We start from the raw sequence: 51814 nt of genomic DNA, 5'->3' as shown, positions 1-51814 counted from the left end.
AAGGCCGCACCCGGATCGCGGTTGATGGTAAGGAGGCTGTAGGGGCGGAAGACCGGATTGGTGGGCCAGAGACGGACCCCGGTCTCCACGAGGGGAAAGGGAAGTCCCTCCCGAAGAAAGTACCACCCCCGCCAAGGCTCCCGGTGCGGGCGGAGCAGTTCCAATTCCATCGCCGGATTTCGCGGGGCCTCTCCCCCGTTCGCCACCCCCCCGTCGGCCTGCCTGAGCGCCTGGGGGAGAAAATTCAGAACCCGGAGGGTCGCGCCGCCGGGAAGGTCGAGGCGGGTGCCTTTCCTGAGGACGGTCTCTCCGGCGCCGGCCATGAAAAAGCGAAACCCCTCCACCATGTTCCCGTAGGAAGCGGGGAGCACGGCCAGCCCTTTATAGGTCAGGGGAGAGTTGGTCTTTACGATGCGGCGCATCACGACCTCGTTCCCCGCGAGCAGGGCGAGGGTGTTGAGCATGTCCATGGGGCGGCCCGATGGGGCGATCACCGGCTCGAAGGCCTCCAGGCGCAGGGAATAACCGGGCATGGCTTCCAGAGGTGTCGTCTCTCCGACGAAGATGCGGTTCCCTTCGCTGCGGATGCCGTCCAGACTCCCCCAGATGAAGGCCGTCAGGACAAGAACGAAGCCGAGGTGGATGAGGTACTCGCCGGTCTTGCGCCAGCGCATCCGCAGGCAGGGCAACCAGTCGAGAAAACAGCACAGAGTGTTCAGCCCTAGCAGCAGGATCAGGGCGGAGACGGCATAAAGCCACCAGGACAGTCCGGGGGCTCCGGCTGCGGTCGAGGAGAACCATTGTCCCAGGGGCATGCTGTCCATGGCGCCGAATACCCGAGGGTTGAAGGGCATGACCAGCGAACCCCCGACCGACAGCAGGGTGGCGGCCGAGGCGAGGACGATGGCCAGCTTCAGGGAGCAGAGCAGGGCCCATGATTTGCGGAGCAGCGATCGGTCGTTCATGCCGGGTTACTCCAGGGGATGGTTGCTCGCAAGGAGCAGGCCGATGCCGAGGTAGGTGAAGAGGACGACCGCGAAGCCGGCGATCGAGAGGAGGGCGTAGCCCGTCCCCTGCCAGCGCCGGACGAACTTGGCGTGGCACATTCCGGCGTAGAAGAGCCAGACGATGAAGGACCAGACCCCTTTGATATTCCAGGAAAAGTAGTATCCCCAGGCGACGTAGGCCCAGATGCTTCCCGAGATCATGCACAGGGTGAAGAGACAGAAGCCGAGGAAGACCGCCTCCTCGTTGAGCTTGCGAAGAAGGGCGGTTTCGGGAAGGAGGGGGCTGCCGACCCGCTTCTGTACCAGGAAAAGAACTCCGAGGGAGAAGGCCATGGCGAAAAAGGCGTAGCCCGAAAAGGAGAAGATGATATGCAGGGTGAACAGGGGGGTGTCCAAAGCCGGGATCAGCGGGGGGAGGGCCGGGTCCCGGGGCAGGGCGCTGCCGAGCAGAAGCAGGTTGAGGAACATGACGAACAGGCCCGCGGCATGAATGCGGTAGCGCAGTTCGAAATAGAGGTAAGTGGCGGCTAGGGACCAGCTGAAGAAGAACTGCGTGGAGAAGAGGTTGGTCACAGGAAGGTATCCAGCGCTGAGCCAGCGCTGGCCGAGGACGACGCTCTGAAGCAGGAACCCGGACACGACCAGGGCGAAGGCGCCGCGCCAGACCCATCGGTTCCGCACTTTCAGGTGGGCCAGGTAAAGGGCGACGGACCCAAGGTAGGCGGCAAAGGCGGCGAAGAGGAGGGGCTGGGCGGTCTGCAGCATGGGGTGTCTTGACTTCTTTCACCGGCACGGGCCGGGTCGGTGGGGGGGCGGCGGAAAAAAGGTTTTGAATAAATTAACACAAAAGGGCCCGGGGGAAAAGGGCGGGGAGTTGTCAACCTTCCGAGGGGGCGAGGTTGACAACTCTTTGGGGGCGTGATAGTTTTTTGCGCCATGACTCAGGATCTGTACAGCATTCGCATGCACGCCACCCGCGGAGGAGCCCATCTTTCCGGGGCAGAAGGGCTTGCCCCTTCTGGGGATCTGGAGTGTTTGGCCGCGGCCCTGGTGCGCCGCGCCCTGGAACATCCCCGGGGGCGGGCCGATGCCGTTCGCCTTTCTGTCGACGCCGTTGAGGCGGCCGAGGTGCGCACCGGACGGCTTCCCGACCTGACCACAATAGTGGTAGAGGACTGGCGGCAGGGGCGCGAGGCCGCCCTATACTTTCTGGCCGAGGCGGGGGTGTCCACCGGTGCCGCCGAGCAGGCTGTCGCCACCCTGGCCGCCGGCGCTGCGCCGGGGGGGGAGAGCATGCGCGGCGCGATGCTGGTGGACGCCCATTCCGGGGACCGCCTCGAGCCGGACCCGGCCAGGGGGGTGCGGGCCAGCCGCATGGGCCTTTCCCGGGACGCCGAGCGGCAGTTGCGCCGGGTCCTTGGGCCTCTCGGCCTGGACAACGAGCACGTGCGGGAGGCGATGGTGCTGGCGGCCAAGGTTCTCTCCGCCCCGGGGATTGTCGCCGAACTCTGCTGGTCCGACGACCCGGACTACACCGCTGGCTACGTGGCGTCTCCGGCCCTGGGGTACGTCCGCTTTCCCCATCTCAAGCCGAAGGGGGAGGAGCGCGGCGGGCGGGCCATTTTCCTGCGACGAGAGGGCTCGGGCTTGGATGCGGTCATCGCCTCTCTCGAGTCCTCGGCCCTGCTTGTCGACGGGATGGGCGAATTTCACCCGCAGAGGGTCTGGAAGGGATGAGTATGGAAGACTGGAGGCGCCAACTGGAAGAGCTGCGCGGTCGGGGGATGCTGCGCACCCTGCGCACCGTCGAAAGCCCGCAGGGCCCCCGGGTCGTTCTGGAGGGGCGCGAGGTCCTGCTGCTCTGCTCCAACGATTACCTTGGCCTGGCCAGTCACCCCGCCCTGGTGGAGGCCGCCCTGAGTGCCACATCCCGATTTGGCGCCGGCAGCGGGGCCAGCCGCCTGGTCTCCGGCACCATGTCCTCCCACGCCCTTCTGGAGGAGCGCCTCGCCGCTTTCAAAGGGACCGAGGCGGCCCTGCTCTTCAATTCCGGCTATGCAGCCAACACGGGAATCCTGCAGGGGCTCTTCGGCCCCGACGACCTGATCTTTTCCGACGCGCTCAACCACGCCTCCATCATCGACGGATGTCGGCTGAGCCGGGCCCGGGTTCTCGCCTATCCCCACCGCGACGTGAAGGCTCTGGAGGGGCTCATGGAGGCCGAGGCTTCGAGGCGCAAGGGACGCTGGCTGATCGTGACCGACGGGGTCTTCAGCATGGACGGAGATCTCGCCCCCCTTCCCGAACTGGTGCGCCTGAAGGAGCGCCATGACGCCCTGCTCATGGTGGACGATGCCCATGCCACCGGCGTGCTGGGGGAGGGCGGCCGGGGCACGGCCGAGCACTTGGGATGCCTCGGCGCGGTCGACCTGCACATGGGAACCCTCGGCAAGGCCCTCGGCTGTTTCGGGGCCTACCTCGCGGCCGGGCGAACGGTCATAGACACCCTGGTCAACCGCAGCCGTCCCTTTATCTTTTCGACGAGCCTGCCGCCTGCGGCCCCGGCGGCCGCTTATGCCGCTCTGGATATCGTCGAAGGGGCCGAAGGGGCCCGGCTGCGCCGGAGCCTGGAGGGCAACCGCGCCCTCTTTGCCGGACGGCTCGAAGGGCATGGGCTCGATCTTCTCGGCAGTCGAAGCCAGATCGTCACTGTTCTCACCGGGGAGCCGGAGCCGACCATGACGGCCACCGAGCGACTGCTGGAGGCCGGAGTGTTCGTTCAGGGCATTCGGCCCCCCACCGTTGCCGAGGGCAAGTGCCGCCTTCGGGCCACGGTTATGGCGACCCACAGGCCCGAGGATCTGCTTCGGGCGGCCGACGGCATCCTGGCGGCACTCGGCGAAGGGACGGCGTGATGCGGTACCGATTGCCCGACGGCCGCCTGCTCGCCTACCGGGAGGCCGGCGCCGGTCCGCCGCTGGTCCTGCTCCATGGCTGGGCCATGTCCTCGGCGGTCTTCGGCGAAGCCCTGGAGGAGTTCGCTGACCGATTCCGGGTACTGGTACCCGACCTGCCGGGACACGGCGCGTCGGACCCAGGAACCGACTGCTCCCCAGAGGGGTTCGCCCGGTACCTCGCCGCCTGGATAGAAGGGCTCGGCCTTCAGGGGGCGGCACTGGTCGGATGGTCGCTGGGGGGGCAGGTGTTGCTGAAACTCTATCCCGCCGTGGCCTGTCGGGTGGAAAGGGTGATCCTGGCCAGCAGTACCCCTCGCTTTACCGCCGGCCGCGGCTGGGAGGCGGGGTTGCCGCCGGGGCAGGTGAAGTCCATGGCCCGCAACCTGAAGCGCCGCTTTCGGGAAACGATCGAGGAGTTTTTCGCCCTGCAGTTCCAGGGGGAGGATTTCCCCCCCGGGCGATACGGCGAGATCGTCGATTTTGCCCTGCGGTCCGCCCGACCGCCCCGGCCAGAGGCTGCCATGGCCGCCCTCGAGGGGCTGGCCGGCGGCGATCTGAGGGGGGCGGTGGCGGAGGTCGGATGTCCGGCCCTGGTGGTGCACGGGGCGTTGGACCGCATCATCCCTGCGGATGCGGGACGCTGTCTGGCCGAGCATCTTCCCGGGGGGCGCCTCGTCCTGCTCCCAGATGCGGGGCACGCACCCTTTTTGAGCCACCCGCGCCAAAGCTTCGGCCTGTGGCGGAAGTTCCTGTCGTGAGAGGCGACCGGGTGGATATCGGCACCGTGCGTCGGCACTTCTCTTCCCATGCCCGGGAGTACGACCTCCATGCGGTCGTACAGAAGCGGGTGGCGTCGCGCCTTGTCGAACTGATCGGCGAAAGCGGGGTCGGTCCCGGACCGGCCCTCGACGTGGGGACCGGCACGGGGGATTTGGACCGCCGCCTGCTCCGGAGTTGTCCCGGCCTTGATCTTGTGATTTCCGACCTTTCCCACGGCATGACCTGCCACGCTGCGGCGGCTCTGGCCGGATCCGCCGCGGTCGATGCCGACGCCCAGGCCCTTCCCTTCAGGACCGGATCCTTTTCCCTTCTGCTGTCAGCTTCCGTTTACCAGTGGGTGAATGATCTGCCCGGGGCGTTCGCAGAAGGAAGTCGGGTGCTCGCCCCCGTGGGACGGTTCGCCTTCGCCCTGTTCGGGGACGGGACCCTGAAAGAACTCAAGGAGGCCCATCGCCTGGCGCTGGCCGAAACCGGAGGGCGCCGTGTCTCCCACGTCCAGGAGTTCCCGGGGCTGGCGGAGGTTCGCCGGGCCATGGGGACGGCGGGGTTTTCATCCATTCATGCTTTCGCCGAAGACGAGGTCGAGTCCCACCGCGACGTTCCCTCCCTGCTTCGCTGCCTGAAGGGCATCGGGGCCGCCAACGCTTCCGCCCATCGCCCCCCAGGCCTGGCTCCGCGCCGGGTCATCTCCCGCATGATGGCACTTTACGCCGAGCGTTACGCCCGGGACGGCCGCATTCCCGCCACCTACCGGGTCATCTACGGCCTGGCCAGCAAGCCCGGCGGAGCACTCCTTCGCGGTTCTTGAAACTCCTCCCTCTCCCGCTATACTGGGGGAAAATATCATTAAAGAGGAGGGCTTCATGCCGCTAGTTATTGTCAAGACCGTGGAAGGGGCGAGCAACGAAACGAAAAGCCGGCTTGTCGCGAGGATGACGGAGGTGGTCACCGAGGTTCTGGGCAAGAACCCGGAGACGACTCACGTGATTATCGAGGAGGTTCCCGCAGAGAACTGGGGGTTGAGGGGCAAGACGGTGGCCAATATCCGCGACGGGAAATAGCAGGCGAGCGCCTCGCGGCAGGGTCTGGTCAGGAGATTTGGGTCAGAGGAGTTGCAGGACCGCGCACTTGAGGTATTCGGTCTCCGGGCAGCTCAGAAGCACGGGATGGTCATAGGCCTGGCCCCGGATTTCCAGCAGGCGCACTCCGCGTCCGGCTTGGCCGGCGGCCTGGCGCAGCATGTCGATGAACGCTTCGCGCTGTAGGTGATGGGAGCAGGTGCAGGTGAAGAGGAAACCGCCCGGTTCCACCAGGTTCATGGCCCGACGGTTGACTGTGAGGTAGCCGCGCAGGGCCTCGGGAAGTTTTTTCCTGCTTTTCACAAAGGCGGGAGGGTCGAGGACGACGGTGCCGAAGCGCTCCCCGCTTCGCTCCTTTTCCCTCAGCAATTCGAACACATCGGCCTTGGCAAAGGAGCATCGCTCCTCCACTCCGTTGAGGCGCGCATTCTCCTCGGCAAGGGCAAGGGCCGTTCTCGAAATGTCCACTCCGGTGACATCACTGGCCCCGAAACGGGCGGCATGGAGCGACCAGCTTCCCGAGTAGCAGAACAGGTCGAGGACCCGTTTCCCTTCGACCCTGCCCCGCAGGGCCAGGTGATTCTCCTTCTGGTCCAGGAAGTGCCCGGTCTTCTGCCCCTCTCCGACATCGACCCGAAAGTCCAGACAGTTCTCCGTGACGACCAGTCGGTCGGGGAGCTGGCCCGTCAGCAGTTCCACCTGCCGGGGGAGTCCTTCCAGTTCCCGAACTCCCACATCGTTGCGGGCGATGACCGCCGCGGGGGAAAAGAGTTCGTCCAGAGCCTCGAGGATCAGGTTCCGGCGCCGGTCCATGCCTGCGGTGAGCAACTGCACAGATAGGACCTCGCCGTAGCGGTCGATCACCAGGCCCGGCAACCCATCCGCCTCACCGTGGACCAGGCGCACGGCGTTCAGTTTACCGTATACGCTGGTGCGGTAGTCCCGGGCCCGGGAGATGCGCTGGCGGAAAAAGGCGGCTGTGTCGATCGATTCGCTCTCCCGCGACAGGATGCGGGCGGCGATGAGAGAGTGGGGATTGTAATAGGCGGTTCCGAGGAATTCTCCGCGGTGGGCGTAGACCTCAACGGCCTCGCCGGGGGGGGGCGTTCCGTCGATGAGAGATATCTCGTTGCTGAAGACCCAGGGATGCCCACCCCGGACCCGGCGGTCGCGTCCCGGGCGGAGGGTGAGTCGGGTCATTTGCAGGGGCCGGCCTCGAACAGGGCGCCTACGATGCGTCGGGCTTCATCGGAGGTGACCTGGTAAAAGACCTCCACGCCTTCTCGGCGGCCTTCGATGATTCCCTTGTTCTTTAACAGGGCCAAGTGCTGGGATACTGTGGCCTGAGGGAGCTCCAGGCACTCCCAGATTTTCTTCACGTTGCAGCTCTGGGACATAAGGCCGCCGACGATTTTCAGCCGAACGGGGTGCCCGAGCACCTTGAGGATTTCAGCCTCGCGCTCATAGCTGCACATCTTATCGAATTCCATCTTTTCCATTGCCAACTTCTCCCACACCCCTTCGATTATTAATAAAATATATGGATATTAATTGCGCGGGCTCGGGTTTGTCAAGGTCAAAGGCCAACATGTCAAAGACCGTTGCTGATTGGCCGGATCGGATTTTTCGGCTCGACTTCCCAGAATGCAGGTATTAAACTGCGTTTCGGAAATCTTTTTACTCACTCTCCATGGGCTTCCTGCCCGGGGGCTACAGGACAGAATATATCATGGTTCTTGCCGTACTGCTCTTTTTTGCCGGCCTCTTTCTCCTTTACTACGGCGCCGAGTATCTCATCACCGGCAGCTCACGCCTCGCTCTGTCCTACGGAGTCCGGCCCCTGGTCATCGGCATGACCATCGTCGCCTTTGCCACCAGCATGCCGGAGATGATGGTTTCGTTGTTCGCCGCCGTTCGCGGGTCTTCGGATATCGCCGCGGGGAACATTATCGGCTCCAACGTGGCCAACATCGGCCTGATTCTCGGGGTCGCCGCTCTTATCGCCCCCCTGAGCGTTCCCGCCGGCACCCTGAAGCGGGAGGTTCCGTACATGATCGGGGCCTCCGTACTGCTTTATCTCCTTTCCATCGACGGCCGGCTCAGTTTCGGCAACGGCTTGGTTTTGTTTCTGTTCCTTCTCGTTTTTCTCGTTTATTGCCTGCGCAATGCCCGGGAGATGGGCCTGGAGAAGGAGGCCCCTCCCGAGGTGGTGGCCCGGGAGAGCCAGGCCCGGGCGAAGGATGTGGTGTTCATCATCGTGGGGATCGTCGGGCTGGGGGTGGGGGCCGAACTCATGGTCCGGTCCGCGCTGACCATCGGGCGTGCGCTGGGCATCTCCGAGCTGGTGCTCGGCATGTCGGTGGTCGCCCTCGGTACCAGCCTGCCGGAGCTGGCCGCCTCGCTTATGAGCGCCTGGAAAGGGGAGATGGACATCAGCATCGGTAACGTCATCGGCAGCAACATCTTTAACATCCTGTTCGTGCTGGGGGTCTGCCCCATGGTCCGCCCCTTGACCGTCGACCCCTCCGTGTTAGGCTTCCAGTACCCGGTCATGCTGCTGTTAAGCGTGGCTTTGATTCCCCTGGCGTACAAGCGCCTGGTTCTGGACCGGCCGCGGGGCGCGGTATTGCTGGGAGGCTACCTGCTCTTCATCCTGTTGCTGTTTCGATGACATTCTCGATCCTGACACGATGCCTTGTTCTGCTCTTTGCGGCCCTTTTGCTGGCTGCACCTGCGGCCGCGGAGACGCAACCGGCAGAGATTCCCCAGGGCCCCGCATCCCTGGAATCCCTGGTGGGGGAGTCCCTGAGCTACGACATTGCCTTTCTCTGGTTTGACCGGCTCGCCAAAGGGCGCCTTTCCTTCTCCGCCGCGGAGGAGCCCAACACCTATCGGGCGGTTCTCGAAGCCCGGACCCTGGGAGTGGCCGCCTGGCTGACCCGGGACCAGGTCCAGCGCTACGTCTCCCTCATGGAGTTGACCCCGGAGGGGCGCCTGCGCCCCCTCGTTTATGAATCCCACGTCATCAAGAAGAAGAAAAAAAAGCGCATCGACCGCGTAAAGAAGTACACCTTCGACTACGAGGGCCAAGAGATCGGCTATCAGCAGTTCCGCAAGGGCAAGCTCGCCAAAGAGAAGACCTTCCCCTTGCCGGACGACAAAGATGTACAGTACATTCTGACCGCGTTCTTCAACTTCCGCATCGGGGTGTACGGACCCGTCGAGGCCGGCGGGCGCTATGTGATTCCCACCATGCGTCGCCAGGAGGTCTCGGAAATCGTCATTGAGATGCTCCGTCCCGAGCTGTGGCGGGACCACCGTTTCTTCCCCCGGGGAGGGCTGCTCGGTCAGGTGACGGTCGATCCCGAGGTGTTCGACACGGGTGGCGGTTCGGTATTCGTCTGGTTCGACGCCAAAGGGCGGCCGGCCCGCGGGATCGTCGAGAATATCATCGGCCTGGGGGATGTCAGAGGAAAACTGCGGCGATGAAGGGAGTGCCGGCTCAGGCGGAAATTTCGTCCAGAAGACTTTCCAGTCCCCGTGCGTCGGTGACCGGCTTCTGACAGCTCTGCTCTCGGCACAAGAAGGCGGCGGCGCGACCATCTGACGGCTCCTTGCCCCGAACCAGGGGGGAGAGGGCCTCCAGGCACCGGTCTCCGGGGCGGTATAGCAGCACTTCCGTGTGGGGCAGAAATCTCCCCCGCAGAACCTGCAGCAGATGATCCGGCGGTTCGCCTCCGGGTGCGGCGACCACCACGACCTCGCTCTTCGGGCCCAGGGCATAATCGAGGGCGATCAGGGTTTGGGAGTAGGCTGCCGGGTGGCGGACCACTTGGGGGAGGAGGGAGCCGAGGAGCCTCTCCCCCTTTTTCTCAAGGCCGGAATCGCCGCAGAGGCGCCCCAACCTCAGCAGGCTCAGGCAGGCCAGCGAGGCCCCCGAGGGAAGGGCGCCGTCCTGGCTGGAGCGGCCTCGTACCAGGGCCGTCTCCGCATCGCGGCCTGTATCGAAGTATCCCCCTCTGTCATCGCTGAAGAGTTCATCCATCTCCCCCGCCAGGGAAAGGGCCTGCTCCAGGCGCCGGGGGACGAACCCGGCCTGGTACAGCTCCAGCAGGCCGTGGAGGAGAAAGGCGTAATCCTCCAGGAAGGCGGGGATGGCCGCTTCCCCGAGGCGATAGCGGCGCAGGAGACGGCCGCTTTCGCTGCGCATCCGCGCCAGGAGAAAATCGGCGGTTCGGGCCGCGGCCTCGACCGCCTCCGGGTCGCCGAGGACAGCCCCGCCCCGGGCCAGGGCGGCTATGGCGAGGCCGTTCCAGCCGGTCAGGATCTTGTCGTCGCGGTGGGGACGGACGCGATTCTGCCGGGCTTCGAAGAGGGCCCGGCGTCCCTCGGCCAGAGCCGCTTCCAACGCCCCGGGCTCGATCCCCTCCTTCTCTGCAAGGTCCTTTATTTCCCCGGCCCGGTGGGGGATGCTTTTTCCCTCCAGGTGGCCCGCTTCGCAGATGCCGTAGCCGCGGCAGAACAGTCCCCCCGCCTCCTTCCCCAGCACCTCCTCCACCTCGGCGGGGGTCCACAGGTAGAAGGTCCCTTCCGCCCCTTCCGAATCCGCATCTTCTCCGCAGTAGAACCCTCCTTCCGGGTGGGCCAGCTCACGCAGCAGGTAGTCGAGAACCTCCCGGGCCGCCCGGGCCAGGGCCACATCGCCGCTGGCCTGGAACGCCTCCAGGAAAGCCGGGACGGCGAGGGCCTGGTCGTAGAGCATCTTTTCGAAATGGGGGATCAGCCAGTGCCTATCGACGGCATAGCGGTGAAGGCCACCGCCGAGCTGGTCGAAGATCCCTCCGCGGCGAATGGCGTGCAGGGTCTGCAGGGCCATCTCCAGCGCCCGCTTTTCGCCGCTGCGGCGCCACAGGCGAAGCAGCAGTGAGACGTTGTGCAGGGTCGGGAACTTGGGGGGAGGGCCGAAACCGGCGAAGCGCTCGTCGAAGCCCTCCGAGTACTGTCTAAGGGCCTTGCCGAGAGGGGCTTCGTCCGGTGCCTTCTCCCCGCCGGCTTGGTTGTCGAGCCTGATCAGGGCCCGGCTCGCCTCCTCCCCGGTCTGGAGCAGTCGTACCCGGTCGCTTCTCCAGAGCTGGGTGACCCTTTCCAGCAGTTCGACCAGTCCGATGGCCCCCTGCCGGCTTCTCGGCGGCAGGTAGGTGGCGGCGAAAAACGGTTTTTTGTCGGGCGCCAGCAGAAGGGTGAGGGGCCATCCCCCGCTGCCGGTCATCATCTGGCAGACCGTCATATAGGTGTTGTCCAGATCCGGACGTTCCTCGCGGTCCACCTTGATGGGGATGAAGTCCCGGTTGATGACCGCCGCCACGTCCTTTTCTTCGAAGGACTCCCGCTCCATGACGTGACACCAGTGGCAGGTCGAATAGCCGATGGAGAGAAAGACCGGCTTGTCTTCGGACAAGGCCCGGGCAAAGGCCTCCTCTGTCCAGGGGTGCCAGTCGACCGGATTCTCCGCATGCTGCAGAAGGTAGGGACTTTTGCAGAAGATGAGACGGTTGTAGCGCGGGCCTCCATCCGGGGGCAGGATTTTCGTGTCAACCCGGGAGAGGCGCAGGACGTGATCCTCCCCTTGCTTTCCATCGCCCATGGAACGCCTCCTTTTCGGTCTTTATGTCCTCCGGCTTCGATTCCGTCACGCGGGCGGAGACCGGGGAGGACAAAGCTCCCTCCAGCGCCGAGATGTAGGTGAGGTGGTCTGCCTGGAAAGCGGTCCCTTCCCTGCCCGTGGCACCCCGGCGGCCGGGCCGGCACAATCCATGGTCTTATTCGCTTAACCCTAGCAGGGCAGGAGGGCTTGGCAACCGGGCGGAAAGGACGGGGATGTTCGCGGAGGGGGCGGAAAGATAAAAAAACGCCCCGCGAAAGGAGGGGTCATCACGGGGCAAAATCCTTGGTCAGTTTGCGGGACCAAGGGTACATGGCGCGGATGATAGCCAAAATCAGAAATCGATGCAACCCCGATTTGGTTGGTCAAATTTCATTGATCTGGAGCGAGGAACGCCTCTTTTGACCGACCGTCGAGACGGTGGGCGATGGCCTCGATCTGGTGAGGGAGGGAGCGACAGGCCAGAAGGCATGGGATCTTTTTCGAACCGGGCTGAAGGGAGGGGGGGCGGCGTGGTTTGACATTTATCGATCATCCGGTTCAATTAAAATTACTACCTGAATTGCGGGGGCCAGGGATGGACTTTTCCGGTTACGATACCGAGGGGTTTTTTGACGAGATGTTCGACGGCCAGGGCCGTCCCCGGCCCGGGAGTGAGCCGGTGGTGAAAATCATCGAATCGCTGCCGGGGGACGATCTGGTGCGCCGGCAGAGGGCGGCCGAGCGCGCCCTTATGAATCTCGGCATTACCTTCAACGTCTACGGGGATGACGCCGGAACGGAGCGGATTTTCCCCTTCGACATCGTTCCCCGCATCATTCAGGACAAGGAGTGGGAAACCCTGGAGCGGGGCCTGCGTCAGCGGGTTCGGGCCCTCAACCTCTTTGTCGACGACGTATACCATCAGCAGAAGATCGTTCGGTACAAGGTGGTGCCCGAAGAACTGATCCGCAGCGCCCGCGGGTTTCGCCCCGCCTGCGCGGGCCTGGATCCGCCGCAGGGGATCTGGTGCCATATCAGCGGGATCGACCTGGTCCGCGACCGGGACGGTCAGTTTTACGTGCTGGAGGACAATCTGCGCTGCCCCTCCGGCGTCTCCTACGTCCTCGAGAACCGGATGGTCATGAAGCAGACCTTCCCAAGGGTTTTCGAGGCCTGCCGGGTCAATCCGGTGGTCGATTTCCCCAGCCGCCTGCTCGACATGCTCCAGTTTCTCGCCCCCCGGGGAAGGCGGGAGCCGGTGGCCGCTCTCTGGACGCCGGGGTCCCACAATTCGGCCTACTTCGAACATTCTTTTCTGGCCCAGCAGATGGGGGTGCAACTGGTGGAGGGGAGGGACCTGCTGGTGGCCGAGGGGCGGGTCATGATGCGAACGACTCGGGGGGTCGAGCAGGTCGATGTCCTGTACCGTCGGCTCGACGACGATTTCATCGACCCCCGCGCTTTCCGGTCGGACTCTCTGCTCGGGGTCCCCGGCCTGATGGATGCTTACCGGGCGGGGCAGGTGGCCCTGGCCAACGCTCCAGGGACGGGGGTCGCCGACGACAAGGCGGTCTATCCTTATGTGCCGCGCATCATCCGATACTACCTGGGGGAGGATCCGATTCTGCCCAACGTGCCGACTTTCAGCTGCTGGGTCAAGGAAGAGTTGGACCACGTTCTGGGCCACCTCGATCAGCTGGTCGTCAAGGCCGTCAACGAATCGGGGGGCTACGGCATGCTCATCGGCCCCCATTCCAGTGCGCAAGAGCGGGCCGAGTTCGCCGATCGCATCCGCAGCGCTCCCCGCGACTATATCGCCCAACCCACCCTGTCCCTGTCCCGGATGCCGGTCCTGGTTGACGAGCACTTCGAAGGGCGCCATGTCGATTTGCGGCCCTATATCCTGTACGGGGAGGAGATCTACGTTCTGCCCGGGGGATTGTCGAGGGTCGCCCTGAAGAAGGGCTCCCTGGTGGTCAATTCCTCGCAGGGAGGGGGCAGCAAAGACACCTGGGTGGTCCATGCCGATCACGACACCCCCACGGGGGAAGCGCTGGAGCCGGGAGGAAAGGCGGGGTCGGGATGCTGAGCCGGGTGGCCAATTCCATCTACTGGCTCAATCGCTACGTCGAGCGGGCCGAAAACGTGGCCCGATTCATCGATGCCAATTTTCAGATGATTCTCGACCTGCCCCTGGGGGAGGAGGAGCAGTGGAAGCCCCTTGTCACCACCACCGGGGACGAGGAGCTATTCTCCAGGTGCTACGGCGAGCCGACCCGGGAGAATGTCATCCGGTTCCTCACCTTCGACGAGGGCAACCCCAACTCCATCCTCTCCTGCCTGCGGGCGGCCAGGGAGAATGCCCGCTCCATCAGGGAGTACCTCAGTTCCGAGATGTGGCAGCAGGTCAACACCTTCTACCTCGCCGTCAAGGAGGCCGATCCGGCCGGTCAGGCCCTCGATCTGTCCCACGCATTTCTGGACCAGGTCATGACCGACAGCCATCTCTTCGTGGGGGTCACCGAATCGACCATGTCCCACGGAGAGGGCTGGCACTTCGGCCGCTTGGGCCGCATGCTGGAACGTGCCGACAAGACCTCCCGCATCCTCGACGTCAAGTATTACGTCCTGCTGCCCTCGGTCGATTACGTCGGGACCTCCCTCGACAACATTCTTTGGGCGGCACTGCTGCGATCGGCCAGCGCCTTCGAAATGTACCGCCAGCGCTTCGGGCGCATCAGCCCGGAGCGCATCGTCGAGTTTCTGGTCCTCGACAACACCTTCCCCCGGGCTATCCATTTCTGCCTGGCCATGGCCGAGACGTCGCTGCACAAAATTACCGGTTCGCCCCGCGGTTCTTTCGGCAACCGGGCGGAACAGGCCCTGGGGCGCTTGCTGGCCGAATTCGACTACACCCGAACGGAGGAGGTCCTGTCCGGGGGGCTGCACGAGTTTCTCGAAGCGACCCAGGAGCGACTCAACCATGTCGGTGCGGCCGTCGAGGATACATTTTTCGGCCTTCCGCCTGCTGCGGAAGGCTTCAACTCCAACATCGAGGAGTAGCTGCCATGACATTCTGTCTGGGCATGCGTCAGAGGGACGGGCTGGTGGGGATCGCCGATACCCGGATCATTTCGGGGCACGAAACCATCACGGCCAAGAAGATTTCGATTTTTCAACAGGGGAACAACGCCATGTTCCTCATGACCTCCGGCCTGCGCTCGGCCCGCGATAAGGCGCTGGTCTATTTCGAAGAGGTGCTGGCCGAGCGGGAAGAGCCTTTTGACCGGCTTTACAAGGCCGTCAACTCCCTGGCCGAACAGATCCGCAAAGTCGCCCGGGAGGACAAGAAACACCTGGCCGAGGCCGGCCTCTCATTCAATATTCACAGTCTCGTCGGGGGGCAGATGTCGGCAGACCAGGAGCCCAAGCTCTTTTTGCTCTATCCCCCTGGGAACTGGGTGGAGATCGGCCGGGGAACCCCCTACCAGATCGTCGGCGCTTCGGGGTACGGCAAGCCGGTCCTCGACCGCACCCTGCACCACGAGGACCCTCTCAACTTCGCCCTCACGGTCGGGATGCTGGCCTTCGATTCGACCCGCATCAGCGCTTCCGACGTCGACTTCCCCGTCGATGTGGTCCTCTATCTAAGAGACACGTTTCGGATCGTGGAACACCGCTTCGAAAAAGAGGAATTGGAGGAGATCTCCACCTGGTGGATGGAGCGCCTGCGCCTGTCGATCCAGGAATTACCCAGCGAATGGATAGAACGGGCCATGTCGAAGCTCAGCACGGCCGAAAACAACATTTCCCCGCGGGATTTCTGTCCCCGTGGAGATTGAGGGACTCCGATGCGTTTTCGGGTCCATCATGTCACCCGCTATCTTTACAGCAGGCCGGTCTTCCTCGAACCGCACATCGTTCGCCTGCGGCCGCGTGAAGACCCCCTTCAGCGCCTATTGCATTTTGATATGGAGCTCCTGCCCCGGCCGGTTGGTCTGGTCCAGGGGCTCGGCCCGGAGGGCAGCCCCCTGGCCCAGGCCTGGTTCGAGGGACTGACCGAAAGCCTGGAGATCCGGACCCGGTTCGAGGCGCAGACGCTCTGCACCAATCCCTTCGATTTCCTTCTCGCCGACCCAGCGGTTGCCTCCCTGCCGGCATCCTATCCCCCCGCTCTGCGGAAATCACTCTCCGGATGCCTGGAGGGCGGGGGAGGGACTCCCGAGGTCGCAGACTTCGCCCGGGCCGTGTGCCGTGAGGCGGGCGGGGGGACGCTTCCGTTTCTGGTCGGTCTCGCCGGGCGGATCTATGAGAGTTTCCGGGTCGTGTTGCGCCACGAGGGTCCTCCTCATCCTCCGGAGAAAACCCTGGCCCTGCGGCAGGGATCCTGCCGGGACCTGGCCGTCCTGTTCATCGCCGCCTGCCGCTGCCAGGGCCTCGCGGCCCGCTTTGTCAGCGGTTACCAGCAGGGAGATGCCGACAGCCGGGAGCGTCCCATGCACGCCTGGGCAGAAGTCTTTCTGCCTGGCGGGGGGTGGCGAGGCTTTGATCCCACCCACGGCATGGCGGTGGCCGAAGGCCATCTCGCCCTCACTGCCAGCCACGAGCCCCTTGAGGCTTCGCCGGTCAGCGGAACCATTCGGGGAAACGGTTCAGAAGCCCGGATGGAGTACCGGATCGAGCTAGCCGTGGAGCCATAAATGGCAGCCCGGACCACTGAAGGGGCACTCCCGATCATGAAGGTGATAACCCATCCTTACACCGAGAAGCAGTGGCGGACCATCGATGCCCTAGGAGAGGCCGTAGATCGGCGCCTTGCGGCCCTGAAGGCGGGCTTGACCATGGGGGGGGAGCCGACTTTCGTCTGCCGGGAGCGGCCGGAGGCCGCCGAGTGGCGGACCGACGCTTTGGGGGAGGGAAAGAGGGGCAAGGCCGAGCGGCGTCTGCTGCGCCTGAAGGAGCGGTTGCCCCCCGGCGGCCTCCTGCACTACGGGGTGGGAAAATGGTATCCTGGGGAGGCTTGGCCGCGCTGGGCCCTCGGTTATTACTGGCGGCAGGACGGAGTGCCGGTGTGGCGAAGGCCGGACCTCCTTTCCCCCGAAGGGGATACAAGGTCGATCGGCCCGGGGGAGGGCAGGGGGTTAATCCGGAGACTGGCGGAGAACCTGGCGGTTAATCCGGCCCGTATCCTGGAGATTTTCCAGGGCCCTGAGCGACAGGGAGTGCTACCGGTTTCGGCGGGGTTCGTGCTGCCCCTGCTGCGGGTCGACAGCGGCGGCGGCCGCCGCTGGGCGAGTTGCTCCTGGGCTTTGCCTCCGGGGCCCTTGCTGGCCCGGCCCGGCGATGCCCCACTCGGCCTGCGCCTGCCCCTGGCTGACATGGAGTGGCCGGAGGCCGACGGCCTCCTGAGTGAAGCGGGGGAGGGTTCGCCGGTTCCCGCACCCGGCCTCCGAGAAGAGGGCGGGTATGTTGAGGGGGAGCCAGGCACCATTCGCGTCGCCCTGGCCGTGGAGGCGCTGGAGGGGGCGTTGGAGGTCTTTCTCCCGCCGGTCGGAACCCTGGAAGGCTTTCTCCACCTTGTAGAGGCAGTGGAGCAGACCGCCGGGGAACTGGATTCTCCGGTCCGGCTCGGGGGATATCCTCCCCCGATCGATCCAGCCCTGAGCAGGCTCGGGCTGGTGCCTGACCCCGGGGTTCTGGAGGTCAACCTTCCTCCGGCAAGGTCCTGGGTTGAAATTAGGGAGATGGTGCAGGTCGTTTATCGGGAGGCCGAGGCCTGCCATCTCGACGCCTTCAAGTTTCAGAGGGACGGTCGCATCGTCGGCACCGGAGGGGGCAGCCATCTGACCCTTGGCGGCGGAACGGCCCTGGAGAGCCCCTTTTCCCGTCGCCCGGATCTGCTCCGAAGTTTCCTGTCTTACTGGCAGAACCACCCCGGCCTCTCCTACGGGTTTTCGGGTCTCTTCGTGGGACCGACCAGTCAGACCCCGAGGGTGGACGAGGCGCGTCACGAAAGCCTCTACGAACTGGAACTGGCATTTTTGCAATTGGAAAGAGGAGATGACCTTTCGCCCGAGGGACTGGATCGGGTGTTTCGCCACATTCTGGTGGACCTGACCGGCAACAGCCACCGGGCCGAATTCTGCATCGACAAACTGTTTCCGGCGGACAACCCGGCAGGTCGGCTCGGGCTCCTTGAGTTGCGCTGCCTGGAGATGCCCCCCCACCCCCGCATGAGCCTCGCATTGGCACTGCTGGTTCGCTCTCTGTTAGCCTGGTTCTTGAGTCAGCCCTTCCAGGGCCCCTTGGTGAGGTGGGGAACGGCCCTTCACGACCGCTTCGCCCTTCCTCATTTCATAGCCGCCGACCTGGCCCGGGTGGCGAAGGATCTCCGGCAGGCGGGTTATCCCTATCAGGATGAATGGCTGCAGCCTTTTCTCGATTTCCGTTTTCCGCACTGCGGCACCATGAGCCTGCCGGAAGCCGAACTGGAACTGCGACAGGCCCTTGAGCCTTGGCCGGTGCTGGGCCCTGCGGCCCACAGCGGGGCAGCGTCGCGCCCGGTCGATTCCTCTTGCGAGAGGCTTCAGGCGCGTCTGCGCTGCGCGGAGGGGCACCCTTTGGCCCTGCTCTGCAACGAACATCGGGTGCCCCTTGCGGCCACGGGGGTGGAGGGAGAGTCCGTCGGGGGGGTCCGGTTCAAGGCGTGGCCGCTGGTCGACGCCCTTCATCCCGGGATTGAACCGCATGTGCCTCTGCTTTTCGAGGTCGTTCATTCCGGCTCGGGAAAAGTTTTGGGAAGCTTCGAGTACCACGTCGGCCGACCCGGCAGAGGTGACTACCCCGATCTGCCGGAGGGGCCGCGGGAGGCCGAGCGGCGCTGGGCAGAGAGGGTGGTTCTCCGCGAGAGAGGCGGCCCTTACCGACCTCCATCGTCACCGGAGGGTCATCCGGCCTGCCCTTATACGCTCGATTTGCGACAAAAAAAAGGGGGCCGCAAGTGCGGCCCCCTCGGGTCTTGCCAGGACTAGTTCGGTCCTGTTTACTTCACGTGGCAACCTTTGCACCCGGTGGGGCCGCCTTCTTTCTTATGGCAGCCTTTGCACTGCTTGTGGAAGGCGTCTTTGGCCTTGGGAGCGGCAGCGTCCACACCGTGGCAGCTCTTGCAGGAGCCCTTGTCAACACCGTTGTGGTGGCAGGCGGTGCAGTCGGCCACTTTGCCCTGGTGGACGGTGTGATCGAAGGTGATGGTCCCCATCTTGGTCTCGTACTTGACTTCGGCGGGGGGGTCGGTGGCGAAAGCGGCCAGGGAACCGGCGGCCACGAAGGCCACGACCATCAGGATGGTGATAAAACGCTTCATCTTTTTCTCCTCCTTCTAAAAAGGGATCTGGGGCGGATGGGTCCGCCATGCTTGGGTAGACTCTAATCGAACCTGGCTCGCTCTGCATCAGATATCAGGTCCAATGCCACCCGATGTCGGGGTGAATGGTAAAGAATTCAATGAAATACAATGGCCCGTGTCGGGTCTTTTCAGCGTCGATCCGGGGTGGCTTTTGCTGTTTACACCATTGTGGGATGTCTGTTAGACTCTGGCGAATTTTACCTGGAGACCCGATTCATGGAGCCTGAACTTCCTCCCACAGTCTGCCTCGACGGCGCCGAGATCCGTCGGCAACGCGAGGCGAAAAAGCTGACCCAACTCTATGTGGCGAAGGTGGTCGGAGTGACCACTGATACGATTTCCCGCTGGGAGAACAATCGCTACCCTTCGGTCAAAAGAGAAAACGCCATCCGCCTTGCCGAGGCCCTGGAGGCCTCTGTTGAAAATATCCTGCGCAGGGAACCCGAGGAGACCGCCGCCGAGGCGCCCCGGCCCAAGGAAAAGGCGAGGTTTCCCTTTTCCCCCTGGCAGGTTTTTGGCCTCGGCGCACTCCTGCTCGTTCTGGCGGCGGGGGCACTCTTCTTCCGGAAGGGGGAGGTTCCCCAGGCCGGGGTCCTGGCCGAGCGCTTTTTGCCTCAATACGCGGCCCCGGGCAGCCTGATTCCCGTGCGTGTCCGGCTGGAGACCGAAGACCAGGTCAAGGGGTTCATCCTTCGGGAGCACTTCCCCGCGGGGTGGAAGCTGATCGAAGCCACCCCCCCGGCTTCCAGCCTGGACAACGAGGCGGGCACTGTGCGTTGGATCGTCAAGCCTGGCGAGGAGAGGCCCCTTATCGTCTATCTTCTGAAAGTCTCCTCCGGGGCCGAACTTGACCTGGATGCCGAGTTCCGGGGAGAGGTGGTGGCCAATCCCAATGGCAGCAGCGCGCCTGCACAGGTGGAGGGCATGAGTCTCCTTCGCACCGCCCCCTACCTTTGGGCCGATTTGAACGGCGACAGCGTGGTCGATGACAGTGAAATGCTGCAGGCCTCCGATACCGTGGACGAAATGAAGGGGGTCCATCTCGACTGGAAGCTGCTGGAGAGCATCTGGGATGCCGGAAGCTACAGTTGGGTACAAAAGAAACAGCGCTTCGTGCCGGTGAAACCCCCGCTCCCCGAATCGTCCCCCTGATCGTTACTTTTTCACATTCCCCCCAGGTCGGCGACCAGTTCCCGCAGGGTGCTCCCGTTGACGAAGCTCCTGAGGTTGGCGGTGCTGTAGGGCGTTCGGTTCATGATTCCTCCTGTTGCATTCATCTGCATCTGCGGCCGGGCGGTATGGGAAAAGTTTTTTCAGGCAACCTGGAAATGTCAATAATTAAAACATGATGAAGGCGGTCGTGTTTTTACGCTCCATCAAATTGTCGTCAATTAAATATATCGGCGATATCGCTTTTGAAACGCCCGTCGCAAAAACCTTTTGACAAGTGTCCGAGCGATTCTTTAGGATAAGCGGGATTTTACCTCTAAAGGATTTTCCCGCCCATGGATAAAGCCCTCGAATTACTGCAAGACGACCTGATCAAGGTGGAGGCCCAGTTCAAGAAGGATCTGGACTCGGAAGTTCTCCTGATCCGCAAGGTGGGGGAGTATGTTCTCGCCAGCGGGGGCAAGCGGATCCGGCCGATGCTGCTGCTCCTCTGCGCCCGGCTCTCCGGATATTCGGGGCAGTATCATATCGGCCTCGCCAGCGTGGTGGAGTTCATCCACACCGCGACCCTGCTTCACGACGATGTGGTGGACAGCGCTGTGATGCGCCGCGGCAACGATTCGGCCAATGCGGTCTGGGGGAATGAAGCCTCGGTCCTGGTCGGGGATTTTCTCTTCGCCAAATCGTTCGCCATCATGGTCAAGGGGGGGGACCTCGGAGTTCTGAAGGTTCTTTCCGAGGCGACCACCAACATGGCCGAGGGTGAGGTGCTGCAGTTGATCAGTACCTGCTACCTGGATATGGACGAGGACCGCTATATCACCGTGGTTCGCAACAAGACCGCGGTCCTGCTTGCCGCCGCCTGCCAGTGCGGGGGCATTCTGGGCAAGGTCTCCAGCGCGCAGGAACAGGCCCTGAGCGATTTCGGCATGGACCTGGGGATCGCCTTTCAGTTCATGGACGACGCGCTCGATTACGTGGCCGAGGAATCGGAGTTCGGCAAGGCCCGGGGGCAGGATCTCGCCGAGGGCAAGATGACTCTGCCCCTGATAGAAGCCCTGCGTCACTGCTCGGGCGAGGATCGCGAACAGGTTGCATCCATCGTGGAAAAGGAGGAGATCAGCGCAGACGACCTCGAGTTCGTGCTCTCCCTGATCGGTCGGCATGACGGCATCGGCCACACCCGGGCCCGCGCCGGGGCCCTCGTGGAACGGGCAAAGGCGCGCCTCGAGGCCTTTCCCCCGTCGCCGGCCAGAGAGGCTCTCTGCGAGGTGGCCGATTTCGTGGTCAGCCGGCGCATGTGATCGCCTGCCCTGTCATTTGACATAATCAGGATTCGTTAAATCGCCCCCTGTGCCGAAATGGTAGAGGGGGCGATTTTCGTTTGGAGCCTGTTTTATGGGAAAACTACCGTGTTCAGGGGGGCGGCTACGGGGTTGGCGCGGAATTTGCTGCTAGATCGACGAACAGGCAACTTGATTTGCCCCTATTCTCGGCAGGCTCGCCATGGAATCTGAAACCCTGGTTCACCAAAGCAATCTCTCCCTCGATGGGGAGGACTATGAGATCCTGGTCTTCTCCCGCCCCGATGGCTCCCACGTGGCCAAGACCTTTTTCGCCACCGAAGATGTCATCATCAACGATGGGGCGTCCCTCGACGAGGCTCTGGACAAGCACCGACGCCTGCTCCCCCTGGCGGTCGACTGCCGGCAGTGTTTCCGCCCTTCCCGGCGCCCCCTCTGATTCTTTGCCGTCTGACGCTCGCAGGTCTCTTTCTCCTGTCGGGGCTTTCCCGGTCTCCTGCCTTCCTGCTATAATCGCCCCATGTTTCGGGTAAATCTGCATAAAAAGGTCCTTTTGGCCTTTTGGGCCCTCTCTCTCATCCCCCTGATTCTTCTGGCCCTCAATTCCCACCATAGTCTGCGGGCGGTTGAGACCCAACTGCTGGGAAGCGCGACCGACGCCCTCGACACACAGGTGGCCGAGGGGCTTGAGCTTCGTGCCCAGATGGTGGCCCGGGATGTGGCGGATTTCCTCCGTTCCGTCGAGGCCGACCTGCGAGACCTCGCACTTCTGCCCCCCCGTGCCGAGGATTATCTTCAGTTCAGCCGCAACCACCGCAAGGTCATCTGGTACCGCGGCGGAACCAACGCGGCCCCGGTGGAAATCCGCGAATCGGTGCCCCTTTATTCCGAACTGGCCTTTGTCGGTCCGGAAGGGCGGGAACGCCTGCGGATCGAGGGCGACAGGGCCCTGGGTGAGCTGCGGGACGTCTCGGATCCGGCGAATACCACCTACCTGCCTGAAACCTACTTCCTGCAGGCCCGCGATCTGCCGCCGGGGCGGAGCTACCTTTCCCGCGTCACCGGCTGGCATGTCAGCAAGGAAGCCCAGCTGCAGGGGGCCTCGACCCCCGAGGAGGCGGTCGAGGGCGAGCACTATCGCGGGGTGGTCCATTTCGCCATGCCGGTTCGCGCGCCCTCCGGGGAACTGCGGGGGGTCGTCGTTCTGTCCCTGGATCACCGGCACCTCATGGAGTTCACCCAGCACATCGCCCTCACCGATGAGCGCTATGTGGTCTTTCCCTCCTACGACAGCGGCAACTACGCTTTCATGTTCGACGACGAGGGCTGGATCATCACCCACCCTAAATTCTGGGACATCCGCGGGCTCGACCGCCGGGGGCGGCTGGTCCCCCCCTATACCGCCGAGTCGGCTCCCGAAGCGGTGGAAAGGGGGGCCATTCCATATAACCTCTTTTATGCCGATTTCATCCATGCCAACTACCCGGTCGCGGCCGAGGCGGTCCTCGGCGGTCAATCGGGTGTCGTCGACGTCACCAACGTGGGTGGATCGAAAAAGATCATGGCCTATGCGCCGATCCGCTATGCCGGGGGGGACTACGGGAAGCGCGGCATCTTCGGGGGGATTACCATCGGGGCCGAGCTTCGGCAGTTCCACAAGCCCGCCCACCAGGCCTCCTCCCTGATCCGCCGGGAATTCACCCGTTTTGTCAGCCAGACCTGGACCCTGATCACGGTGACGGGGCTGATGGTCTTCATCGCCGCTTACCTTCTGGCTCGCAGCATCGCCGGGCCCCTCTCCCAGTTGATCGCGGGCACCAAGGAGATGGCGAGGGGGAAGTTCGCCGCCCAGGTGGAGGTGACCTCCCACGACGAGGTGGGCGACCTGGCTCAGTCCTTCAACGCCATGGCCCAGGAGCTGAACCTGCGGCGCAAGAAGCTGCTCAAGACCCTCCGCGACTTGCGCACCTCGAGGCGCGACATCCTCATGGAGCGCAATTTCAAGGAGACCATCGTCGAAAATATCGAGACGGGCATCCTGACCCTCGACCCCGAAGGCATGGTCACCTCGGTCAACGAACCGGCCTGCCGCATCCTGGGGCTCGAAGCGCATCCCGGGGTCGCTCCTTTCGCCGAGTTGCTCCGCTCCTGGCCGGAGATTCTCGAGGCACTGGAGGGGCAGGGGGAGAGGAAGCGGGGCCGCTGGAGCCGTTACGTCGACCTCCAGCGCAATGCCGGACAGCTCGTCTTCCGGCTCGCGCTGCTGCCCCTGTCTACGGGCGAGGAGGGGGGGCACATCCTGACCGTGGAGGATCTCACAGAGCGGGTCCAGCTTCGACGGCAGATGGAGCGCATGGACCGCCTTGCCTCCCTCGGGCGGCTCTCTGCGGGGATCGCCCACGAGGTCCGCAACCCCCTGACCGGGATCAGCCTCCTGCTGGACGAACTCCATGACCGCCTGCTCAGCAACCCCGGCGATCAGGCCCTGATCCGCAGAGCCCTCGGAGAGATGGAACGTCTCGAGGGGCTGGTCGGGGAATTGCTGAATTTCGCCTCCCAGTCCCAGACCAGTCTGGAGCCGGGGGACGTGAGGCAGGTGCTGGAGGACACTCTTTTTCTGGTCAAGAAGCTGTGCCAGAACGGGGGAGTGAAGCTCGATGTCGACCTGGACGACGCCGTGCCTCCCTTCCCCCTTGACGCAGGCAAGCTCAAGCAGGCTTTTCTCAATCTGTTTACCAACGCCCTGGAGGCGATGTCCGGCGGAGGGACCCTGTCTGTCTCCACCCGCCTCGAGGGCGGCTGGGCCCTGGTGACCGTACGCGACACGGGGGAGGGCATTCCGCCGGAGCGCATCCCCCTGCTCTTTGAGCCCTTTTTCACCTGCAAGGGCGAGGGGACCGGTCTGGGGCTGGCCATCACCCATAATATCGTCTCCGACCACGACGGCCGCATAGAGGTGCAGAGCCTCCCGGGGCAGGGGAGCACCTTCACGCTCCGGTTCCCGGTATAAGGGTCCGTTCCACCGGGTAGCGCTCCCCCTCGTCGCCTCTGCCACTCGAAGCAGGGGCGGTCTCGTCTCCACGCCGCCATTTCCCTTGCCCGGCCTTCCGCCCGCCAGACCGTTCCCTCTCCCATGGCGACTTGTCGTCCCGGCGCCGGGGCCTGGCTGCGACCTCGGGGCAGACCGGGACGCCGGCCTTATAAAACATTGTATGAATAATTGCATTTATGGTAGTTATTCCCTCTGAGATTTCGATTCTTCCGGTCCGGCAGATCGTTCGCCCGGCCCACGGCATGGATATGGAGAGACGGTGTATCAACGGCTTATGGACAGTTTACTTGTCATGAATCGGAGAGGATCCCCGGACTGGCCCCCTTTGCGGCCGCTCCTGTTCCTTCTCCGGCTGCTGGTCTTTTTGCTGGCCCTGTCCTGTTGCTTTGCGGCGGCGGCAAGCGCCGCACCGGGAAGCGAACCGGATCTGGTTATGGTCAGGATGCCGACAGGCGCAGAAGCTCCGTCGGCCCGGCCGGATGACTCCCCCTTCGCAGTTCGGTATGTCGACGGCTGCCAGATCGTTCGCATCGGGTCGGCCGACCCCACCGGGCGATCGACCCTCCTGTCTCGCGATTTTCTCTCGGCCCGCGACCCGGCTGTCTCCTTCGACGGCCGCCACATCCTGTTCGCCGGCAAGCGCAAGGCAGGGGACCCCTGGCAGGTCTGGCGCATGGAGGCCGACGGCTCCAATCCCGTCCAGCTCACCCGGGGACAGGCCGATGCGGTCTCCCCCCTTTACATCGGTTCTCTCTTTCACCTGAACGACGCGGCCCCGACCCCTCAGATCGCCTATGTCGGCATCGAAAAGGGAGCGTCGGCCGCCGTCGCTCCTCAGGTCGCCCTTTACACCTGCAATCTGGACGGAAGCTCTTCGCGGAGAATCACCTTCAACATCGACCCAAGTTTCGATCAGGACGTTCTGCCCAACGGCCGCCTCGTCTTCAGCAGCTGGCGTCCCGACGCCTCCCGCCTCGGAACCCGGGGAGAGCTGGGGCTAATGGCCGTCAACATGGACGGGACCGACCTCATGCTCTTTGCCGGGGAGACGGGCCGGGCCCTGCACATGACGACGGCGCGGGTCGCCCCGACCGGAGAGCGGGTTTACTATGTCGAGTCGCGCACTTCGGCCCCCCTCGGGGGGGGCGACCTCGCCTTTGTCTCCCGGCTACGGCCCCTTCATTCACGACGTCTGCTCGCCTCCGAAGTCGGCGGCTTTTTCCACAGCCCCTGTCCGATGCCCGACGGCCGCCTGCTGGCCTCCTACCGGAGCGGCAAGGACGACGTCTTCGCACTCTGGGAGATCGACCCGGAGACGGGAGGGCGGCTCCGGGCACTCTATTCCGAACCGATGCGCCACTGCGTCGATGCGCAGGTTCTCGCCCCCCGCCCAGAGGTGAGGGGGCGTTCGTCCATCGTCGGTTTCCGGTTTCCGGACACCGGGGTCTTTTATTGCCTGAACGTCTATATCAGCGAGCACTTTGCCATGAAGGAGATGGTTCCCGGTTCGATCAAGGAGGTGCGGATCGTCGAGGCGATGGCCCGGACCGAGGAAGACCTTCGGGACGGAGCGATCGCCCCCCGGCGGGTTCTCGGCGTCGCCCCGGTGGAGCCGGACGGCTCCTTTCATGTCCGGGTTCCGGCGGAGACCCCCCTGGCTTTTCAGCTTCTGGATGAACAGGGCATGGCCGTGGCCGGCCAGCTCTCCTGGACCTGGGTGATGCCGGGGGAGTCGCGCCTCTGCATCGGCTGTCACGAAGACCGGGAGCGGGTGCCGCCAAACCGGCTTGCCCAGGCGATCCTCAAGCCCGAGGTGCCCATGACGCCCCCGCCCGAAGCACGGCGCAGCGTCGACTATGTCCGGCAAGTCGCCCCGATCCTTCGCGAGCGCTGCGCCGCCTGTCACGGCCCGGAGGGCGCCGCGCCGGCCCTGACCGGCGGCGACTCCGACTTCGACGCCCTGCTCGGGCCGGGAAGTCCCTACCTGGTCCCGGGCAGCGCCCGGCAGAGCCTGCTCCTTCGGCCCCTTCTTCGTGCCCGGGGGGCGGGGGACGGCGCCGACGGGCATCACGGCCCCTCCCGGCTGACCGAAGGGGAGTGGCGAACCCTCGTCGAATGGATCGACCTGGGGGCCTTCTACGACAGCAGGCAAGGGGGTGGACGATGAGAAGGACCACGGCAGGGAGTGTAGCGCTGGGCCTGCTCCTGGTTCTGGGGCTGGTTCTGCCCGGCGAGGGGCGGAGCGGGCAGGCGGAGCTACCGGTTCTGCGGGATATCACGGAGGAGGCCGGGATCACTTTTGTCCACTCCATCGGCGACCAGGCGCTGAGCAATATCGTCGAGTCGACCGGAGCCGGCGTCGCCTTCTTCGATTACGACGGCGACGGGCGCCTCGACATCTACCTCGTCAACGGAAGCTACCGCAAGGAGGTCAACCATCCGCGCGGGCGGCGGATGGCCTCCGGGCTTCGCAACGCCCTCTATCGCAACAACGGCGACGGCACCTTCTCCGACGTCACGGCGAAGGCCGGCGTCGGCGATGACGGCTACGGGATGGCCTGCCTGGCCGCCGACTATGACAACGACGGCGACGCCGACCTCTTTGTCACCAACTACGGCCCCAACGTCCTCTATCGCAACAACGGCGACGGCACCTTCTCCGACGTCACGGCGAAGGCCGGAGTCGCCGGTGACCTGTGGTCCGTGGGCTGCACTTTTCTCGACTACGATCGGGACGGCTTTCTCGATCTCTTTGTCGCCAACTACCTCGATTTCGACCCCAAGTACCGCTCGTTTTACGCCGGCGACGCCTTTCCCGGCCCCCTGTCCTACCCGGGGCAGCCGGACGCCCTCTACCGCAACCGGGGCGACGGGACCTTCGAGGAGACGACCCGGGCGGCGGGGCTTTTCAATCCCCGGGGCCGGGGCATGGGCGTTGCCGCCAGCGATTTCGACGACGACGGCGACACGGACATCTTCGTGGCCAACGACGCCATGGAGAACTATCTGTACCGGAACAACGGCAACGGCACCTTCAGCAACGTCGCGCCCCTGACCGGCACCGGTTTCGGGCAGAACGGCGAAGCCACCTCGGCCATGGGCCCCGAGTTCGGCGACTTCGACCGAGACGGCCTGATCGACCTGCTGGTGCCGGACATGGGCTACGGGTGCCTTTACCGCAACACCGGGCGCGGTTTTTTCGAGGAGATGAGCGCCAAGACGGGCCTCGCGGCCGCAGCCGGGCAGTACACAAGCTGGTAGGGGAATCTCTTCGATTTCGACGGCGACGGGCGCCTCGACATCTTTCTTACCAACGGTGACAGCCGTTTCCTCGAACCGGAGGAAGACCTGCTTCTGCTCAACCGGGACGGCCGCCGCTTTGTGGACGTCTCCGGCCGCGCCGGGCTCGACCCCCGAAAAAGGTCGGTCAGCCGGGGCTCGGCTATCGGGGACATCGACAACGACGGCGACCTTGACATCCTCGTTCTGAACCTCAACGACACTCCCCGCCTGCTGCGCAACGACGGCGGCAACCGCAGCCACTGGCTTTCCATCCGCGCCAGGGGCACGCGCAGCAACCGGGACGCCCTCGGCACCCGGGTTCGGCTCACCGCCGGCGGCGTGACCCAGGTCGCAGACGTGCGCAGCAGTTCCGGCTACCTCTCTCAGGGGGACCTTCGGGTTCATTTCGGTCTCGGCGCCGCCGCCAAGGCGGAGCGAATCGAGATCCGCTGGCCCGACGGAGGGGTGCAGGTTCTCGAAAATGTGACCGCCGACCGGATAGTGACCGTGACCGAACCTGCCTCCGACTGATCCCAGGGAAGGGTGCACCATGTTTCAATCTTCGAAGATTCTTCCGGGCCTGTTCCTTTGGGGCGTTCTCTGCCTGGTCCTGCCCATCGGCGGGGAGGTCCGGGCCCAGGCCGCCTCCGATGCGGATGCGGTCTATGTCGGGCAGGGCGTTTGCCGCCGGTGCCACGACTCGGATCACCGCGACCAGTTCAACCCCTGGTATCGCTCCGCCCACGCCCGGGCTTACGCGGCCCTGTCCATGCCCGAGTCGAAGGAGATCGCGCGCCTGTCCGGGATCGACGTGGATCCCTTCAAAAGCCCGGTCTGCCTGGGATGCCACGCGACGGCCTCCGACGCCGAGCCCTGGCAGCTCGATGCAACCTTTTTCACAGAGGACGGAATCGGCTGCGAGCATTGCCACGGTCCCGGCAGCGAATACGCAGAGGCCGGGGTCATGGCCGACCGAAAGGCGGCGATGCAGGCCGGCCTGCGGATGCGCGGACAGGACCTCTGCCTGGACTGCCACATCCCGAAGGGCTCCCACCAGGCGGTGCTGGAGGTCAGGGAGTTCGTCTACGAAGAGGCGCTTGAAAAGATCGCCCATCCGGGCAGGGGAGGGGCCCTTCCCGCCGCCGCGGGGGGGGCGGACGCAGGCTATTCCGAGTCCGGTTTTGTCGGTGCCCGGGTCTGCGGCGGGTGTCACCGGGGGGAGGCCGCGGGATTCGCCTACAGCAAATGGCGTTTGTCGGCCCACGCCGAGGCCCACGCCGTCCTCGGCACCGACCGGGCCAGGGCCGTCGCGAAAGACGCCGGGCTGACGGCCGATCCGCGCCGGGCTTCCCAATGCCTGCGCTGTCATGCCACCGGGTCGGCCGGTTCGGCCGATCCTTTTGCCGCTCCCGTTGCGGTTGAACTCGGGGTGCAGTGCGAGAGCTGCCACGGCCCGGGGGGCGCGCACGCGGCGGCCGGTGGAACGGTCGTCCTGGGCGCGGTGGAGCGCGGGACATGCGAGGGCTGCCACAGCGGCTATCACGGGGAGAGCTTCGACTACGGGGGGATGCCCGGCTCCATCGCCCATGCAAAACCCGAATCGGGAGCTGCCGGGGCTGCCGGCCCCCGATACAAGACACCCGTCGATCTGGCCCTTTCCCGGGACGGCCGGCTTCTTTTCGTCGCCTGCGAGGCCTCCGACAGCCTGGCGGTCGTCGATACCCGGAGCCGCACCCTGGTGGCCGAGATTCCCCTGCAGAACCAGCCCAACGGGGTCTGTCTCTCCCCCGACGAGGACCGTGTGTTCGTCAGCAACCGCGGTTCGGATTCCGTCTCGGTGGTCGATGCCCGATCCTGGGAGGTCATCGCAACCATCGCCGTCGGGGACGAACCCCACGGTCTCGTCACCGATGCGGCGGGCGAGACCCTCTACGTGGCCAACGCCGGCTCGGGAGACGTCTCTGTGGTCGATCTGCAGAGCGGCCGCGAAGCCAAGCGGCTGGCGGCCGGGCGGGGCACCTGGGGAGTGAGCCGCGTTCCCGGCGGCGCCTCGGTGTTCGTGACCAACAACCTTTCCCATTTCGTGGAGTTCCGCGCCTCCTCCCGATCGGAGGTCACCGTCGTGGGGACTGAGCAGGCCCGGGTGTCCCGGCGCATCTCCATCCCCGACGCCAACCTCGTGCAGGGCATCGACTTCGCCCCCGACGGGGAGTTCGGACTGGTGACCCTGCTGCGCACCAAGAACCTCGTCCCTATCACCCGCGTCATCCAGGGCGGGGTCATCACCAACGGCATCGGGGTTCTGTGGCGGGACGGGCGGGTCGACCAGCTGCTGCTCGACGAGCCGGGGCACTACTTCGCCGACCCCACGGACGTGGTCATCTCGCCGGCGGGGGATTTCGCCTACGTCTCCGGCGGGGGGATCGACGCGGTGGCGGTGATCGACCTTGGGCGCATGAAGGAGGTTCTCGGCCGCGCCACCGAAGAGGAGCGCAGGGAGGTCCTGCCCAATCATCTCGGCGTCTCGAGCCAGTTCGTCCTCAAGCGCATCGGCGTGGGCCGCAGTCCCCGGGGCCTCGCCGCTTCGCGCGACGGCCGCTATGTTTACGTGGCGGACGCCCTGGACGACTCCGTTTCGGTGATCGACGCGAAGCGCAACGAGCGGATCGCCGTGATCGGCCTGGGCGGCCCCGAGCAAATCACCCAGCAACGCTTCGGCGAGCGGGTGTTCCACAGCGCCGAGGTGACTTTCGGGCAGCAGTTCTCCTGTCATTCCTGCCACCCCGACGGTGGCATCGACGGCATCACCTACGATCTCGAGCCGGACGGCCTCGGCCTGAACCCCGTCGACAACCGCTCCCTGCGGGGCATCCTCGATACGGCTCCCTTCAAATGGACGGGAAAGAACCCGACCCTGAGCCGGCAGTGCGGGCCCCGGCTGGCGGTCTTTTTTACCCGCATCGACCCCTTCACGCCGGAACAGGTGAAGGCCCTCGAACACTATATCTGCACCATTCCGCGCAATCCCAACCGCTTCCGTGGCGAAGAGCTTTCCGACGCCCAGCGCCGGGGGAAAAAGATGTTCGAGCGCACCCGCACCAACGACGGTGCTGAAATCCACGAGGAGAACCGCTGCGATTTCTGTCATTCCGGGCCCTACTACACCAACCGCAAGCTCGCCAACGTGGGGGTCATCTCCGAGCTGGACACCAAGGACACCTTCGACGTGCCCCACCTCAACAACATCTACGAAACGGCCCCCTATCTCCACGACGGACGCTCCGAGACCCTGGAGGAGATTTGGACCCGGTTCAATCCCGACGATACCCACGGGGTCACCAACGACATGACCAAGAACCAGCTCAACGATCTGATCGAATATCTCAAAACCCTGTAACGAAGAGTGATGCGTGCCATGAAATCGACTCCGTCGAAGAAACCGGGAGCCGTCCAAAGGGCCCGGATGATCATCCGCCAGGCAGGGTTGCTCCTGGCGCTGCTTTTTGCCGGGTGGCTGCCGGCCTGGGCGGCCGTCGACCAGCCTTCGCTTTCTGCCGGGGAGCCCTACGTCTATACCGAGTGGGAGACCTTCGGCGTCGAGGACGGGTTGCCGGATGACCACATCTTCACCATCCTCGCCGACGGCGAGCGGCTCTGGGTCGGCACCGAAGGGGGCCTGGCCCTGTACGAGAAGGGGCGCTGGCAGAGCTGGACCGAGGAGGACGGACTGCCCTGGAACGTGGTCATGTCGATAGCGGTCAGCCCCAAAACCGGCGACCTCTGGCTCGGCCTGTTCGGCGGCGGCCTGGTCCGGTTCAGCGGCGGCCGCTTCGATCACTTCCACCAGCTCAACAGCGGCCTGGTCAACGACGTGGTCTACGGCGTGGAGGTCAGCGGCGACACGGTCTGGGCGGCCACCGCCGCAGGGCTCAGCGCCTTCAACACGCTCACCGGCGAGTGGGAGATCTTCACCGAGAAGAACGCGCCCATGGAGGAGATCTGGTGCTACAACGTCGACGGCGACGACGGCAAGGTCTATGTCGCTGTGTGGGGCGGCGGCGTCCTGGAGTGGGATGAAAAGACCCGCCGCTGGAACGCCCACCGGGACCCCGACCGGGAGATGGAGATCGACCTCTACCGCGACGACGGCCTCATTCACATCATCACCACCTCGGTCTCCTACGTCGACCGGGTCCTGTGGGCGGCGACCTATTTCGGCCTGAGCCGCTACGACGGCAAGAACTGGCGCGGCTACATGGAGCACGACAGCGGGCTGGCCAGCAACTTCCTGAACCTGTCGGTGGGGCGCAGCGCGACTTCCTGCTACAACGCCACCGATCTGGGCCTGGCGGTTCTCGCGGATTTCGACACCGACACCTGGGTTACCTACAAGCGCGACACCGAGGACGCCGGGACCTGGACGGCCCACCTGATGGTGGGCAACGAGGAGGTCCGGGCGGTGCCCACCGGCCTGTCTCTGCCCAACCATTTCGTGACCGCTCTCGACTTCCAGGGGGAGGACCTCTGGATCGGCACCGGCCACGGCCTGGCGCGGGGCGTCGGCCGGGGATACTATCCGGGCCTGCGGCCGCCGGAAGCCGCCGTGCGGGCTTCCGGGGGGGAGGGGGCGCAATGATGGCCCTGCGACGGCGGGCGTTTCGGGGTCTCCGGGCGGGCCTGGCCTGCGCGATGGTCCTCTTCTGTCTTTTGGGGTGCGGCGCGGTGATCGCCGAGCCCCCGGTCTACGGGCGCACTCCTGTCGAGTACGTCCCCTACGGGCGGTTCGCCGAGCCCTACAAAGAGTATTTTCTCGAGTCGGTCCAGTACCATGGGCACGGCCGCGAAATCCCCGAACCTCAGGGGGTGGAGAGCGTCAAGATCGGGTTCCTGGGGCCGATCGAGAAAACCGTCTCCGTGGCCACCGGCGGCGCGTCCCACGAGGAGGGACTCGGCCGCAGGATGCTTCAGGGGGCCCGCCTCGCGGTGGAGCACGCCAACGCAGGCGGCGGGTACCGCGGCAGCGGCATCCCCTACGAACTGGTGGTCCGCAACGACAACGGGCTCTGGGGTGCGAGCGGCAGCGAGGTCATTCACCTCGGTTACAAGGACAAGGTCTGGGCCATCCTCGGGACCATCGACGGCGCCAACAGCCATATCGCCATTCGCACTGCATTGAAGATCGAGGTGCCGGTGATGAACTCGGCGGATACCGACCCGACCTATTCCGAGACCGCCATCCCCTGGGCATTCCGCTGCATCACCGACGACCGGCAGATGGGCTACCTCCTTGCCGATTTCGTCTTCGGCAAGCTGCAACTGACCCGGGTCGCGGCCCTGCGGGCCAACAACCGCTACGGGCGGATCGGCATCGACGAGTTCCGGGACGCCGCCACCCGGCTGAGCCATCCTTTCCTGGCGGAGATGAATTACCAGCTCGGGGACACCGATTTTACCCCGCAACTGGAGCGGATCAAGGCTCTCGACCCGGAAGTCGTCATTACCTGGGGCGACGCCGTCGAATCGGCCCTGATCCTCAAGCAGATGCGGGCGATGGGGATGGACCAGTGGCTGGTCGGCAGCGACCGCATGGTCGCCCCCGAGTTCTTGGCTCTCGCCGGGGGGAACCTGGAGAGGGTGGCGGCCGGCTATCCTTACGACCCGGAGAGTGACGATGTCCGGGCCCATCGCTTCCGGCAGGCCTATCTCGGCCGCTACGACGAGTCTTCGGATGCTTATGCCGCCCACGCCTACGACGGGATGAACATGCTCATCGCCGCGACGGAGAGGGGGGGGCTCAACCGGGCAAAAATCCGTGACGAGCTGGCCGCCATGAAGACCTATCCCGGAGTCAGCGGCATCAAGGAGTTCGATGCGACATACAACAACGTGAGTCCCGCCTACCTGGCCATCGCCGAGGGCGGCCGCTTTCGCGTCATCTCCCGGGACGAGATGCTTCGGTGAGGCGATGGGCGCTGATATCGCTCCAGGCCGCCATCCTGACCTTCGGTTTCTGCATCGCCTTCGCGGCCCCGTACAAGCAGATGCTCGACGATCCCTTGCGGTTCCGGGGCCACGCAGGCGCCGAAACGGCCCGGGAGGGCCTCGACGCCGTAGTTATCGGTCTCTTCGCCCCCGGTGAGGAGGCCGGAGCCGTTGCCCGGGACCTGAACCGGGGGGTCGCGCTGGCCGTCGCCCGGGCGAACGGGGAAGGGGGGCTGCGCGGTACGCCCTTCCGGGTGGCCAGGCGCTGGGACGACAATCCCTGGGGGGCCGGTTCCAAGGAGATGATCCGCCTCGTGTACCGGGACCGGTCCTGGGCGGTGATCGGCTTCACCAACGGGGCCGGGCACATCGCCGAGCAGATCGCGGCCAAGGCCTATCTGCCGGTGCTCTCTCCCGTCTCCTCCGATCCCACCCTGACCCATGCCCGCCTGCCGTGGATTTTCCGCCTTCCCCCGGACGGCGCAGCCCAGGCCAGGATCCTTATCGAAGAGGGGGTCGTCCCCCGGGGGCTGAAACGTGTGGGGATGGTGACCAGCACCGACCACGACGGCCGGAGAGCCGCCGCCGGATTGCGCTCGGCCATGGAACGCTTTGGCGTGCCGGCCGCATTTCACCTCTCCGTCGAGGCGGACCTTCCCGATCTTCGGCAGGCGGCCCGGCGCATCAGGGATTTCTCCCCAGACGGCCTTGTTCTGCGCCTGCCCCCCGTGCTCGTCGTGAGGCTGCTCCAGGCCCTGGGGGAATCCGGGGACTCTTTCCCCATCTTTCTCCCCTGGATTCCCGGCCTTTCGGAGGCGGATCTGCGCGGGGCCTATCGCGGGACCATCGTCGCCGTCGAGCCTTTTTCGAGGTCCCGGGGCGACGGAGCCCTCGCCGATTTCGAGCGGGCCTATCGGGACCGATTCGCCTCCCCCCCCTCGGCATCGGCCGCCTACGGCTACGACGCGGCGCGCATGGTCGTTGCGGCGGTCCGGAGCGCGGGGCTGACCCGCAGCGGGGTTCGCGACGCTCTTGCCGCCAAAAGCGGCTATCGTGGGGCGAGCGGCATGATCGATTGGGACAATGGCGGCGGCAACAGGGCGCAGCCCGTTCTTCGGCTGCTGCCCGGGTCCCCTGAACAGGATAAACAACTTATGTGTGACGGAGGAAAGACAAGCATGGATTCCCCGAACCGAAACCTCATCCCCGACGGGGGCCCGAGGTGAGCGGCTCAGGCCGCATGGTCGCGACGGCCGCCCTGATCGGCCTGCTGGCCCTCTTCCTCTGCTCCTGCCTCGGCAGGGCCGACCTGAGGCCGTCCGGTCCCGACCCCTCTGCGGTCGCCTCCAACAACCGGGGGGTCGCCCTGATGGGACAATACGACTTCGAGGGGGCGCTTCGGGAGTTTTCAAGCCTTGCCCTCGACTATCCGGACAACGGGGACATCCTGGTGAACCTCGCGGTGGCCACCCTCAACCGGCAGCAGGAGGGGGATGAAACGGAGGCCCTGTCTATTCTGAGCCGCGTTCTCCAGAGCCGCCCGGGAAATCTCCGCGCCCTTTACTGTACGGGGCTGCTGGAGCTGCACCGGGGCCGGCCGGTCGAGGCCCTTAGCCATTTCCAGACCGTCGTCGACGCCGACCCGGAGGACCTGGCGGCATGGTATTTTCGCGCCCAGTCCCTCATGGATCTCTCGCGCCACGAGGAGGCCCTCGGCTCCTTCGAGCGGGTTCTGGCGGGAGATCCCTATGTCGTCAGCGCCTACTACGGGGCGTTCAGGGCCTTGCGTCATCTCGGCAAGAGGGAGGAGGCGGAGGCCATGATGGGAGTCTTTCAGGGGCTCAAGGGCAATCCCCGGGCGAGAAGCCTGGAATTCAAGTATCGCAAGATGGGTTCCAGGTCCGAGGCCGCCACCATCGGCGCCGCCCCGGCGGTTTCCGCGTTAAAACCTCCGGGCCCGGTCTTCGGCGCTCCCGAGCCTCTCGGGCCCGATCTGACGGCAGGCGCCTGGGACGGCCCGCAGGGCGGGGGGCGTGCCAGCCTGACCTTCTGCGATTTCAACGGGGACGGCCATCTCGATCTGTTCATTGCCGGGGCTCTGCAAATCCCCGGGGGCGCCTCCAACGCGGTGCTCCTTCGCACGGCGGGGGAACCCGGCTACCGGCTGGACCTTCAGCATTCGCTGGCCCTGGTGCCGTCTGTGAACTTCGCCCTTTGGGGCGATCTGGACGACGACGGCCTCACCGACGTCTACCTGGGCAGGCGTGGGCCGAACCAGCTGTGGCGCCAGGAGGCCGGCCGCCGCTGGCGCGAGGTAAGCGCGGAGGGTGGAGCCATGGGGTCCTTCGACACAGCGGACGGCGCCCTTTTCGACGCCGACCACGACGGGGATCTCGACATCTTCCTGGTCAACGCCGACGGACCCAACGAACTCCTCAACAACAACCGCAACGGGACCTTCCGCCCCCTCGCGGCGGACCACGGCCTCGCCGGAACCGGGGGGCCCTCCCGGTCGATCGTCACCGCAGACCTGGACCACGACCGGGACGTGGACCTGATCGTGGTCAACGAGCACCCGCCTCACGAGGTCTACCTCAACGACCGTCAGTGGGAATACCGGCCGGCGCCGGGCTGGGACGCCTTCAAGGCCTCCGAGGTCGCGGCCGCCGTCGCCGGAGATGCCGATGCCGACGGGCGGGTGGAGATCTACGCCCTCGACAGGGCCGGCGCTCTGACCCGCTGGGAGCGGTCTGCCAGCTCATCCTGGGAGGGGACTCCTCTGGAGAAGACCGCGTTTTCCCGGGCACCGGGCGAGACCCGCCTTTGCCTTGAGGACCTGGACGGGGACGGGGTGCTCGACCTCCTCGGCTCGGGGCCTGACGGGTGGTGGGCCGCCGCTCCCGAAGGGGGAGCAACCGCCGCCTTGTTCGCCGTTCCGGGTGCCGAGGCGGACGCCCTGAAGGCCTGGGGGCTGATGAACTCCGGGGAGGGGCCCGTGCTCGTCGGCTGGACCCCGGGGCAGAAGCCGCAGGTCTGGCTGGCCGGATCCGGAAGACATCCCTTCGTCCTCCTGAAGCTCTCGGGCATGACCGAGCCGGGATCGACCTGGAGATCCAACGCCTCGGGCATCGGTAATCGGCTGGCGATCCGGGTCGGAGCGCGCTGGACCGTGGCACAGACCTTCCGCAACGGCTCGGGGCCCGGCCAGAGCCTGCAGCCGGTCACCGCTGGGCTCGGCGGAGCCGAGCGCCTCGACTTCGTGGCGATCGACTGGACCGACGGGGTTTTCCAGACCGAACTCGACCTCGAGGCCGGCGCTCTTCACGAAATCACCGAAACCCAGCGCCAGATGTCGAGCTGCCCGGTGCTCTTTGTCTGGGACGGCAGCGGGTATCGGTTCGTGAGCGACCTGCTCGGCGTGGGGGGCATGGGCTACGCCCTCGGACCGGGCGAGTACGCCCCCCCGCGGCCCTGGGAGAACTTTCTTCTGCCGCAGGGCCTGATGCAGCCGGAGGACGGGCGGTTTTTGCTCAAGCTGACCGAGCCGATGGAGGAGATCACCTACCTGGACGCGGTCCGGCTCGTGGCCTACGACCTTCCGCCGGGCTGGGCCATGACCCTCGACGAGCGGATGGGCATCGCTCCGCCCGAGCCCACCGGCCGTCCTCTTTTCTACCGGCAGATCGTGGCGCCCCTGCGGGCGCTCAACGACCGGGGCGAGGACGTGACCGAGGAGGTCGCCGCTGGGGACCTCCGGGCGGCGCCGCCCGGCCCCCTCGACCGCCGCTTCATCGGGCGCCTCGAGAAGGAGCACGTCCTGACTCTGACCTTTGCCGAGGCCCTCGACGCTTTTCCCGGGCAGCCCGTGCTGCTGGCCGACGGCTGGGTGGAGTATCCCTACTCCCAGACCAATTTCGCCGCATGGCAGGCGGGGGCCGAATATCGCGCCCCCTCCCTTGACGTGCACGGTCCCGACGGGCAGTGGCGCCCGCTTCTCGAGCAGTTCGGCTACCCGGCCGGCATGCCGCGCCAGATGACCGTTCCCCTGCCGCCCCTTCCCGAGGGGGCCCGGCAGATCCGCATCCGCACCAACCAGGAGATCTACTGGGACAGGCTGGCGGTCGCCTTCACCGAACCGCCCCCCGAGATCGACAGACACCCGCTGCCCCTCGACTCCGGCGAGCTGCGGCAGGTCGGCTTCCCCGAGCGGGTGGCCGCCGACCAGCATCGCCCCGAATACGACTACGGCAGGCGGCGTCCGGTGTGGGACACCCATTTCATCGAGGGATTCTACACACGCTTCGGGCCGGTGACCGAACTCGTCGATCGTCGCGACGGGGCGGTCGCCATTTTCGGCGCCGGCGAGGAGATTCATTTCGAGTTCGCCGATTCGGCGCCCCCGGCCCGGCCCGGCTGGAGCAGGGTCTACGTTCTCGAGACCAACGGCTGGTGCAAGGACATGGACCTTCACACCCAGAACGGCGAGACCGTCGATCCGATTCCCGACTACGGTGTCCCGTCCCCCGAGGTTCGGAGGCTTCACGATGCCTATCAAACCCGCTACCTTTCAGGCAGGCAATGAAAGTTTTTGAAGACGCCCGAACCGACCTCGCGCTGAATGGCCCGAGGTCCTGTCCCCTGCTGCTTGCGGCCCTGATCTTTCTTTGCCTCGCCGGGGCGACCCCCGTGGCCGCTGCTACCGCGTCCCCGCCCATCTTCGAGGACGTCAGCGAGGCGTCGGGGCTCGACTTCGTCCATTTCAACGGCATGACCGGTCACTTTTATTTTCCCGAGATGACCGGGCAGGGCGGGGCCTTGCTCGATTACGACGGCGACGGCGACCTCGACGTGTACCTTCTTCAGGGGGCACTGCTGGGGCCGGGGGACAAGGCGTCCGACGCCCTCTTCCCCGCGCGGGACACCACGCCCCGGGACCGACTCTTCCGTAACGACCTCGCTATCGACAAGGAGGGCCGGCGCACCTTGCGCTTCGTCGACGTGACCGACGAGAGCGGTCTGCGGAGCACCGGTTACGGCATGGGTGCGACCACCGGGGATTTCAACAACGACGGCTGGATCGACCTGTATGTCACGAACTACGGTCCCAACCGGATGCTCTACAACAACGGGGACGGCACCTTTGCCGACGTGACGGCCAAGACCGGAACCGGCGATCCCCAGTGGGGAACGAGCGCTCTCGCCTTCGATTACGATCGGGATGGCTGGCTCGATCTCTACGTGGCCAACTACGTCGCCTTCGACGTGGTCAAAAACCCCAAGTGCTACGCCAACAACAGCCGCCGCGACTACTGTGGCCCGTCCGGCTTTCCGGCTCAGCCGGACCGCTTCTTCCACAATCGCGGCGACGGCACTTTCGAGGAGATATCCGCAAAAGTCCTGGTCGGCTACTCCCCGGGGCCCGGCCTCGGCGTGGTGGCCACCGACGTCAACGGGGACGGTTGGCTCGATTTCTACGTCGCCAACGACGGCAAACCGAACCAGCTCTGGCTGAACCGGAAGGGCCTCCGCTTCGAGGAGGACGCCATGTTCGCCTGCGCTTCCGTGAACCGGGACGGGCAGGCCGAGGCCAGCATGGGCGTGGACGCGGGGGATTTCGACAACGACGGCGACGAGGACCTGTTCATTACCCACCTCATGGGAGAGACGAGCACCCTCTACGTCAACGACGGCACCGGCTTTTACGAAGACCACACCGGCCGACTCGGCCTGGCCGCCGGGAGTTTCTGCTATACCTCCTTCGGCACGGGGTGGCTGGACTACGACAACGACGGCTGGCTCGACCTCTTCGTGCTCAACGGCGCGGTGCTTGTCATCGAGCAGCTGGTCCGGGCGAAAGACCCCTATCCCCTCCACCAGCCCAACCAACTCTTCCACAACGAGAGCGGCAAGCGGTTCGTCGACCTCACGGCAGAGGCCGGAGAAGCTCTGGCCCTTTCGGAAGTAAGCCGCGGCGCGGTTTTCGGCGACATCGACAACGACGGCGATACCGATGTGCTCGTCACCAACAACAACGGGCCGGCGCGCCTGCTGCTGAACAGGCTGGGCCAGGACCGCAAATGGCTCGGCCTGCGCCTGGTCGATCCTTCCGGCAAACGGGACCTGCTGGGCACGCGCGTCGCACTGAAGCGAAAAGGGAAGCCGACCCTCTGGCGGCGGGTTCGGACCGACGGCAGTTTCTGCTCGGCCAACGATTCGAGAATCCTGTTCGGCTTGGGGGATTCGGAATCGGTGACCGGCGTCGAGGTGGTCTGGCCCGACGGCCTCAAGGAAGTTTGGAATAGCGTAGAACCGATGACATACACGACCCTCAGGAAAGGAACCGCGAAGCGACCATGAACAGGTATTGCCGACTTATCTCTTGTTTGCTGATCCCGTGCGCCTTCTGCCTCGTGCCGCCGGTTTTCACGGCCCGTGCCCAGGAGGACGGTGGCGCTGAAATCGCCCGGAAGGTGAGGGGCGAAATGGGCCTGGTGCCGGTCCCCGTCCCCGATCTGGAACCGCTCGAAAAGGCGGTTCGCGACCAGGTCGGCGAGGCGCGGGAGATGCTCCGGAAAAGCTTCGACGCGATGCTTGCCGGGCGCGGACAATATGGCCGCGCTTACCTGGAGCTCGGCCGGCTTTACCACGCTTACGAGATGAACGGGGCGGCGGAGTCCTGCTACCGCAATGCGGGGATTCTGGACCCTGAGCTGTTCGGGTGGAGGTACAATCTGGGCTATCTTCTCCAGTCGATCGGCCGCTACGACGAAGCGCTCCGGCTTTTCCAGGAGGAACTGGTCGGCAGCGAATATTCCTATCTCCTCCTGATTCGCATGGGAGAATGCCATCGCAGTCTCGGGCGGCTTGCCGAGGCGAGGAAGGCTTTCGAGGAGGCTTTTGCGCTGAATCCGGAGGGGCCGGCCGTTCTGGCCAGACTGGGGGAAGTGGCGCTCGAGCAAAAACGCTACCGGGAAGCCATCGAATTTCTGGAAACCGCTCTTTCCAAAGGGCCCTCGGTCAACAAGCTCCATTATCCCCTGGCCATGGCCTACCGGGGGCTGGGGGAGTACGAGAAGGCCCGCGCTCACCTCGCCCTCAAGGGGATCGTCGGTATCCAGCCCCCGGACCCCCTGAAAAGACAGCTTGACGAGCTCGTAACCGGCTACCAGATTCACCTGCTGGTCGGCCAGCGCGCCTATGGGGCGGAGCGCTATGCCGAGGCGGCCGCCGAGTTTCAAAAGGCGGTCGACGCGGATCCCGGTCGCCACGGGGCCCGGATCAATCTGGCCAGCGCCCTGGTCAAGGAGCGGAAGTACCGGGAAGCCGTCGCTCAGCTGCAGGAGGCGGTCCGGCTCGCGCCGGAGAGCGAAACGGCGCACTACAACCTCGGAACCCTTCTTGCCCATTTGGGCGAGCACGAGAGAGCCCTTGACCACCTGCGCCTCGTTGTCGAGAAGACCCCGGAAGACGCCGAAGTGCAGCTGGTTCTGGCCGACACCCTGAGGGACAGCGGCCGGTTAGCCGAGGCCTTTGAGCGCTACAAGGTTTCGGTGAGGCTCGAGCCGAGCCAGACTTCGGGGTGGCTCGAAATGAGCAAGTTGTGCTCAAGGGCCGGGCAGCACGGGGACGCGGTGAAGGTCCTGGAGGAAGCCCATTCCCGGTCGCCGAACAACGGCGTCGTCAAGCATGCCCTTGCCCGCCACCTGGCCGCTTCCCCTGAGCCGAGCCTGCGCGACGGGGCGCGGGCCACGGATCTGGCGAAAAGCGCGTTCCAGTCCCGGTCCGAGTACCGGCACGCCTGTACCGTCGCCATGGCTCTCGCCGAATCCGGCCGGTGCGATGAGGCCGCGGAGTGGCAGGAGCGCTCCATTTCCATCGCCGGAGAATCGGGTGTGGCAGGGCCGCCGCTCGACCTGCTGAAAGCCGACCTGGCTTATTTTCTTGAGAATCGCCCTTGCCGGGTTCCCCTCGGGGCGGTCTCCCCCTAGGGAGAGGGCAGGGCCACTTCTTTCCGGCTGTTTCGGCCTTTTTCCGCCACCTGTTCCTCCTGGGAGCTTAGTTTTGGGCCTTGATAGTTGGAGTATGGCCAAAATTCACCGTTTTGGACTTGTCCCGAGTCCCGGCAAGGCATAATATATAACCATATTTCTTTTTGAAGCCGAATGCCCTCCCTGTCCTGCCCCTGGAGAGAGTTCATGGAAAAAATCCTGATCGTTGACGACGAGGCCTTCATCCGCGAAAACCTGGAGCGGATCCTGGCCGAGGACGGGTATCGGCCTTTTTCCACCGAAAGCGGGGACGAGGCCGTCCGCTGGGTCAGCGAGGAAGAGGTGGACCTGGTTCTGCTCGACCTCAACCTCGGCGCGGCCAGCGGCCTCGACGTGCTGAGAGCCCTCAAGGAACTCGACCCCGGGGTTCTGGTCATCATCATCACCGGCTACGGCACCGTGGAGAGCGCCGTCGAGGCCCTCAAGCTCGGAGCCTACGACTACATCAAGAAGCCTTTCAAAGCCGACGCCATCCGCCTTATCGTCAAACTGGCCCTCGAAACCCAGAGCCTCCGGAGGGAGGTTCGCCAGCTGCGACGCGAAGGCAAGGACAAGGCCCCCCAGGGGGCCGCGGACATGGTCGGGGCCAGCCCTCAGTTGCTCCAGATCTACCGCCAGATCCGCGAAGTGGCCAAGCACGAGACCGCGACGGTCCTTGTCACCGGCGAGAGCGGCACCGGCAAGGAGTTGGTGGCCCGGGCCGTTCACAGCCTCTCGCCCCGCAAGGAGCGCCCCTTCGTCGAGATCAACTGCGGCTCGCTTCCCTTCAATCTGCTCGAGACCGAACTCTTCGGCCACGAGAGGGGCGCCTTCACCGATGCGAAGTCCCGCAAGATCGGCCTGTTCGAGGAGGCCGACGGCGGCACCATCTTTCTGGACGAGATCGGGGAGATGGACCTCGCCCTGCAGGTGAAGCTGCTCCGGGTCCTCGAGGACCGCAAGATCCGGCGCCTGGGGGGCACGCGTACCATCGACATCGACGTGCGCGTCGTCGCCGCCACCAACCGCGACCTGAAGCAGGCGATCGACGAAAAGGCCTTTCGCGAAGACCTTTACTATCGCCTCAATGTTTTCCCTATCCATATCCCCCCCTTGCGGGAGCGGCGGGAGGACATTCCCCAGTTGCTCGACTTTTTCCTCAAACATTTCGGCAAGGAGTTTCGCAAGCGGGTCCGGGACGTCTCCCGCGAGGCTCTCGACCTGCTCATGCGCTACCACTGGCCCGGCAACGTCCGGGAGTTGCGCAACGTGGTCGAACGGATCTGCATCATGCACGACAGCGAACTCATCAAGCCCGCCTTTCTGCCCCGGGAGATCTGGGGGGAGGAGCCGGCCAAGGAATACCCGTTCTCCTTCGACATTCCCCCCGAGGGGATTCTGCTGGAGGACATGGTCGGGCAGATCGAGAAGGAACTCGTCTCAAAGGCCCTGGAGATCACCGGCGGCAACGTGGCCAAGACGGCCCGGCTTCTCAACGTCCCGCGGGGCACCCTGCGCTACAAGCTGGAGAAGTACGGCCTCGCCGAGGAGGGGTAAGAAAAGGGCCTGGCGGTAAACCGCAAGGCGAAAGGGGGGCTCTCGGGCTTCTGTGCGAAAAATGGGAAAAAGCGGCCGAATTTGGCCGCTTTTTTTTGTTTTTCACCCGAAAAAGAAAGGGTGAATTTAAAACTTTATTTTAAATTCGAAAATATTTGCTGTGACAAGTGATTGAAATAGCGCCAGGCATGTCGGCATCTCCCTTCGGCAACCGTTTTAGGACAGGCTACTGGAACCGCTGTTGCTAAGTTGCAAATGCTGTATCGAAACCGGCCTGAGCTTCAAAGTGCCCTGTGGAAGGAGAATAGAGACCATGATCGCCGCCGTATGGAACCGACTTTGGCAGATGAGTGAGGAGACCAGGGGACTTTTCCTCTTTCGTCCCAAAGACCTGCTTCGCAATGCCCGGGACAACAACCTGGCCCTGAGAGAGGGCAGCCAGGAGCATGAGGTGGATATCGCCGACAAGATGGACGAGGCGCCCGCCGAGCACACCCAGCGCATCCAGACCGGCCCCGGCGGGGTGGAGGAGGGCGAGCCCCGGGAGTACACCACCCGTCAGAAGGTCGGGTTGTGGCTCGGCCCACTGCTATTCGTGCTGATGCTAAGTATTCCGGTTCCGCCCGGCATGGAGCCCTCCGCGCAGAAGATGGCCGCCGTCGCCCTGCTGATGGCCACCTGGTGGATGTGCGAGTCGATTCCCATTCCGGCGACCAGCCTTCTGCCCATCGCCCTCTTTCCCCTGCTCGGGATCATGCATACCAAGGCGGCGACGGCCCCCTACGCCAGTCACTTGATCTTCCTCTTCATGGGGGGCTTCATCATCGCCCTGTCCATGCAGCGCTGGAATCTGCACCGCCGCATCGCCATGAACATCGTCCGGGCGGTCGGCTTCTCCCCGGGGCGGCTGATCTTCGGGTTCATGGTCGCCACCGGGGCCCTCTCCGCCTTCGTCTCCAACACCGCGACCACGGTCATGATGATGCCGATCGGCCTGGCGATCATCAGCCACGTCGTGGAGGAGGGGAAGAAGGAGGGGCTCGACAAGGAGATCGATTTCGCCCCCGACAAGTTCGCCTTCGGCCTCAACCTGATGCTCGGCATCGCCTACGCCGCCTCGATCGGGGGGGTCGCCACCCTGATCGGAACCCCGCCCAACACGGTGCTGGCCGGCTATCTGCAGAAGACCTACGGCTTCGAGATCACCTTCGCCACCTGGATGATGGTCGGCGTCCCCATTGCCGCCGTGCTGCTGCCTATCTGCTGGCTGTGGCTGACAAGGGTCGCCAACCCCATGAAGCTCAAGCGGGTTCCTGGTGGCCGCGATCTCATCAACCAGGAGCTTCGCCAGATGGGATCGATGAATTCCGGCGAGCGGTGGACCGCCCTCGTCTTCGGTCTCACCGCCCTCGGCTGGATTTTCCGCAAGCAGCTCGGTTTTCTCTTCACCGACCCGAAACTGGTCACCGACGCCGCCATCGCCATGACCGGCGCCATTCTGCTCTTTCTCATTCCCATCAACATGAAGAAGAACGAATTCGTCATGAACTGGCACTGGGCGAGCAAGATGCCCTGGGGTGTCCTGATCCTCTTCGGCGGCGGCCTGGCCATGGCCGCAGGCTTCAAGCAGACAAAGCTCGCCGACTGGGTCGGCAGCCAAGTCGGTCTGCTCGAGGGGGCTCCGATCCTGGTACTGATCATCGCGGTGGCCACCCTGATCATCTTCCTCACCGAGTTGACCAGCAATACGGCCACCGCCGCGATGGTCATGCCGATCCTCTCCGCGGTCGCCATCGGCCTCGGCCAGAGCCCTCTGCTACTCGTGGTGCCGGCCGCCATCGCCGCCTCCTGCGCGTTCATGCTGCCGGTGGCCACCCCGCCCAACGCCATTGTCTTCGGCTCGGGTTACGTGACCATTCCCCAGATGGTCAGGAGCGGCTTCGGCCTCAACGTTATCGGCATCGTTTTCACCGTGGTTGTCACCTACGTCCTGGTCATCCCGGTGTTCGACGTGGTTATCGACCAGTTGCCCGCCTGGGCCACCGTGCTGACCCCCTAGAAAACCCGCATCCCTTTTCGGCCCGGTTTCCCCGGGCCTTTCGCCCCGCTCTTCGGCCTCCTCCGGAGCGGGGCTTTTTTATGCCAAAACCTCAAATGCTTGATAGTTGGGAGCTGGAGTTGTTTCAGGCTCCTTTTTTCGTATGGGCGGCGCATGTTCCGTAGGCAATTTGAAGAGTGATGTGGTCGGGTTTTGTGGTTAATGTTAGAGCTTGTTTACAATTGGTTGAATGTTGATATACCTGTTCGAAAGTGCCTGCTCAAAGGCGTCCGGGAGACTGTTTTGCGTCGTGCGGACAGGGACAGCCATGCAAGGAAAGTAGGGAAATCCAGAGACGGCAGGTGGATTGGGAAAACGAGGCTATGGAACCCTGTGGCCGAGAACCATGGAATCGGTGGATGGCTTGAGGATGAGAGTTTGTCAAGCCAGGGAGTTTGGGGCGAGGGGGTTGGTGTCAATTGAAAAAATTTCTGATTTCGCGAAAGGAGAAAAAGATGAAAAAATTATTGGTGTTTTCGCTGGCGTTGTTGGCCCTGTCGGCCGGTCCCTGGGTGTTGGATGCGGGGGCCAAAAATTCCTTTTCCTCGTCTAGTGCGGGCGCTACCCCCCACTGCATTCAACTGCAAGCCGCTCCTAGCTCGGGAGTCCCCTATGATATTACCAGCACACCTATAACCGTACCATCGGGATACCGATTCATAATCCAGAGCGTATCGGGGCTTTTGATGAAGCACGCTAATTCTTTGTCCCCGTCGCCACCTGCTTCGATTTTTATAGCGAAAAGAGATAGCCAAGGGAGAAGTCGCATGACCTTGGTTTTTCCTCCCTTTGTTAACCAATGGTGTGCTGCGGACGATGGTACTGTTTCTCAGCAATCCTTTCATTTCAGGACGGCCTGCGCAATCGATGACATTTTGGATACGAATGGGGACGCCTATTTGACAGTGGAATGGCCAGCCGATGCCACGTCTTTGAGTGACGAGGTAAGGGTGGTGCTGAACGGATACTTGGAAAAACTACCCGCGCCTTGAGGACTACGATTCCGGCTGTTTTGCGGCCGATCTGAAACTCCCAGTTTGCTGGTGCCAAAAGCTTGCCCCTTTTCTCCCTGTATTCACCGCACAGACGCTCAAAGCCGGGAGAGAATCACATCTTTCCCGGCTTTTTCTCGAAGATATTTCGTGCGGTTGCAGTGAACTCGCGTCCGACCCATCATAAGCTGTGTTACCTGTCTGCTTCGATTGGGAGTTCGAAACGGGCCGACGGCTGGTGCGTCTGCTGGCCAGTTCCGAGGAACAGGGGCTGGCTAACCGGGAGGATGTGGAATGAAATTGCCGGCTCAGACCTCGCTGGGGACCCAGAGCCGGGCGATGCGCTTGCTCAGGGAGTAGATCCGCTTGAGCTTGTCGGTCAGTTCGAACTCGACGTTGAGGGTGGCCAGGCGCGCTTCCCCGCTCTCGGCCAGGCTCTGCGCCTGGCGTTCGTTGGCGGCCGTCACCCGCCGGTTGATCTCGCTCCTCAGGGAGATGACCTCCTGCGCGGCCTTCTGGTCATTTTCCGTCACGGTCTGGACCGCCTTTCCCACTCCCCGGAACACCCCCTCCAGCAGGTCCGTCAGCAGGAGCTGCATGGTTTCACTCGGCTGCAGGTTCTCCCGGATGATCTTGCGCCCCAGGGCGGCCAGGTCGCTCTCGAGGACGTCACCGATCCCCTCCAGATACCCGTTGGCCTGGCTGATGCGATAGTAGTCCTGGCTCTCCTCCTCGGAAAGGGTCTGCTTTCCGACCCGGTTGAGGTAGGCATTGATCTCCGCGTAGAGGATGTCGGCGGCATCGTCCTGCTTCTCGAGTTCCTGCAGCAGGGACTCATCCCTCGCATGAATGGCGTGCTGGGCCAGCATCATCATCTTCAGCACCTGCTCTCCCAGGTGGCCCACCTCGAGTCGCGCCACGTTCAGGGCCATGGCAGGGGTATCGATCAACTCGTCGTCGAGGAACCTGGGGGAGATGATGACCCTTGCCGCATCGGGCTCCCGGGCGGGGAAGATCCAGGTGACCAGGCGGGTCATTGGCACGGCGAAACCGATGAAGAGCAGGGTGTTGAGGACGTTGAACAGGGTGTTGGCATTGGCGATCTGCCGCGGCGTCTCAGCGGCCAGGCGTTCCAGGCCCTGCAGGGCGACGTGCTGCGGCGAGATCTGGGTCGCCAGCGCCGCGAGCTGGTCGATGCCTCCCAGCCAAAGGAGCGCACCCAGGAGATTGAATACCACGTGGACCGCCGCGGCGCGCAGGGCCGGCCGGCTCTTGCCGAGGGCCGCCAGCAGGGCCGTCACGCAGGTGCCGATGTTGGCCCCGAGGGCCAGTGCGATCCCGGCGGGCAGGGTGATGAAACCCTGGCTCGCCATGACCACGACGATCCCCGTGGTCGCCGATGAGGACTGCACCAGGGCCGTGAACAGGGCGCCGCAGACGATGCCGAGGCCGGGGCGGGCCATGCCCTGCATCAGTTCGATGAAGGGGGGATAGTTGCGCAGCGGCCCCATCGCCTCGCCCATGATGTTCATGCCGAAAAAGATCAGCCCCAGTCCGAAGACGATGGTGCCGTAGCGGCGGACGGTCTCCTGGCGGGAGAAGAAGTCGACGGCGAACCCGGCGGCGATGAAAACCAGGGCCAGTTTGGTGATTTTGAAGGCGATGACCTGGGCGGTGATTGTGGTGCCGATGTTGGCCCCCATGATGACCCCCACCGACTGGGTGAGGGTCATCACCCCGGCGGAAACGAAACCGACGACCAGCACCGTCGTCACCGACGACGACTGGATCACCGCCGTGACCAGCGCTCCGGTGAAGGCCCCGCTGAGGCGGTTGGTGGTCAGCCGGCCGAGGACCTCCTTCATCCGCGTGCCGGCCACCGCCTTGAGGGCCTCGGTCATCTGCTCCATGCCGAAGAGGAACAGGGCCAGTCCGCCGAACAGGCCGGTGGTCATCTGCACCCAGTCGAGGCCTGACGGCGGACCGCCGGCGGCGAGGGCGAGGGTTCCCGTCAGGAGAGCGACGGGCAGAAAGAGTATGGTTTTTTTGAGCTGCGAGGTGTCGATGCGCTTGGCCCCCTTTTGAAAAGTATAACCATGAATGAGAAAAATCCCAAAGCCTAAAGACCCGCGCCAAGAGCCATCGCGGGGTCACCCGGTTCGGCGTATGGTCGGGAAACAGACCAGTCCTCCCCCGGCCCATCTGCTGCCGCCGAGGCCCCCCGCCAGCGAATAAAAATTCCACCCAAAGCGCCTCGTCTGTGGTTAAATAGGCCTCCTGTATTCGATCCCCCTGTTAGAACAAGGAATGACCGATCATGGAAAACCTCGACCGCTACTACGTCGCCCTGTGCCAGACCGACATGCCCAACCCGGCCGGGAGGGACGAGATCGCCGGCCGCGTCGACAAGATGCTCGCCATGGTCGATCAGGCCGTCGGAGGCTACGAGCCCTTTTTCGACGTCAAGCTCGTCGTCTTCCCCGAGTTCGCCCATGCCGCCCCGATCTATCCCACCGCCGCGGAACTGCACGACAAGCTCGCCGTCCCCATCCCCAACGAGCACACCGCCCGCTACCACGACAAGGCCAGGGAGTTGGATATCTACATCCAGACCGGCACCTTTCTCGAGAAGGACGCGCGGTGGCCCGGCCACGTCTTCAACACCACCTGCCTTATCGGCCCCGAGGGCATCGTGGCGAAATACCGCAAGGTCCACCCCTGGGTCCCCTGGGAGGTGCATACCAGCCCCCACGACCTGAGCGGCTACGACGACGACATCTGGCCTGTCGCCGACACCCCCATCGGCAAGATCGGCGCGGCGATCTGCTACGACTGGCTCTTCCCCGAGGCGATCCGGCAGCTGGCCCTGAAGGGCGCCGAGGTGCTGGTGCGGGTCTCGGCCTACATGGACCCCTGGGGCACCGCCGCACCGATGGACTGGTGGACCCTGGTCAACCGCACCCGCGCCCTCGAGAACGCGGCCTGCGTCGTCGCCTGCAACCAGGGCGCCAGCCTCGGCAATTACCCGCCCTTCAGCTGGCCGGGGGGCAGCATGGTGGTCGATTACGACGGCCGTATCCTCTCCCAGGCCGAAGCCGGCGGGGGCGAGCGGATCGTGGTCGGCCCCGTCGATCTGGCGGCCCTGCGCGCCGAGCGGCAGCGGCGGCGGGGGCACGACATGCTGGGCCACCTGCGCATGGAGAGCTACGGCGGGTACCGGCGGGAGATCTACCCGGCCGGCGGCGGCGACGGCGGGGCGATCTCCCTGGAACGCAACGCCGAGGCCTCCCGGCAGGGGCGGCGGTCCTTGCGGGGCGAGTAGTACCGACGAAACACGATTCTAAGGCCCCCCGATCCGGCGGGCCGAACGGCACCCTTGAAGGAATGATCCATGGACCGGCATGACACATTAAACGTTCAAGCCCGCGCCCTGCACGCTACGGACGGGACCGCGGAACTCTACCTGACCGCCACCCCGGATCCCCGCCTGCCCCTGGATGCGCAGCTTCGGGAGACCTACGCGGCTCTCCTCGAACATTTGCGCGAGCAGGGGATGGCCGTCTTCTGCGAACGGTTCTTCGCCACCGCCAAGGCGATGGACGCCGTCCTGGCCCATCGCCGCGGGCTGCCCGGCGTGCCGGACGACGGCGTGGCGCCGGTCGCCCTCGCCGTGGGCCCCGGCAGCTACGGGGGCTTCGCCGGGGTGCAGATCCACGCGGTGCGAGCCGACCTGCGGCCCCGCCCCCTGGGCAGGGGAGACGGGGGCGCTCCGGCCGAGGGCCGCGTCATCCGGCAGGGCGACCATACTTGGGTCCACCTCGCCGGGCTCAGCGCGGATCCGGACCTCGAAGAAGCCGAGCAGGCCGGGCAGGTCTTTTCCCGGGCCGCAAGCCTTCTCCGCCAGGTCGGGGCCGACATGCGCTCGGTGGCCCGCACCTGGCTCTGGCTCAAGGACCTGTGCGGCTGGTACGACGAGCTGAACGCGGTGCGCAACGTCTTCTTCAGGTGCGAGGGGCTGATCGACGAGGAGGCGCGCAGCGTCCGCCTGCCGGCCAGCACCGGCATCGGCATGTACGGGGCGGGCGGCGCCGCCATCACCCTCGACCTGATCGCCATGCCGGGCCGCGAGGGCGAGATTCGCCTTGTCGAGGCCGGCGGCAGCCAGGAGTCGGCCTTCGAATACGGCTCGGCCTTCAGCCGGGCCGCCGTCGCCCCCATGCCCGGCGGCCCGACCGTCTTCATCTCGGGAACCGCGGCCATCGACCGCTCCGGCGCTACCGAGCACGTCGGCCGCATCGAGGCCCAGATCGACGGCACCATCGCCCACGTCCGCTCGCTCCTGGCCCAGTTCGGCTGCGACGACGGCTCGGTCCTCACTGCCCTGGCCTACTGCAAGACGCCGGAGGTGGAGGAAGTGTTCCGCGAGCGCTGGGCGGACCTGCCCTGGCCGCGAATCACCATGAACGGCGACGTCTGCCGCCCCGAGCTGCTGTTCGAGGTGGAGGTCACCGCCGCCCCGGCCGGGGTGCGTCCTCTTTAGCCCGCCTGCGCGGCTTGCCGGCGGGCGGGGAGGATCCTGCACAACCTCTCATTATTTCCTTGAAAAAATATCCCCCTATGGTAGGCTGGGCCTTGTCTATCTATAGGTTATGGGATTAGTCCCTTTGGTTTCGTAAACTTGAACTTTCAGGAGGTGTTGCCGTGTTGAAGGCGAGACGAACGCGCGGGTTGAACCTTGTCCTGCCCCTGGCCTTTCTGGCCTGCCTGCTCTGCGCTCCGCTGCAGGGCGAGGCGAAGATCGCCGAGGCGAATCTCTCGTCCCTCGGCGTCACCCTGCAGCTCGTGGTGCCCCACGCCGGCGGCACCCTGAGCGTTTCCGGGCCGCAGGGGCTGATGCAGACCGGCTCCTTCGACAAGGGGGAGAGCCCCTCCTTCAGCCTGACCGGGCAGAAGGGCGGCATGGCGGCCGACGGCCAGTACACCTACGAGGTGCGCATCAACCCGGTCCTGAGCGACGCCCAGCGCGAGCAGCTGGCGGCCGGACGCGACAGCGGCGCCAGCCAGGCCCTGATCGCCCGCTGGCAGGAGGCCGGGCTGATCCCCGCCGAGCTCGCCCAGACCGGCTACTTCCAGGTCGTCGGCGGCGCCGTCGTGACCGCAAGCGAGCTCGAGCCGGCCCTCTCCGCCGCCTCGCCCGACTTCGCCCAGGCCACCACGGCGACCATCGCCCCCGTCGGCACGGCTCCCGAGTTCGACCAGCAGATCCTCGACGACCTGATCGTCGACGGCTCCGCCTGCATCGGCCAGGACTGCGTCAACGGCGAATCCTTCGGCTTCGACACCATCCGGCTCAAGGAGAACAACCTGCGCATCAGGTTCCAGGACACCTCCAACAGCGCCTCCTTCCCCACCAGGGACTGGCAGATCACCGCCAACGACAGCAGCAACGGCGGGGCCAACAAGTTCTCCATCGACGAC

39 protein-coding genes and 1 pseudogene (1 of these 40 running past the window's edge) are annotated in these 51814 nt (G+C 64.8%); 33 read left to right on the top strand and 7 right to left on the bottom strand.

Features of this window, described 5'->3' with window-relative positions:
* Window positions 1–965: cytochrome c biogenesis protein ResB (locus C0617_RS13785; protein ID WP_291317617.1), on the bottom strand; the 965-nt coding region annotated here is incomplete at its 3' end.
* Window positions 966–971: 6 nt separating this feature from the next.
* A complete protein-coding gene (gene ccsA, locus C0617_RS13780; RefSeq protein ID WP_291317616.1) occupies window positions 972–1772 on the bottom strand; it encodes a cytochrome c biogenesis protein CcsA in 801 nt (266 codons plus the stop codon).
* A gap of 171 nt (window positions 1773–1943) precedes the next feature.
* Between ccsA and C0617_RS13775 the strand changes: the two genes are divergently transcribed.
* From C0617_RS13775 to C0617_RS13755, 5 genes are read left to right on the top strand one after another with little or no spacing between them, the layout of a single operon-like run.
* Complete coding sequence (locus C0617_RS13775; protein WP_291317615.1) at window positions 1944–2744, top strand: 6-carboxyhexanoate--CoA ligase; 801 nt, start codon at window positions 1944–1946, stop codon at window positions 2742–2744.
* A 2-nt stretch (window positions 2745–2746) separates the two neighbouring features.
* Window positions 2747–3922 carry an 8-amino-7-oxononanoate synthase gene (bioF, locus tag C0617_RS13770; RefSeq protein WP_291317614.1) on the top strand — a complete coding sequence of 392 codons (1176 nt, stop codon included), beginning with the start codon at window positions 2747–2749 and terminating at the stop codon, window positions 3920–3922.
* Window positions 3922–4722 carry an alpha/beta fold hydrolase gene (locus C0617_RS13765; protein ID WP_291317613.1) on the top strand — a complete coding sequence of 267 codons (801 nt, stop codon included), beginning with the start codon at window positions 3922–3924 and terminating at the stop codon, window positions 4720–4722. The genes bioF and C0617_RS13765 overlap by 1 nt, the downstream gene beginning before the upstream one ends.
* Before the next feature lie 11 nt (window positions 4723–4733).
* Window positions 4734–5552, top strand: a complete 819-nt coding sequence (locus C0617_RS13760) for a methyltransferase domain-containing protein (RefSeq protein ID WP_291317612.1) — start codon at window positions 4734–4736, stop codon at window positions 5550–5552.
* Between the two features lie 55 nt (window positions 5553–5607).
* Window positions 5608–5805 (top strand): 4-oxalocrotonate tautomerase family protein, encoded by a 198-nt coding sequence (locus tag C0617_RS13755; protein ID WP_291317611.1) that lies wholly within the window; start codon window positions 5608–5610, stop codon window positions 5803–5805.
* A 42-nt stretch (window positions 5806–5847) separates the two neighbouring features.
* On the opposite strand, the gene C0617_RS13750 is transcribed toward C0617_RS13755, so the two are convergent.
* Together C0617_RS13750 and C0617_RS13745 are read right to left on the bottom strand one after the other, a co-directional pair.
* On the bottom strand, window positions 5848–7023 hold the full coding sequence (locus C0617_RS13750) for a class I SAM-dependent rRNA methyltransferase (protein WP_291317610.1): 1176 nt from the start codon (window positions 7021–7023) through the stop codon (window positions 5848–5850).
* The gene (locus C0617_RS13745; protein WP_363324340.1) at window positions 7020–7313 is read right to left on the bottom strand and encodes a metalloregulator ArsR/SmtB family transcription factor; all 294 of its coding nucleotides are present in this window, start codon (window positions 7311–7313) and stop codon (window positions 7020–7022) included. The genes C0617_RS13750 and C0617_RS13745 overlap by 4 nt, the downstream gene beginning before the upstream one ends.
* Before the next feature lie 239 nt (window positions 7314–7552).
* On the opposite strand from C0617_RS13745, the gene C0617_RS13740 reads away from it, so the two are divergent.
* On the top strand, window positions 7553–8494 hold the full coding sequence (locus C0617_RS13740) for a calcium/sodium antiporter (protein ID WP_291317608.1): 942 nt from the start codon (window positions 7553–7555) through the stop codon (window positions 8492–8494).
* On the top strand, window positions 8491–9312 hold the full coding sequence (locus C0617_RS13735; protein WP_291317607.1) for a DUF3108 domain-containing protein: 822 nt from the start codon (window positions 8491–8493) through the stop codon (window positions 9310–9312). Before C0617_RS13740 ends, C0617_RS13735 begins: the two co-directional genes overlap by 4 nt.
* 13 nt (window positions 9313–9325) lie before the next feature.
* Here C0617_RS13735 and C0617_RS13730 read toward each other — a convergent pair whose 3' ends face one another.
* A complete protein-coding gene (locus C0617_RS13730) occupies window positions 9326–11467 on the bottom strand; it encodes a thioredoxin domain-containing protein (protein ID WP_291317606.1) in 2142 nt (713 codons plus the stop codon).
* A 595-nt stretch (window positions 11468–12062) separates the two neighbouring features.
* On the opposite strand from C0617_RS13730, the gene C0617_RS13725 reads away from it, so the two are divergent.
* Genes C0617_RS13725 through C0617_RS13705 form a run of 5 tightly spaced genes read left to right on the top strand, consistent with a single transcriptional unit; the run spans window position 12063 to window position 18498 of the window.
* The gene (locus tag C0617_RS13725; protein ID WP_291317605.1) at window positions 12063–13556 is read left to right on the top strand and encodes a circularly permuted type 2 ATP-grasp protein; all 1494 of its coding nucleotides are present in this window, start codon (window positions 12063–12065) and stop codon (window positions 13554–13556) included.
* Complete coding sequence (locus C0617_RS13720; RefSeq protein ID WP_291317604.1) at window positions 13550–14530, top strand: alpha-E domain-containing protein; 981 nt, start codon at window positions 13550–13552, stop codon at window positions 14528–14530. The genes C0617_RS13725 and C0617_RS13720 overlap by 7 nt, the downstream gene beginning before the upstream one ends.
* Window positions 14531–14535: 5 nt before the next feature.
* Window positions 14536–15309, top strand: a complete 774-nt coding sequence (locus tag C0617_RS13715) for a hypothetical protein (protein WP_291317603.1) — start codon at window positions 14536–14538, stop codon at window positions 15307–15309.
* A gap of 9 nt (window positions 15310–15318) precedes the next feature.
* Window positions 15319–16167, top strand: a complete 849-nt coding sequence (locus C0617_RS13710) for a transglutaminase family protein (protein ID WP_291317602.1) — start codon at window positions 15319–15321, stop codon at window positions 16165–16167.
* A 36-nt stretch (window positions 16168–16203) separates the two neighbouring features.
* On the top strand, window positions 16204–18498 hold the full coding sequence (locus C0617_RS13705) for a transglutaminase family protein (RefSeq protein ID WP_291317601.1): 2295 nt from the start codon (window positions 16204–16206) through the stop codon (window positions 18496–18498).
* 11 nt (window positions 18499–18509) lie between these two features.
* On the opposite strand, the gene C0617_RS13700 is transcribed toward C0617_RS13705, so the two are convergent.
* Window positions 18510–18830: a cytochrome c3 family protein gene (locus C0617_RS13700; RefSeq protein ID WP_291317600.1), complete on the bottom strand. Its 321-nt coding sequence runs from the start codon at window positions 18828–18830 to the stop codon at window positions 18510–18512.
* 258 nt (window positions 18831–19088) lie between these two features.
* Between C0617_RS13700 and C0617_RS13695 the strand changes: the two genes are divergently transcribed.
* The 18 genes and pseudogenes from C0617_RS13695 to C0617_RS13610 all read left to right on the top strand — a co-directional run bounded on the left by C0617_RS13695 (window position 19089) and on the right by C0617_RS13610 (window position 46336).
* Entirely contained in the window at window positions 19089–20024 is a 936-nt protein-coding gene (locus tag C0617_RS13695) for a helix-turn-helix transcriptional regulator (RefSeq protein ID WP_291317599.1), read from the top strand.
* 353 nt (window positions 20025–20377) lie between these two features.
* The gene (locus C0617_RS13690; RefSeq protein ID WP_291317598.1) at window positions 20378–21346 is read left to right on the top strand and encodes a polyprenyl synthetase family protein; all 969 of its coding nucleotides are present in this window, start codon (window positions 20378–20380) and stop codon (window positions 21344–21346) included.
* Between the two features lie 202 nt (window positions 21347–21548).
* Complete coding sequence (locus C0617_RS13685) at window positions 21549–21785, top strand: hypothetical protein (protein WP_291317597.1); 237 nt, start codon at window positions 21549–21551, stop codon at window positions 21783–21785.
* A gap of 114 nt (window positions 21786–21899) precedes the next feature.
* The gene (locus C0617_RS13680; protein WP_291317596.1) at window positions 21900–24356 is read left to right on the top strand and encodes an ATP-binding protein; all 2457 of its coding nucleotides are present in this window, start codon (window positions 21900–21902) and stop codon (window positions 24354–24356) included.
* A 334-nt stretch (window positions 24357–24690) separates the two neighbouring features.
* Window positions 24691–26565, top strand: coding sequence for a hypothetical protein (locus tag C0617_RS13675; RefSeq protein ID WP_291317595.1), 1875 nt, complete (start codon window positions 24691–24693; stop codon window positions 26563–26565).
* Window positions 26562–27659, top strand: coding sequence for a VCBS repeat-containing protein (locus C0617_RS13670; RefSeq protein WP_291317594.1), 1098 nt, complete (start codon window positions 26562–26564; stop codon window positions 27657–27659). Before C0617_RS13675 ends, C0617_RS13670 begins: the two co-directional genes overlap by 4 nt.
* A gap of 24 nt (window positions 27660–27683) precedes the next feature.
* A pseudogene (locus C0617_RS13665) lies at window positions 27684–27872 on the top strand (CRTAC1 family protein); the annotation flags it as partial.
* A complete protein-coding gene (locus C0617_RS13660) occupies window positions 27852–28211 on the top strand; it encodes an ASPIC/UnbV domain-containing protein (RefSeq protein WP_291317618.1) in 360 nt (119 codons plus the stop codon). The pseudogene C0617_RS13665 and the gene C0617_RS13660, both read left to right, overlap by 21 nt.
* Before the next feature lie 19 nt (window positions 28212–28230).
* Window positions 28231–31077, top strand: coding sequence for a multiheme c-type cytochrome (locus C0617_RS13655; protein WP_291317593.1), 2847 nt, complete (start codon window positions 28231–28233; stop codon window positions 31075–31077).
* 18 nt (window positions 31078–31095) lie between these two features.
* The gene (locus C0617_RS13650) at window positions 31096–32316 is read left to right on the top strand and encodes a two-component regulator propeller domain-containing protein (RefSeq protein ID WP_291317592.1); all 1221 of its coding nucleotides are present in this window, start codon (window positions 31096–31098) and stop codon (window positions 32314–32316) included.
* Window positions 32313–33641: an ABC transporter substrate-binding protein gene (locus tag C0617_RS13645; protein ID WP_291317591.1), complete on the top strand. Its 1329-nt coding sequence runs from the start codon at window positions 32313–32315 to the stop codon at window positions 33639–33641. Before C0617_RS13650 ends, C0617_RS13645 begins: the two co-directional genes overlap by 4 nt.
* Window positions 33638–34888: an ABC transporter substrate-binding protein gene (locus C0617_RS13640; protein WP_291317590.1), complete on the top strand. Its 1251-nt coding sequence runs from the start codon at window positions 33638–33640 to the stop codon at window positions 34886–34888. Before C0617_RS13645 ends, C0617_RS13640 begins: the two co-directional genes overlap by 4 nt.
* Window positions 34885–38244 (top strand): FG-GAP-like repeat-containing protein, encoded by a 3360-nt coding sequence (locus tag C0617_RS13635; protein WP_291317589.1) that lies wholly within the window; start codon window positions 34885–34887, stop codon window positions 38242–38244. The genes C0617_RS13640 and C0617_RS13635 overlap by 4 nt, the downstream gene beginning before the upstream one ends.
* Window positions 38241–40019: a CRTAC1 family protein gene (locus C0617_RS13630; RefSeq protein WP_291317588.1), complete on the top strand. Its 1779-nt coding sequence runs from the start codon at window positions 38241–38243 to the stop codon at window positions 40017–40019. Before C0617_RS13635 ends, C0617_RS13630 begins: the two co-directional genes overlap by 4 nt.
* A 26-nt stretch (window positions 40020–40045) precedes the next feature.
* On the top strand, window positions 40046–41650 hold the full coding sequence (locus C0617_RS13625) for a tetratricopeptide repeat protein (protein ID WP_291317587.1): 1605 nt from the start codon (window positions 40046–40048) through the stop codon (window positions 41648–41650).
* Between the two features lie 207 nt (window positions 41651–41857).
* On the top strand, window positions 41858–43246 hold the full coding sequence (locus C0617_RS13620) for a sigma-54 dependent transcriptional regulator (protein WP_291317586.1): 1389 nt from the start codon (window positions 41858–41860) through the stop codon (window positions 43244–43246).
* A gap of 313 nt (window positions 43247–43559) precedes the next feature.
* Window positions 43560–45305 carry a DASS family sodium-coupled anion symporter gene (locus C0617_RS13615; RefSeq protein ID WP_291317585.1) on the top strand — a complete coding sequence of 582 codons (1746 nt, stop codon included), beginning with the start codon at window positions 43560–43562 and terminating at the stop codon, window positions 45303–45305.
* A 494-nt stretch (window positions 45306–45799) separates the two neighbouring features.
* Window positions 45800–46336, top strand: coding sequence for a hypothetical protein (locus tag C0617_RS13610; RefSeq protein WP_291317584.1), 537 nt, complete (start codon window positions 45800–45802; stop codon window positions 46334–46336).
* A 308-nt stretch (window positions 46337–46644) separates the two neighbouring features.
* Here C0617_RS13610 and C0617_RS13605 read toward each other — a convergent pair whose 3' ends face one another.
* Window positions 46645–48291, bottom strand: coding sequence for a Na/Pi cotransporter family protein (locus C0617_RS13605; protein ID WP_291317583.1), 1647 nt, complete (start codon window positions 48289–48291; stop codon window positions 46645–46647).
* A gap of 362 nt (window positions 48292–48653) precedes the next feature.
* Between C0617_RS13605 and C0617_RS13600 the strand changes: the two genes are divergently transcribed.
* From C0617_RS13600 to C0617_RS13590, 3 genes are all read left to right on the top strand, one after another.
* Window positions 48654–49658 carry a nitrilase-related carbon-nitrogen hydrolase gene (locus C0617_RS13600; RefSeq protein WP_291317582.1) on the top strand — a complete coding sequence of 335 codons (1005 nt, stop codon included), beginning with the start codon at window positions 48654–48656 and terminating at the stop codon, window positions 49656–49658.
* A 69-nt stretch (window positions 49659–49727) separates the two neighbouring features.
* Window positions 49728–50876 (top strand): hypothetical protein, encoded by a 1149-nt coding sequence (locus C0617_RS13595; protein ID WP_291317581.1) that lies wholly within the window; start codon window positions 49728–49730, stop codon window positions 50874–50876.
* 164 nt (window positions 50877–51040) lie between these two features.
* Window positions 51041–51814: the 5' portion of a hypothetical protein gene (locus C0617_RS13590; protein WP_291317580.1), read on the top strand. The gene runs 591 nt beyond the window's last position; only the first 774 of its 1365 coding nucleotides appear in the window; it begins with the start codon at window positions 51041–51043; the stop codon falls past the right edge of the window.

This window comes from Desulfuromonas sp. (assembly GCF_002868845.1).
In the GTDB taxonomy this organism is placed as follows: domain Bacteria; phylum Desulfobacterota; class Desulfuromonadia; order Desulfuromonadales; family BM501; genus BM501.
The sequence above is the reverse complement of the archived record's forward strand: the minus strand, read 5'-3'. Positions and strand labels throughout refer to the sequence as shown.

Coding starts and splice junctions, on each gene's coding strand:
- ccsA (WP_291317616.1), bottom strand. CDS start 1,772: ATGCTGCAGACCGCCCAGCCCCTCCTCTTCGCCGCCTTTGCCGCCTAC.
- C0617_RS13775 (WP_291317615.1), top strand. CDS start 1,944: ATGACTCAGGATCTGTACAGCATTCGCATGCACGCCACCCGCGGAGGA.
- bioF (WP_291317614.1), top strand. CDS start 2,747: ATGGAAGACTGGAGGCGCCAACTGGAAGAGCTGCGCGGTCGGGGGATG.
- C0617_RS13765 (WP_291317613.1), top strand. CDS start 3,922: ATGCGGTACCGATTGCCCGACGGCCGCCTGCTCGCCTACCGGGAGGCC.
- C0617_RS13755 (WP_291317611.1), top strand. CDS start 5,608: ATGCCGCTAGTTATTGTCAAGACCGTGGAAGGGGCGAGCAACGAAACG.
- C0617_RS13750 (WP_291317610.1), bottom strand. CDS start 7,023: ATGACCCGACTCACCCTCCGCCCGGGACGCGACCGCCGGGTCCGGGGT.
- C0617_RS13745 (WP_363324340.1), bottom strand. CDS start 7,313: ATGGAATTCGATAAGATGTGCAGCTATGAGCGCGAGGCTGAAATCCTC.
- C0617_RS13740 (WP_291317608.1), top strand. CDS start 7,553: ATGGTTCTTGCCGTACTGCTCTTTTTTGCCGGCCTCTTTCTCCTTTAC.
- C0617_RS13735 (WP_291317607.1), top strand. CDS start 8,491: ATGACATTCTCGATCCTGACACGATGCCTTGTTCTGCTCTTTGCGGCC.
- C0617_RS13730 (WP_291317606.1), bottom strand. CDS start 11,467: ATGGGCGATGGAAAGCAAGGGGAGGATCACGTCCTGCGCCTCTCCCGG.
- C0617_RS13725 (WP_291317605.1), top strand. CDS start 12,063: ATGGACTTTTCCGGTTACGATACCGAGGGGTTTTTTGACGAGATGTTC.
- C0617_RS13720 (WP_291317604.1), top strand. CDS start 13,550: ATGCTGAGCCGGGTGGCCAATTCCATCTACTGGCTCAATCGCTACGTC.
- C0617_RS13715 (WP_291317603.1), top strand. CDS start 14,536: ATGACATTCTGTCTGGGCATGCGTCAGAGGGACGGGCTGGTGGGGATC.
- C0617_RS13710 (WP_291317602.1), top strand. CDS start 15,319: ATGCGTTTTCGGGTCCATCATGTCACCCGCTATCTTTACAGCAGGCCG.
- C0617_RS13705 (WP_291317601.1), top strand. CDS start 16,204: ATGAAGGTGATAACCCATCCTTACACCGAGAAGCAGTGGCGGACCATC.
- C0617_RS13700 (WP_291317600.1), bottom strand. CDS start 18,830: ATGAAGCGTTTTATCACCATCCTGATGGTCGTGGCCTTCGTGGCCGCC.
- C0617_RS13695 (WP_291317599.1), top strand. CDS start 19,089: ATGGAGCCTGAACTTCCTCCCACAGTCTGCCTCGACGGCGCCGAGATC.
- C0617_RS13690 (WP_291317598.1), top strand. CDS start 20,378: ATGGATAAAGCCCTCGAATTACTGCAAGACGACCTGATCAAGGTGGAG.
- C0617_RS13685 (WP_291317597.1), top strand. CDS start 21,549: ATGGAATCTGAAACCCTGGTTCACCAAAGCAATCTCTCCCTCGATGGG.
- C0617_RS13675 (WP_291317595.1), top strand. CDS start 24,691: ATGAATCGGAGAGGATCCCCGGACTGGCCCCCTTTGCGGCCGCTCCTG.
- C0617_RS13670 (WP_291317594.1), top strand. CDS start 26,562: ATGAGAAGGACCACGGCAGGGAGTGTAGCGCTGGGCCTGCTCCTGGTT.
- C0617_RS13655 (WP_291317593.1), top strand. CDS start 28,231: ATGTTTCAATCTTCGAAGATTCTTCCGGGCCTGTTCCTTTGGGGCGTT.
- C0617_RS13650 (WP_291317592.1), top strand. CDS start 31,096: ATGAAATCGACTCCGTCGAAGAAACCGGGAGCCGTCCAAAGGGCCCGG.
- C0617_RS13645 (WP_291317591.1), top strand. CDS start 32,313: ATGATGGCCCTGCGACGGCGGGCGTTTCGGGGTCTCCGGGCGGGCCTG.
- C0617_RS13630 (WP_291317588.1), top strand. CDS start 38,241: ATGAAAGTTTTTGAAGACGCCCGAACCGACCTCGCGCTGAATGGCCCG.
- C0617_RS13620 (WP_291317586.1), top strand. CDS start 41,858: ATGGAAAAAATCCTGATCGTTGACGACGAGGCCTTCATCCGCGAAAAC.
- C0617_RS13615 (WP_291317585.1), top strand. CDS start 43,560: ATGATCGCCGCCGTATGGAACCGACTTTGGCAGATGAGTGAGGAGACC.
- C0617_RS13610 (WP_291317584.1), top strand. CDS start 45,800: ATGAAAAAATTATTGGTGTTTTCGCTGGCGTTGTTGGCCCTGTCGGCC.
- C0617_RS13605 (WP_291317583.1), bottom strand. CDS start 48,291: ATGACCACCGGCCTGTTCGGCGGACTGGCCCTGTTCCTCTTCGGCATG.
- C0617_RS13600 (WP_291317582.1), top strand. CDS start 48,654: ATGGAAAACCTCGACCGCTACTACGTCGCCCTGTGCCAGACCGACATG.
- C0617_RS13595 (WP_291317581.1), top strand. CDS start 49,728: ATGGACCGGCATGACACATTAAACGTTCAAGCCCGCGCCCTGCACGCT.